Source organism: Streptomyces sp. SKN60 (genome assembly GCF_026236535.1).
GTDB lineage: Bacteria > Actinomycetota > Actinomycetes > Streptomycetales > Streptomycetaceae > Streptomyces.
Window position 1 is genome coordinate 1 of sequence record NZ_JAHTMW010000016.1, and the last position, 56,718, is coordinate 56,718.

At 73.7% G+C, this 56,718-nt stretch carries 51 protein-coding genes (1 of these 51 only partly in view); 29 read left to right on the top strand and 22 right to left on the bottom strand.

Features of this window, described 5'->3' with window-relative positions; all coding sequences use genetic code 11:
- Positions 1-124 precede the first annotated feature (124 nt).
- The 3 genes from KV205_RS25230 to KV205_RS25240 all read right to left on the bottom strand — a co-directional run bounded on the left by KV205_RS25230 (position 125) and on the right by KV205_RS25240 (position 2,221).
- Positions 125-910, bottom strand: coding sequence for an electron transfer flavoprotein subunit beta/FixA family protein (locus tag KV205_RS25230; protein WP_265866895.1), 786 nt, complete (start codon positions 908-910; stop codon positions 125-127).
- A 198-nt stretch (positions 911-1,108) separates the two neighbouring features.
- Positions 1,109-1,678, bottom strand: coding sequence for a flavin reductase family protein (locus KV205_RS25235; protein WP_265866896.1), 570 nt, complete (start codon positions 1,676-1,678; stop codon positions 1,109-1,111).
- Positions 1,679-1,897: 219 nt separating this feature from the next.
- Positions 1,898-2,221, bottom strand: coding sequence for a thioredoxin family protein (locus tag KV205_RS25240; RefSeq protein ID WP_265866897.1), 324 nt, complete (start codon positions 2,219-2,221; stop codon positions 1,898-1,900).
- Positions 2,222-2,455: 234 nt separating this feature from the next.
- On the opposite strand from KV205_RS25240, the gene KV205_RS25245 reads away from it, so the two are divergent.
- A complete protein-coding gene (locus KV205_RS25245) occupies positions 2,456-3,193 on the top strand; it encodes a 1-acyl-sn-glycerol-3-phosphate acyltransferase (RefSeq protein WP_265866898.1) in 738 nt (245 codons plus the stop codon).
- A gap of 37 nt (positions 3,194-3,230) precedes the next feature.
- On the opposite strand, the gene KV205_RS25250 is transcribed toward KV205_RS25245, so the two are convergent.
- From KV205_RS25250 to KV205_RS25270, 5 genes are all read right to left on the bottom strand, one after another.
- Positions 3,231-3,923, bottom strand: coding sequence for a B3/4 domain-containing protein (locus KV205_RS25250; RefSeq protein ID WP_265866900.1), 693 nt, complete (start codon positions 3,921-3,923; stop codon positions 3,231-3,233).
- Entirely contained in the window at positions 3,920-4,549 is a 630-nt protein-coding gene (locus KV205_RS25255; protein ID WP_265866901.1) for a transglutaminase family protein, read from the bottom strand. Before KV205_RS25255 ends, KV205_RS25250 begins: the two co-directional genes overlap by 4 nt.
- 86 nt (positions 4,550-4,635) lie before the next feature.
- Positions 4,636-5,709 (bottom strand): low specificity L-threonine aldolase, encoded by a 1,074-nt coding sequence (locus tag KV205_RS25260; protein WP_265867040.1) that lies wholly within the window; start codon positions 5,707-5,709, stop codon positions 4,636-4,638.
- On the bottom strand, positions 5,706-6,467 hold the full coding sequence (locus KV205_RS25265) for an SDR family oxidoreductase (protein ID WP_265866902.1): 762 nt from the start codon (positions 6,465-6,467) through the stop codon (positions 5,706-5,708). The genes KV205_RS25260 and KV205_RS25265 overlap by 4 nt, the downstream gene beginning before the upstream one ends.
- 32 nt (positions 6,468-6,499) lie before the next feature.
- Positions 6,500-7,900, bottom strand: coding sequence for a DUF6421 family protein (locus tag KV205_RS25270; RefSeq protein ID WP_265866904.1), 1,401 nt, complete (start codon positions 7,898-7,900; stop codon positions 6,500-6,502).
- Between the two features lie 260 nt (positions 7,901-8,160).
- On the opposite strand from KV205_RS25270, the gene KV205_RS25275 reads away from it, so the two are divergent.
- Positions 8,161-8,844, top strand: a complete 684-nt coding sequence (locus KV205_RS25275) for a glycerophosphodiester phosphodiesterase family protein (protein WP_265866905.1) — start codon at positions 8,161-8,163, stop codon at positions 8,842-8,844.
- A gap of 34 nt (positions 8,845-8,878) precedes the next feature.
- Here KV205_RS25275 and KV205_RS25280 read toward each other — a convergent pair whose 3' ends face one another.
- A complete protein-coding gene (locus KV205_RS25280; protein ID WP_265866907.1) occupies positions 8,879-9,433 on the bottom strand; it encodes a GNAT family N-acetyltransferase in 555 nt (184 codons plus the stop codon).
- A gap of 214 nt (positions 9,434-9,647) precedes the next feature.
- On the opposite strand from KV205_RS25280, the gene KV205_RS25285 reads away from it, so the two are divergent.
- The 4 genes from KV205_RS25285 to KV205_RS25300 all read left to right on the top strand — a co-directional run bounded on the left by KV205_RS25285 (position 9,648) and on the right by KV205_RS25300 (position 12,838).
- Positions 9,648-10,232, top strand: a complete 585-nt coding sequence (locus KV205_RS25285) for a DUF5134 domain-containing protein (RefSeq protein ID WP_265866908.1) — start codon at positions 9,648-9,650, stop codon at positions 10,230-10,232.
- An 86-nt stretch (positions 10,233-10,318) separates the two neighbouring features.
- Positions 10,319-11,257: a M56 family metallopeptidase gene (locus KV205_RS25290; RefSeq protein WP_265866909.1), complete on the top strand. Its 939-nt coding sequence runs from the start codon at positions 10,319-10,321 to the stop codon at positions 11,255-11,257.
- A gap of 105 nt (positions 11,258-11,362) precedes the next feature.
- Entirely contained in the window at positions 11,363-12,037 is a 675-nt protein-coding gene (locus KV205_RS25295) for a phosphatase PAP2 family protein (RefSeq protein WP_374214727.1), read from the top strand.
- 129 nt (positions 12,038-12,166) lie between these two features.
- Positions 12,167-12,838: a TetR/AcrR family transcriptional regulator gene (locus KV205_RS25300; protein WP_265866911.1), complete on the top strand. Its 672-nt coding sequence runs from the start codon at positions 12,167-12,169 to the stop codon at positions 12,836-12,838.
- Here KV205_RS25300 and KV205_RS25305 read toward each other — a convergent pair.
- A complete protein-coding gene (locus KV205_RS25305; protein WP_265866912.1) occupies positions 12,814-14,325 on the bottom strand; it encodes an LVIVD repeat-containing protein in 1,512 nt (503 codons plus the stop codon). The genes KV205_RS25300 and KV205_RS25305 overlap by 25 nt on opposite strands.
- Before the next feature lie 193 nt (positions 14,326-14,518).
- On the opposite strand from KV205_RS25305, the gene KV205_RS25310 reads away from it, so the two are divergent.
- Both KV205_RS25310 and KV205_RS25315 read left to right on the top strand, forming a co-directional pair.
- Positions 14,519-15,178: a DUF305 domain-containing protein gene (locus tag KV205_RS25310; RefSeq protein WP_265866913.1), complete on the top strand. Its 660-nt coding sequence runs from the start codon at positions 14,519-14,521 to the stop codon at positions 15,176-15,178.
- Between the two features lie 193 nt (positions 15,179-15,371).
- Positions 15,372-15,722, top strand: a complete 351-nt coding sequence (locus KV205_RS25315) for a hypothetical protein (RefSeq protein WP_265866914.1) — start codon at positions 15,372-15,374, stop codon at positions 15,720-15,722.
- 4 nt (positions 15,723-15,726) lie between these two features.
- Here the strand turns inward: KV205_RS25315 and KV205_RS25320 are convergent, their stop codons facing one another.
- Entirely contained in the window at positions 15,727-16,119 is a 393-nt protein-coding gene (locus KV205_RS25320; RefSeq protein ID WP_265866915.1) for a helix-turn-helix transcriptional regulator, read from the bottom strand.
- Between the two features lie 100 nt (positions 16,120-16,219).
- On the opposite strand from KV205_RS25320, the gene KV205_RS25325 reads away from it, so the two are divergent.
- From KV205_RS25325 to KV205_RS25345, 5 genes are all read left to right on the top strand, one after another.
- The gene (locus tag KV205_RS25325; protein WP_265866916.1) at positions 16,220-17,305 is read left to right on the top strand and encodes an NADH:flavin oxidoreductase/NADH oxidase; all 1,086 of its coding nucleotides are present in this window, start codon (positions 16,220-16,222) and stop codon (positions 17,303-17,305) included.
- A 110-nt stretch (positions 17,306-17,415) separates the two neighbouring features.
- Positions 17,416-18,501 carry an exo-alpha-sialidase gene (locus KV205_RS25330; RefSeq protein WP_265866917.1) on the top strand — a complete coding sequence of 362 codons (1,086 nt, stop codon included), beginning with the start codon at positions 17,416-17,418 and terminating at the stop codon, positions 18,499-18,501.
- A 65-nt stretch (positions 18,502-18,566) separates the two neighbouring features.
- Entirely contained in the window at positions 18,567-19,244 is a 678-nt protein-coding gene (locus KV205_RS25335; RefSeq protein ID WP_265866918.1) for a uracil-DNA glycosylase, read from the top strand.
- Entirely contained in the window at positions 19,241-20,245 is a 1,005-nt protein-coding gene (locus tag KV205_RS25340) for a BadF/BadG/BcrA/BcrD ATPase family protein (protein ID WP_265866919.1), read from the top strand. Before KV205_RS25335 ends, KV205_RS25340 begins: the two co-directional genes overlap by 4 nt.
- 97 nt (positions 20,246-20,342) lie before the next feature.
- The gene (locus KV205_RS25345) at positions 20,343-21,260 is read left to right on the top strand and encodes a sirohydrochlorin chelatase (RefSeq protein WP_265866920.1); all 918 of its coding nucleotides are present in this window, start codon (positions 20,343-20,345) and stop codon (positions 21,258-21,260) included.
- Positions 21,261-21,402: 142 nt separating this feature from the next.
- Here KV205_RS25345 and KV205_RS25350 read toward each other — a convergent pair whose 3' ends face one another.
- Positions 21,403-22,464 (bottom strand): lactonase family protein, encoded by a 1,062-nt coding sequence (locus KV205_RS25350; protein WP_265866921.1) that lies wholly within the window; start codon positions 22,462-22,464, stop codon positions 21,403-21,405.
- A gap of 105 nt (positions 22,465-22,569) precedes the next feature.
- Positions 22,570-24,114: an FUSC family protein gene (locus KV205_RS25355; protein WP_265866922.1), complete on the bottom strand. Its 1,545-nt coding sequence runs from the start codon at positions 24,112-24,114 to the stop codon at positions 22,570-22,572.
- 285 nt (positions 24,115-24,399) lie between these two features.
- Here KV205_RS25355 and KV205_RS25360 point away from each other — a divergent pair, with 285 nt between their 5' ends.
- From KV205_RS25360 to KV205_RS25380, 5 genes are all read left to right on the top strand, one after another.
- Positions 24,400-24,876, top strand: a complete 477-nt coding sequence (locus tag KV205_RS25360) for an Lrp/AsnC family transcriptional regulator (protein ID WP_265866923.1) — start codon at positions 24,400-24,402, stop codon at positions 24,874-24,876.
- A 96-nt stretch (positions 24,877-24,972) separates the two neighbouring features.
- Positions 24,973-25,371, top strand: coding sequence for a molybdopterin-binding protein (locus KV205_RS25365; protein ID WP_265866924.1), 399 nt, complete (start codon positions 24,973-24,975; stop codon positions 25,369-25,371).
- 15 nt (positions 25,372-25,386) lie between these two features.
- A complete protein-coding gene (locus KV205_RS25370) occupies positions 25,387-27,369 on the top strand; it encodes an ABC transporter permease (RefSeq protein WP_265866925.1) in 1,983 nt (660 codons plus the stop codon).
- A gap of 97 nt (positions 27,370-27,466) precedes the next feature.
- The gene (locus tag KV205_RS25375; protein ID WP_265866926.1) at positions 27,467-28,084 is read left to right on the top strand and encodes a DinB family protein; all 618 of its coding nucleotides are present in this window, start codon (positions 27,467-27,469) and stop codon (positions 28,082-28,084) included.
- Between the two features lie 88 nt (positions 28,085-28,172).
- The gene (locus tag KV205_RS25380; RefSeq protein WP_265866927.1) at positions 28,173-28,625 is read left to right on the top strand and encodes an SRPBCC family protein; all 453 of its coding nucleotides are present in this window, start codon (positions 28,173-28,175) and stop codon (positions 28,623-28,625) included.
- A 57-nt stretch (positions 28,626-28,682) separates the two neighbouring features.
- Here the strand turns inward: KV205_RS25380 and KV205_RS25385 are convergent, their stop codons facing one another.
- The gene (locus tag KV205_RS25385; protein ID WP_265866928.1) at positions 28,683-30,740 is read right to left on the bottom strand and encodes a SpoIIE family protein phosphatase; all 2,058 of its coding nucleotides are present in this window, start codon (positions 30,738-30,740) and stop codon (positions 28,683-28,685) included.
- A 201-nt stretch (positions 30,741-30,941) separates the two neighbouring features.
- A complete protein-coding gene (locus tag KV205_RS25390) occupies positions 30,942-31,640 on the bottom strand; it encodes a VC0807 family protein (protein WP_265866929.1) in 699 nt (232 codons plus the stop codon).
- A 271-nt stretch (positions 31,641-31,911) separates the two neighbouring features.
- Between KV205_RS25390 and KV205_RS25395 the strand changes: the two genes are divergently transcribed.
- The 7 genes from KV205_RS25395 (at position 31,912) to KV205_RS25425 (ending at position 44,560) form a co-directional block, all read left to right on the top strand.
- A complete protein-coding gene (locus KV205_RS25395) occupies positions 31,912-33,708 on the top strand; it encodes an FAD-dependent monooxygenase (RefSeq protein WP_374214728.1) in 1,797 nt (598 codons plus the stop codon).
- 16 nt (positions 33,709-33,724) lie between these two features.
- Complete coding sequence (locus KV205_RS25400; protein ID WP_265866930.1) at positions 33,725-35,251, top strand: NAD(P)/FAD-dependent oxidoreductase; 1,527 nt, start codon at positions 33,725-33,727, stop codon at positions 35,249-35,251.
- Positions 35,248-38,547 carry a ferritin-like domain-containing protein gene (locus KV205_RS25405; RefSeq protein WP_265866931.1) on the top strand — a complete coding sequence of 1,100 codons (3,300 nt, stop codon included), beginning with the start codon at positions 35,248-35,250 and terminating at the stop codon, positions 38,545-38,547. The genes KV205_RS25400 and KV205_RS25405 overlap by 4 nt, the downstream gene beginning before the upstream one ends.
- 46 nt (positions 38,548-38,593) lie before the next feature.
- Positions 38,594-40,213 (top strand): FAD-dependent monooxygenase, encoded by a 1,620-nt coding sequence (locus KV205_RS25410; RefSeq protein ID WP_265866932.1) that lies wholly within the window; start codon positions 38,594-38,596, stop codon positions 40,211-40,213.
- The gene (locus KV205_RS25415; RefSeq protein ID WP_265866933.1) at positions 40,210-41,457 is read left to right on the top strand and encodes a cytochrome P450; all 1,248 of its coding nucleotides are present in this window, start codon (positions 40,210-40,212) and stop codon (positions 41,455-41,457) included. The genes KV205_RS25410 and KV205_RS25415 overlap by 4 nt, the downstream gene beginning before the upstream one ends.
- A gap of 289 nt (positions 41,458-41,746) precedes the next feature.
- The gene (locus tag KV205_RS25420; protein ID WP_265866934.1) at positions 41,747-43,702 is read left to right on the top strand and encodes an amino acid transporter; all 1,956 of its coding nucleotides are present in this window, start codon (positions 41,747-41,749) and stop codon (positions 43,700-43,702) included.
- 36 nt (positions 43,703-43,738) lie between these two features.
- Positions 43,739-44,560 (top strand): SGNH/GDSL hydrolase family protein, encoded by an 822-nt coding sequence (locus KV205_RS25425; RefSeq protein WP_265866935.1) that lies wholly within the window; start codon positions 43,739-43,741, stop codon positions 44,558-44,560.
- On the opposite strand, the gene KV205_RS25430 is transcribed toward KV205_RS25425, so the two are convergent.
- Positions 44,557-45,177 (bottom strand): DUF308 domain-containing protein, encoded by a 621-nt coding sequence (locus KV205_RS25430; RefSeq protein ID WP_265866936.1) that lies wholly within the window; start codon positions 45,175-45,177, stop codon positions 44,557-44,559. The genes KV205_RS25425 and KV205_RS25430 overlap by 4 nt on opposite strands.
- Positions 45,178-45,368: 191 nt before the next feature.
- On the opposite strand from KV205_RS25430, the gene KV205_RS25435 reads away from it, so the two are divergent.
- From KV205_RS25435 to abc-f, 3 genes are all read left to right on the top strand, one after another.
- On the top strand, positions 45,369-46,577 hold the full coding sequence (locus KV205_RS25435; protein WP_265866937.1) for a sensor histidine kinase: 1,209 nt from the start codon (positions 45,369-45,371) through the stop codon (positions 46,575-46,577).
- On the top strand, positions 46,574-47,236 hold the full coding sequence (locus tag KV205_RS25440; protein WP_265866938.1) for a response regulator transcription factor: 663 nt from the start codon (positions 46,574-46,576) through the stop codon (positions 47,234-47,236). The genes KV205_RS25435 and KV205_RS25440 overlap by 4 nt, the downstream gene beginning before the upstream one ends.
- Before the next feature lie 236 nt (positions 47,237-47,472).
- Positions 47,473-49,104 carry a ribosomal protection-like ABC-F family protein gene (gene abc-f / locus KV205_RS25445; RefSeq protein WP_265866939.1) on the top strand — a complete coding sequence of 544 codons (1,632 nt, stop codon included), beginning with the start codon at positions 47,473-47,475 and terminating at the stop codon, positions 49,102-49,104.
- A 10-nt stretch (positions 49,105-49,114) separates the two neighbouring features.
- On the opposite strand, the gene KV205_RS25450 is transcribed toward abc-f, so the two are convergent.
- From KV205_RS25450 to KV205_RS25470, 5 genes are read right to left on the bottom strand one after another with little or no spacing between them, the layout of a single operon-like run.
- Positions 49,115-49,927 carry an ABC transporter ATP-binding protein gene (locus KV205_RS25450; RefSeq protein ID WP_265866940.1) on the bottom strand — a complete coding sequence of 271 codons (813 nt, stop codon included), beginning with the start codon at positions 49,925-49,927 and terminating at the stop codon, positions 49,115-49,117.
- Entirely contained in the window at positions 49,924-50,910 is a 987-nt protein-coding gene (locus KV205_RS25455; protein WP_265866941.1) for an ABC transporter ATP-binding protein, read from the bottom strand. The genes KV205_RS25450 and KV205_RS25455 overlap by 4 nt, the downstream gene beginning before the upstream one ends.
- A 20-nt stretch (positions 50,911-50,930) precedes the next feature.
- Positions 50,931-51,824 carry an ABC transporter permease gene (locus KV205_RS25460; protein WP_265866942.1) on the bottom strand — a complete coding sequence of 298 codons (894 nt, stop codon included), beginning with the start codon at positions 51,822-51,824 and terminating at the stop codon, positions 50,931-50,933.
- Positions 51,821-52,789, bottom strand: a complete 969-nt coding sequence (locus tag KV205_RS25465) for an ABC transporter permease (protein WP_265866943.1) — start codon at positions 52,787-52,789, stop codon at positions 51,821-51,823. Before KV205_RS25465 ends, KV205_RS25460 begins: the two co-directional genes overlap by 4 nt.
- The gene (locus KV205_RS25470; protein ID WP_265866944.1) at positions 52,789-54,420 is read right to left on the bottom strand and encodes an ABC transporter substrate-binding protein; all 1,632 of its coding nucleotides are present in this window, start codon (positions 54,418-54,420) and stop codon (positions 52,789-52,791) included. Before KV205_RS25470 ends, KV205_RS25465 begins: the two co-directional genes overlap by 1 nt.
- A 166-nt stretch (positions 54,421-54,586) precedes the next feature.
- Here KV205_RS25470 and KV205_RS25475 point away from each other — a divergent pair, with 166 nt between their 5' ends.
- Positions 54,587-55,636, top strand: coding sequence for a LacI family DNA-binding transcriptional regulator (locus KV205_RS25475; protein WP_265866945.1), 1,050 nt, complete (start codon positions 54,587-54,589; stop codon positions 55,634-55,636).
- A 231-nt stretch (positions 55,637-55,867) separates the two neighbouring features.
- On the opposite strand, the gene KV205_RS25480 is transcribed toward KV205_RS25475, so the two are convergent.
- Positions 55,868-56,718 carry the 3' portion of an amidohydrolase gene (locus tag KV205_RS25480; protein ID WP_265866946.1) on the bottom strand. Its footprint extends 784 nt past the window's final position, so the window shows 851 of its 1,635 coding nt (coding positions 785-1,635); the start codon falls outside the window, past its right edge — the gene reads right to left on this strand; the stop codon is at positions 55,868-55,870.

The window sequence follows — 56,718 nt, forward strand, 5'->3', positions numbered from 1 at the left end:
GGCTTGCGGACGGCTCCGTCGACGTGGTCGACGTAGACGAGAATCTCAGCCATGGGACTTCAATCTCCTGCGGAAGAAACGGGGGAGGTCGGGGAAACAGCGAACGGCGGGGTTCGCGCGGGCCTTAGATGAACTTCTGGCCCGCGAGGAACTCGGCCAGCTGCTTGCCGCCCTCGCCCTCGTCCGTGACGATCGTGCCCTTGCTGCGGGCGGGGCGCTCGTTCGCCTCGTCGACCTTGGTCCAGGAGCCCTCCAGGCCGACCTCCTCCGCCTCGATGTCGAGGTCGGACAGGTCCAGGGACTCCACCGGCTTCTTCTTGGCGGCCATGATGCCCTTGAAGGACGGGTAGCGGGCCTCGCCCGACTGGTCCGTCACGGAGACGACGGCCGGGAGGGCGGCCTGAAGCTGCTCGGAGGCGGTGTCGCCGTCGCGGCGGCCCGTCACGACGCCGTCCTCGACCTTGACCTCGGAGAGCAGGGTGACCTGCGGGACGCCCAGGCGCTCGGCCAGGATCGCCGGGAGGACGCCCATGGTGCCGTCGGTGGAGGCCATGCCGGCGATCACGACGTCGTAGCCGGTCTTCTCGATCGCCTTGGCGAGCACCAGCGAGGTGCCCATGACGTCGGTGCCGTGCAGGTCGTCGTCCTCGACGTGGACGGCCTTGTCGGCGCCCATGGAGAGCGCCTTGCGCAGCGCGTCCTTGGCGTCCTCGGGGCCGACCGTGAGGACGGTGACCTCGGCGTCGTCCGCCTCTTCGGCGATCTGCAGCGCCTGCTCGACCGCGTACTCGTCGAGCTCCGAAAGCAGGCCGTCGACGTCGTCGCGGTCGACCGTCAGGTCGTCCGCGAACTTCCGGTCGCCCGTGGCGTCCGGCACGTACTTCACACAGACAACGATCCTCAAGCTCACGCCGGCTCTCCTACTGCATCGTCATAACTGGGCTGCCTTGTTGCTCGCAGCATAGGCGCCTGAAGGGCGGGTTTCCGGTCGGGGCGTCCGACGCCCCGAGCGAAATATTACTCGTCAGTACACCCAGTTCGTTACCAGTGAGCAAGCGCTCAGCCGTGTGACCTTGCCAACGCCCCCGACCGGGCCGTACGGGAACTCTCAGTCGCGCAGGGCGTTGAAGCGCCCCTGGTGGTAGAGCAGCGGACGGCCCGCGCCGTCCGGGTCGCCGGCCACGGCCTCGGCGATGACGATCCGGTGGTCGCCGGCCGGGACCCTGGCCACCACCCGGCACACCAGCCAGGCGAGCACCCCGTCCAGGACCGGCACGCCCTCGGGGCCGTGGCTCCAGCGGGTGGGCGCGGCGAAGCGGTCGGCGCCGCTGCGGGCGAAGGTGGCCGCCAGGTCCCCCTGGTGGTCGCCGAGTATGTGCACGCCGATGTGCTCGGCCCCGGCGAGGACGGGCCAGCTGGAGGAGCCGGTGCCCACGCCGAAGGAGATCAGCGGGGGTTCGGCGGCGACGGAGTTGAGCGAGGTGGCGGTGAAGCCGACCGGGCGCCCGTCGCCGTACGCGGTGACGACCGCGACGCCGGCGGCGTGCCGGCGGAAGACGGAACGCAGCAGTTCGGGCGAGCCGGGGCGCGGGGCGCCGGCGAGGACGGAGGGGGCCGAGGTGGCGGAGGCGGCGGAGGGAATCGGCGGGAGCGTGCGGAGCTCGGGCGAGACCGTCATGGAGTTGTCCTTCTGCGAGGGCGGGGTGCGAGAGGTCGGGGGTTCGTCAGACACCCGGACAGCGCGCGCTCGCATTGCGGGCCAGGTCCACGTGGGCCCGGCCGTAGAGAAGGAGTTCTTGAGCCATTACGCCAGACTGACGATCGTTGACGTGTGCAGTCAAGTGCGTACCGGTATCTGGGAGCAGCGTCACGGCCCTCCGCGAGCGGCGTCACGGCGTCAGACCGCGTGGCCGAGCGCGGCGATGACATCGGCCTTACGGGGCTGCCCGGTGGCGCGGCGGACGATCCGGCCGTCCCGGTCGAGGACCAGGACGGTGGGCGTACGGGCGATGCCGAGGGCGCGTACGAGGTCGAGCCGCTCCTCGGCGTCGATCTCCACGTGGCCGACGCCCTCGACCATGGCGGCGACCTCGGTGAGGGTGCGGCGGGTGGCCCGGCAGGGCTGGCAGAAGGCGGTGGAGAACTGGACCAGGGTGGCCTTCTCCCCCAGTTCGGCGCCCAGTTCCGCCACGCCGAGGGCCTCGCCCGGGACTTCGGTCATCCGCTTTGCTCCTCCTCGTATCCGCTGAGCCGTTCTGCCTGGTCCAGCGCCCCGCGGGACCGTCGCATTCCCGCCACGACCACCCGGAGTGACGAGAATCTCCCCGTACGAAGCCGTCAGGACTGGTCACCGGCTCCCACATGGGGCACGATCTGCCCAAAGCCGAAAACCTACGGCCGCGTAACTTCGCCGGGAGAACCCTCCCCGGGCACAGACGTAAGGGGTTCCTCCCAGATGGCAGAGCTCGTCTATCGGCCGGTCATCGGCGTCGCCAAGACCATGTTCAAGGCGCTGGACCTGAAGATCGACACCCAGGGGTCGCAGCACATCCCCCGCCAGGGCGGCGCGGTGCTCGTGAGCAATCACATCAGCTATCTGGACTTCATCTTCACCGGTCTGGCCGCGCTGCCGCAGCAGCGTCTGGTGCGCTTCATGGCGAAGGAGTCGGTGTTCCGGCACAAGGTGTCGGGGCCGCTGATGCGCGCGATGAAGCACATCCCGGTGGACCGCTCGCAGGGCGAGCACGCCTACCAGCACGCGCTGAGCGCGCTGCGCTCGGGCGAGATCGTGGGTGTCTTCCCCGAGGCGACCATCTCGCAGTCGTTCACGCTGAAGAGCTTCAAGTCGGGTGCGGCGCGCCTGGCTCAGGAGGCCGGTGTGCCGCTGATCCCGATGGCGCTGTGGGGCACCCAGCGGGTGTGGACCAAGGGCCGGCCGCGGAACTTCAGGCGCAGCCACATCCCGATCACGATCCGGGTCGGCGAGCCGGTGGAGGCGCCGGCCGACCAGTACGCGGGCGCGATCACCCGGCGGCTGCGGGAACGGGTGCAGGAGCTCCTGGAGGCGGCGCAGCGGGCCTACCCGGTGCGTCCCAAGGACGCGAGCGACACGTGGTGGGTGCCCGCGCACCTCGGGGGCACGGCGCCGACGCCGGAGGAGCTGAAGGCCGCGGAGCGCCGCGAGCAGCAGTAGCCCCCCGGGGCGCGCCCTCAGCAGCTCACCGGCAAGTTCACTCGGGGTCGCGGACGGTGATCCGGGCCCCGGGGCTGACCTTCACGAGCAGTTCGGCGAGTTCGTCGCCGGCCGCGCGGAGCTCGTCGAGGGTCATCGGCGCGAGCGATTCCAGCAGGAAGAGCGCGTCGGTGGTGTCGTCGTCGATGCGGGTGCGCGGGCCCTGGCGCCAGTTCCAGCGACGGCAGGTGACGCCCGCCTCGTCGCACCAGACGACCTCGCCCGTCTCGGGGTGCTCGACGGTCTGCTCGCCGCCGGAGACGGTGACGAACTCCTCCTCGCCGGTGGCCCGGATCAGCCGCATGCCGCCCTGGATCCGGTTCAGGTCCTCGCCGCCGACCGGGATCAGATGGGCGACGCTGATCGCGTTGTAGGCGTCGACGAGCCGGTTGATCCGGGGCAGTCCGCCGTCCGCGAGCGCGCGCTTGGCGAGCGCCTCGGCGGAGTTGCGGGTACGGGAGGGCTTGGCGCCGAAGGCCGTGTACGCGGCGCGCCAGGCGGCCACGTGCGGGTCCTGGTCCGGGGTGCGCCCGTCGAGCCGCGCCGCGAGCCGCCGGGCGGCGTCGTCGAGCAGGGCCGAACTGGTCGCGTCGCTGGGCCCGTTGACGAGTCCGCGGGCCTCGACGGCGAGGTGGGTGAAGCCGGGGACGAGGGTGCGGACCTCGTCGGAGACGGTGAGCGTCAGGGTCATGATCCGCCGTTCGGGGTCGGGAGTGCGTTCGGGAGTGCGGTGGGGAAGATCGCCCAGAGGTGGGGCCGGTCGGCGGCAGCCTGCAGGGCGTGCAGCACGACCGGATGTGGTCCATCATAAAGCACCGGGTAGTCCACTTCACTGAACTCTGCCCGTACGGGCCAGGCCAGCCGCTCCTCGTCGAGGGAGAACCGCGCGTCCACCCCGGGCTTGTTGCCCCGCGGATCCAGCCGGGACCACCGGGACCGCCCGGGCAGCAGGACGGCGACGAGGCCGTGCACCATCGGGTCGGCGCCGTCCTCGGTGAGCCGCTGGTAGCAGAAGGCCGTGGGGATGCCCCGCACGCGCAGGAGCGCGGCGAGGGCGTGCGACTTGGAGACGCAGATGCCGTTGCGGGTCGCGAGGACCTCGGAGGCGCGCCAGGGGACCCTCGAGTCTCCGGAGTCGGCGGAGTGCGGGATGGTGTCGCGGACGAACGCGTAGGCGGCTTCGGCGTATGAGTATGCGTCGGGGTGCTCCATCCAGAGCCGGTCGGCAGTCTCCCGTACCAGCGGGTGGACATGGTCGACCGCCTCGTCGGCAACCAAGTAGGCAGAGATGTCAGGGTTCTGCTGGATGAGTTCCATGCGTCGCGAGCATAGGAATGCGGCCGGACGGAAGTCAATGACTTTCCACCCGACCGCATATCCATGCAGCGTCGCGCCAGGGACGGCTAGCGCGACATCTCTTCCTTCAGCGCCTGGAGGAAGGCGTCGACGTCGTCCTCCGTGGTGTCGAAGGAGCACATCCAGCGCACGTCGCCGGCCGCCTCGTCCCAGAAGTAGAAGCGGAAACGCTCCTGCAGGCGCCGGCTGACCTCGTGCGGCAGCCGGGCGAAGACCGCGTTGGCCTGCACCGGGTAGAGGATCTCCACCCCGTCCACGCCCCGCACGCCGGCCGCGAGGCGCTGGGCCATCGCGTTGGCGTGAGAGGCGTTGCGCAGCCACAGGTCCTTGGCGAGCAGCGCCTCCAACTGGACCGACACGAAGCGCATCTTGGAGGCGAGCTGCATGGACAGCTTGCGCAGGTGCTTCATGTGGCTGACCGCGTCCGGGTTGAGGACGACCACGGCCTCGCCGAACATCATGCCGTTCTTGGTGCCGCCGTACGAGAGGACGTCGACGCCGACCGCGTTGGTGAACGCGCGCATCGGCACGTTCAGGGACGCGGCCGCGTTGGCTATCCGGGCGCCGTCGAGGTGGACCTTCATGCCCTTGGCGTGGGCGTGGTCCACGATCGCGCGGATCTCCTCGACCGTGTAGACGGTGCCGAGCTCGGTGTTCTGGGTGATCGAGACGACCTGCGGCATCGCCCGGTGCTCGTCCTCCCAGCCCCAGGCCTGCCGGTCGATCAGCTCGGGGGTGAGCTTGCCGTCCGGGGTGGGCACGGTGAGCAGCTTGAGGCCGCCCATCCGCTCGGGCGCGCCGCCCTCGTCCACGTTGATGTGCGCGGACTCGGCGCAGATCACCGCGCCCCAGCGGTCGGTGAGCGCCTGCAGCGCGGTCACGTTGGCCCCGGTCCCGTTGAAGACGGGGAACGCCTCGGCCGTGGGGCCGAAGTGGCTGTGCATGATCCGCTGCAGGTGATCGGTGTACTCGTCCTCGCCGTAGGCGACCTGGTGGCCGCCGTTGGCGAGGGCGATGGCCGCGAGGACCTCCGGATGGACTCCGGCGTAGTTGTCGCTGGCGAAGCCGCGGACCGAGGGGTCGTGGTGACGACGGGCATCGGTCCGCGAGGCCGCGGTCAGGGCTTGGGGGTCAGCCACAGGCGCTGTCCATTCACTTCCTGTGCGGGCCGGTCCCAGAGTCCGGCGACGGCGTCGGCCAGTTCCTTGACGTCGGTGAAGCCCGCGAACTTCGCATTGGGGCGCTCCGCGCGCATCGCGTCGTGCACCAGTGCCTTGATCACCAGGATCGCAGCGGCCGCCTGCGGCCCCTCGTCGCCCCCCAGTTTGCGGAAGGAGTCCGCCATGGCGAGCGTCCAGGCCTCGGCCGCGGCCTTGCCGGCGTTGTACGCGGCGTTGTTGGCCTGCGGCTTGTGCGCGCCGACCTGGCTGATCAGCGCGTAGCGGCCGCGGCCGCCGCTGCGCAGCAGTCCGTCGTGGAAGGCGAGCGAGGTGTGCTGGACCGTGCGGATGAGGAGCTTCTCCAGGAAGTCCCAGTCCTTGAGGTCGGTCTCGGCGAAGGAGGGCGCGCCGCGCCAGCCGCCGACGAGGTGGACCAGGCCGTCGACCCGGCCGAACTCCTTCTCGGTCTTGGCGGCCCACTCGCGGGTGGCCTCCAGGTCGAGCAGGTCGACCGTGTCGCCGGTGACCGTGGCGCCGCCGTGGGCGTAGCGGGCGGCGTCGACGGCCTCGGCGAGCCGCGCCGGGTCGGCGTCGGAGGCGACCACGGTCGCGCCCGCCTCGGCGAGCCGCAGCAGGGTCGCGCGGCCGGCCGGGCCGGCCGCGCCGGCGACCGCGATGACGGCGCCGTCGAGCGGCCCACCGTTTCCGTTGGCGTTCATGGACGACTCCTCCGTGAGCTCCGTACCGTCGGTCACGCGGCGGCCCGCTCGGGCATGTCCGCGGCGGTGATGCCCTTGGTGTCGGCGATCACGCCCTTCATCTTCTTGGAGAGTGCCTCAAAGAACATGCTGAGCGGAAACTCGTCCGGAAGCACGTCGTCGACGAGCTTGCGCGGCGGGAGGGAGACGTCGAGGGCGTCGGGGCCCTTGGCCCACTTGGAGCCCGGGTGCGGGGCGAGGTAGGTGGAGACCAGCTCGTACGCCTTGAACCAGTGCACCAGCTTGGGGCGGTCGATGCCGTCGCGGTAGAGGGTCTCGATCTCGCCGCACAGCTGGTTGGTGACCTCGGGGGCGCGCTGCCAGTCGATGGTCAGCGTGTTGTCGGTCCAGCGCACCACGTCGTGCTTGTGGAGGTAGGCGAAGAGCAGCTGGCCGCCGAGGCCGTCGTAGTTGCGGGTGCGGTCGCCGGTGAGCGGGAAGCGGAACATCCGGTCGAAGAGCACCGCGTACTGCACGTCACGGCCGTGCTCGTTGCCCTCGGCCTCCAGCTGCACCGACGCCTTGAACGCGGTCAGGTCGCAGCGCAGCTCCTCCAGGCCGTACATCCAGAACGGCTGGCGCTGCTTGATCATGAACGGGTCGAAGGGCAGGTCGCCGCGGCTGTGGGCGCGGTCGTGGACCAGGTCCCACAGGGCGAAGGCCTGCTCGCAGCGCTTCTGGTCGCCGAGCATGGCGGCGATGTCCGCCGGCAGCTCCAGGCCCAGGGTGTCGACGGCGGCCTCGGTCACCTTGCGGAAGCGCGCGGCCTCGCGGTCGCAGAAGATGCCGCCCCAGGTGAAGCGCTCCGGGACCTCGCGGACCGCGACGGTCTCCGGGAAGAGGACGGCCGAGTTGGTGTCGTACCCGGCGGTGAAGTCCTCGAAGGTGATGCCGATGTAGCCCGGGTTGTCGAAGCGGGCGGCCTCCAGCTCGGAGAGCCACTCCGGCCACACCATGCGGAGGACGACGGCCTCGAAGTTGCGGTCCGGGTTGCCGTTCTGGGTGTACATCGGGAAGACGACGAGGTGCTGCAGGCCGTCCCGGCGGTCGGCGGCCGGGTGGAAGGCCATCAGCGCGTCGAGGAAGTCCGGCACCTCGAAGCCCGCGGCGGCCCACTTGCGCAGGTCGGCGACGAGGGCGCGGTGGTACGCGGCGTCGTGCGGGAGCAGCGGGGAGAGCTGCTCGACCGCGGCGACCATCCGCTCGACGGTCTTCTCGGCGAGGGCACGGGCCGGGGCGCCCTCGGCGGCGAAGTCGATGGAGCCGTCCGCGCTCTGCCAGGGGCGGAGCTCCTCCACGGCATTCTTGAGCTCGGTCCAGGCAGGGTGGTCGACCACCACGGTGTCGGCGGCTATCCCCTCACCGGTCACGTCCTGCACAAGAATTTCCGTCATTTCTCTTCCTCCACAGGAGAACCTTGCGTCAACCCACCGTAACCAGGGACGGGCCCGCCTCACAAGGGGAGCAGGAAAAATTCTCCTGCCACACCCCCGGTGTCACCGCTAATTTTCCTGTCTGGCGGGGTGTGAAGCCGAGAAATGCGGGGTTCCGCGCGCCCGCTTCCCGTTTCGTCCTCAGCTACTAGGCTGCGCCAAGGAGCCGATCGGCGCCCGGCACGGCCGGGGCTGCGGACCTCGACGGAAGCGAGAAGATCTTGAGTTTCCTCACCATCGGTCACCGCGGAGTCATGGGCGTCGCGCCCGAGAACACCCTGCTCTCCTTCGTCCGGGCCGAGCGGGCCGGCATGGACGCCATCGAACTCGACCTCCACCTCAGCAAGGACGGCGCGCTCGTCGTCATGCACGACGCCGACGTCGACCGGACCACGGACGGCACCGGACCGATCGCCGGAAAGACGCTCGCGGAGCTGAAAGAGCTCGACGCGGGCGCCGGGGAGCGGATCCCGGTCTTCGAGGAGGTCCTGGCGGCGGTCCGGGCCCCGCTCCAGGCCGAGATCAAGGACGTCGCGGCGGCCCGGGCGCTGGCCGAGGTGATCGACGGGCGCGGGCTGACCGGGCGGGTGGAGGTGCTGTCCTTCCATGACGAGGCCCTCGCGGAGATCCGCGGCCTGGTCCCCGGGGTGCGCACCGCGCTGGTCGCCGACCGGGAACAGGACGAGGTGACGGAGCGCGCGCTCGCGGTCGGCGCGGCGGCGCTCGTCCTCAACATCCGGCACGTCACCCTGCACACCGTCGACACGGCGCACCGGGCGGGGCTTCGGGTGATCGGCTGGGTGGTGAACAGCCAGGACGAGCTGCGGCTCGCCCGCGCCCTGGGCCTCGACGGCGCCACCACCGACCGCCCGGAGATCCGCCGTACGGGCCGCTTCACGGCCTGAGCGGGGCCGCCGGTCCGGGGCGCCGGGGCGGGGCTCAGCCCAGCGGCTTCACCAGGAGCTCGAACTCCAGGTCGTCGCGCTGCGGCACGCCGAAGCGCTCGTCGCCGTACGGGAAGGGGGTCATCCGGCCCGTACGGCGGTAGCCGCGCCGCTCGTACCAGGCGATCAGCTCCTCGCGCACCGAGATCACCGTCATGTGCATCTCGCGCACGTCCCACAGCTCGCGCACCCGGCGCTCGGCCTCGGTGATGATCTGCCGGCCGAGACCGGCGCCCTGAAGCTCGGGGCTGACCGCGAACATGCCGAAGTAGGCGGCCTCGCCGCGGTGTTCCAGCTGGCAGCAGGCGACGATCACGCCGTCCCGCTCCACGACCATGAGTCGGCTGCCGGCCGTGGTGATGACCGCCGCGACGCCCTCGGCGTCCGTGCGCTGCCCCTGCAGGATGTCCGCCTCGGTGGTCCAGCCGGCCCGGCTGGAGTCGCCCCGGTAGGCCGACTCGACGAGCGGGACGAGGGCCGGCACGTCGTCCAGGACGGCGTCGCGGTAGGTCACGGGGGCGGCGGTCAGCCGGGGCGCGGCGGTGTCCATGGTGTGCGGGTCTCCCCTCGGGCGCGGACGATCGACGGACGCGATCGCTCCCGAGCCTAGGGCATGGCTTGTGGATCTCGGCCGGGTCCGCGACGCCTGGCGCGCGCCCCCGCACTCCCCCTCGTACACCCGTGCGCGCCCGTACGCCCGCGTGACCGTGGGGACCTGCGGGCATGCACGGAGCGTCGGGACCGCGAGGAGGGGGGTGTGCGGCGTGCACGGACCGGCGTTGTCCGGGTGGCTGCTCGTGGCGCTGTGCGCGGCCAGCGGGGCGTACTGCCTGCTGCGGATGCGGGCGGGCGGGGCGGCTGAGCGGGGTGCGGCCGGGAGCGAGGCCGTGATGGGCTTCGGCATGGCCGCGATGGCCCTGCCGGCCGCGGTGCTCACCCCGCCCGAGTGGAGCTGGGTGCTGTACGCGGGGGTGTTCGGCCTCGCCGCGCTGCACGGGCTCGTCGCGGCGGTGCGCCACGGCGGGCACCATCTGCACCATCTGGTGGGCTCGCTCGCGATGGTCTACATGGCGCTCGCGATGGCCGCGGCCCCCGCCGGGGCGGGCGGGCACGCGGGGCACGGCGGGGCGGCCGGCGCGAGCGGCGGCATACCCGTGCTCACGGGGGTACTGCTCGCCTATTACGGGGTGTACGTGCTGCGTTCGGGCGCCCGGCTCGTGCCGGTGGCCGCTGCCACGGGGGCGGCGCGCATACGGACCGGCACCACGGGCACCGCCGCCGGGGAACTGACGCTGGTGTGCCGGTTGTCGATGGGGCTCGCGATGCTGGCGATGCTCCTCGCGCTCTGACCTCGGGGGCGAATCAAACCGTGGCGTGCGTCACTTGCCGTGCGAGGCCATACCCCGGCCTGGTACCGCACTCATAGGCTGACGTCATGTTGGTCTCCCTCGCGCTGCTCGTGCTCGGCGTCCTGACCGCCGTCGTCGCCCCGCGACTTCTCGCGCGGGCCGACTGGGTGGAACGGGAACCCGTGGTGGCGCTGTGGGTGTGGCAGTGCGTGGTGGCCGGCGTGCTGCTGAGCTTCGCGCTGTCGATGACGTTCAGCGCGGCGGCGGCCTGGCAGGAGGTGCGCGGCCAGGTCTTCGCGCCCGCGCCGCGCGCCGTCATCGAGGCGTACGAGCTGGGGACGAGCGGCCCGTGGTCGGCGGCGCTCGCCGTGGTCCTCGCGGCCGGCGGGCTGTGGACCGGGGCGATGCTGGGCCGGGAGATCGGCCGGGCGCGGGCCCGCCGCCGGCAGCGCCGTGCCGAACTGCTCGTCCGGGCGCCGCTGTTGCCCGGCGAGGAGCCCTCGGGCAGCGCCCGGCTCGTGGTCCTGGAGGGCGAGCGGTCGGATGCCTGGTGGCTGCCCGGCGGGACGCCGCGGCTCGTCATCACCACGGCCGCGCTGCGCCGGCTCAAGGGCCGGCAGCTGGACGCGGTGCTCGCGCACGAGCAGGGACACGCCCGGGCGCGGCACGACTGGCTGCTGCACTGCGCGGCGGCGCTCGCGGACGGTTTCCCGGGCGTGCCGGTCTTCGCGGCCTTCCGCGGCGAGATGCACCGGCTGGTGGAGCTGGCGGCCGACGACGTGGCCTCGCGCCGTTTCGGGCGGCTCACGGTGGCCCTGGCCCTGGTGGAACTCAACGAGGACCGGGGCGTGTTCGGCCCGGGCACGGCTCCGGACGCCGGGCTTCCGGAGCGGGTGAACCGGCTGCTCAGCGCCACTCCGCGGCTGACCGCGGGCCGCCGGCTGCGGCTCACGGCCGCGGCGGCGCTCGTCCCGGTGGTCCCGGTGTTCGTGGCCTTCGTGCCGGCGCTGCGCGCCCTCGGCTGACCGCTGTCCACGGTCCCCTGCCCCCGGTCCGCGACCGACCGCCGTGCACGACGCGGCCGACCCCGCGCGCACGCCGCCGGCCCGCCGTCGGGCAGGATGCGGGCCATGCGCATCTCCGCCGTCGTGTCCGGCGCCCTGGGCGTGCTGCTCCTCGTCCTCGTGGCGGTGGGGTGGTCCCCGTTGCTCTCCTTCGACCGGGAGGTGTCCGACGCCCTGCATCGCCACGCGGTGGCCCATCCCGGCTTCACGCAGGTCAACCGGATCCTGACGGACTGGGTCTGGGACCCGTGGACCATGCGCGCACTGACCCTGCTGGCGGTGGTCTGGCTGCTGCGCCGGGGCGAGCGGCTGCTCGCGCTGTGGATCACCGGCGCCACCCTGCTGGCCTGGCTGCTCCAGCAGGGCCTGAAGACGGCGGTGGGGCGGGCCCGCCCGCGGTGGCCGGATCCCGTCGACTCGGCGCCGTACGCGGCGTTCCCCTCCGGCCACGCCATGACGGCGGCGGTCGCCTGCGGGCTGCTGCTCTGGGTGCTGGCGCTGCACTGGAAGGAGGGGTGGCGGGGCTGGGGCACGCTCGCCGGGGCGGCGTTGGTGTCCGTGCTCGGCGTGGGCTGGACCCGGGTCTATCTGGGCGTCCACTGGACCTCGGACGTCCTGGCCGGCTGGCTGTTCGGCTGGTGCTGCGCGGCCGTGACGATCATCACGTACCGCCTGGTGGCGGCGGGTGGGCCGCCGGCCGCGGAGCCGGGTGCCGGGAGCAGAATGGAAGGCACACGATGAAGCCGCCTGTCCTGGACGATCCCCCGCGTCGCCCAGAACAGACGGCAGGTCCCGTCGCCGGCCACGAGGGCGTGACGACAGGACGCGCTGAGTATATTGGCTCGGAGCCAGTCAACGCAGGAGTCCAGCATGTCCCCGCGTAGCGCATCGGTCAATGAAGAGCTTCGGCGGCGCTCCCGTGACCGGATCCTTGCGGCCACGGTGGACCTCGTCTCGGAGCGCGGTTACGAGGCGACGACCCTCGGGGACATCGCCGAGCGGGCCGGATCGGCCCGTGGCCTGGTCTCGTACTACTTCCCGGGCAAGCGCCAGCTGCTGCAGTCCGCCGTGCACCGGCTGATGCACCGGACCCTGGAGGCGGCCCTGGAGCGTGAGCCGCGCCCGGAGGACGGCCGGGAGCGGCTCGCCCGGGCGATCGACGCGATCCTGGGGCTCGCCGAGGAGCGGCCGGTGCTCATGCGCACGCACATGGCGGGGATCCTGCAGGCGGAGGGTTTCGTGCGCTGCCCGGAGCAGCAGCGGCTCGCGACGCTGCTGCGGGACACCGTCGAGCGGTACGGCTCCGAGGACGTGGAGACCGACTACCCGCTGCTGCGGGCGCTGCTCATGGGCGCGGTGTTCGCGCTGCTGCTGCCGGGGGCGCCGATGCCGGCGGCCCGGCTGCGGGCGGAGCTGTTCCAGCGGTACGGCCTGGACTGGGAGCTCGGCGTGCCGCCGGGCGGGGGTCCGCCCGGCGGCACGCGTGCGATCGGTCCGTCACCGGCGAGGGTCGGACGTCAGTCCTCGAAGTCCTCGAAGTAGTCCGGCTGGGTCTGGACGTTGAGCTCGTCCATCCGGATCCGCTGCGCCTTGTCGGTGCGCCTGTCGCTGAGCTTCAGCACGTCGAAGCCCTTGACCAGGTCGTTCGAGTAGATGAAGCCGTTGTAGTAGTAGGCGGACCAGGAACCGCCGCCGACCAGGGTGGTGTCGGAGATCGGGCCGCGCTCGAAGTACGCGATCTCCTGGGGCCGGCGGGAGTCGGTGAAGTCCCAGACGGAGATGCCGCCCTGGTACCAGGCCTGGACCATGATGTCCTTGCCCCTGACCGGGATCAGCGAGCCGTTGTGGGCGACACAGTTCTCGGTGTCGGCCTGGTGGCGCGGGATCTTGAAGTAGCTGCGGAAGACCAGCTTGCGCTTGTCGCCCTTGCCGACGATGTCGTAGATGCCGTCCGCGCCGCGGTCCGGGCCGACGGCCGCGTTGCAGGTGGCCGCGCCGCCGCCGCCGAGCTCGTCGGTGAAGACGACCTTGTCGGCCTTCTGGTTGAAGGTCGCCGAGTGCCAGAAGGCGAAGTTGACGTTGTCCTGGACGCGGTCGATCACCCGGGGCTGCTCGGGGTTCTTGATGTCGAACAGGATGCCGTCGCCCATGCAGGCGCCGGCGGCCAGGTCCTTGCCGGGGAGCACGGTGATGTCGTGGCAGCCGGTGGTCTTGGAGACGCCCGGGTTGGTGGGCGCGCCGGGGTTGCCGCCGCCGTCGGGGCCCTCGCCGGGGAACAGCACGGGGAAGCCGACGACCTTGGCCTGCTCGGGAGCGTTGCGCGGGACCTTGATCACGGAGATGCCGTCGTGCGGGGGCTGGCAGTCCGGGAACGCGGCGTTGGGCGAGTAGGAGGAGACGTAGATGTACACGTTCCTGCGGTCGGGCACCAGGGTGTGGGTGTGCGAGCCGCAGGAGGTCTCGACGGCGGCGACGTACTTCGGGTTGGCGATGTCGCTGATGTCGAAGATCTTCATGCCCTCCCAGGATTCCTTCACCGAGGCGGGCTGCGACGTGCTCGCGCAGGAGTTGTCGCTTCGGGAGGAGTCGGTGGAGAGGAAGAGCAGATTGCCGGAGACCGACACGTCGTTCTGTGATCCGGGGCAGAGCACCTGGGTGACGGTCTTCGGGGCCTTCGGGTTGCTGATGTCGAAGATCCGGAAGCCGTCGTAGTTCCCGGCGAAGGCGTACTTGCCTTGGAACGCCAGGTCCGAGTTGGTGCCCTTGAGGGCGTCCTTGGGGATGTTGACGAGATGTTCGATGTTGGCGCTGTGGACGATCTCGTCCACGCCGGGTATCTCACCGTTTGCGATGGCGGCACGGGCGTCGGCCGCCTGCTCCGCGGTGACGTCGTTCCGCACGGGCGCGTCGCCCGGGTCGGGTGTGGCGGCCGCGGGTCCTGCGGCGAGCAGTCCGATCAGCAGCCCCGCCACGGCGGTCGCCGCGCCCAGGCCTCTGATCCGTGCACGCGGGGTACTCGTGGTACGCACGAAGTCACTCCGTCCTCTCTGGATCTCGTTCGCAGTTGAACGACGGATGGACCCCGGCAGTATCTTCCTTAGCGTGCACATCTCAACAGATGGCAACAGAGAAGTAATGAGTTTTCCTCGAACCGCCGCCGTTGACCGAGTGACCGAAGTTGTCCGAGTGACCGAAGTCGCCGAAGTGCCTTGGGAGGTCGCGTTGTCGAACCGCCGTGTCCGTGGTGCCCTCGCCGTGCTGCTCGCCGCCTGTGCCGTATTCGCCCTGGGAGCCTGCGAGTCGGGGTCCGACGAGAACAAGCCGGTTTCCGGGTCCGGGAGTTCGGGGAAGAACCCGGCGATCGTGGCACCCGGCAAGCCCGGTGAGCCCGCCCGGCGGGTCTCGCCGGAGGAGGCGGCCCGGATGATGCCGGACGAGCGCCCCAACGGCGCCGACTACAGCTATGTGCAGATGATGATCGAGCACCACCGCCAGGCCCTCACCATGACCGCGCTCGCCCCGCAGCGCGCGAAGGACCCGCAAGTCCGCAAGGTCGCCGAGCGGATCTCGGCGGCGCAGGGGCCGGAGATCGGCGCGATGGAGGGCTGGCTGAAGAACAACGGCGGTCCGCGTCCGATGACCGGCCATGACCACCACGCGATGCCGGGCATGGCCACCGAGGCGCAGCTCGCGCAGCTGCGGGGCGCCAAGGGGGCGGCCTTCGACAGCCTCTTCCTGAAGCTGATGATCACCCACCACGACGGGGCGATCACGATGGCGGCGGACGTGCTGAGCCAGGGCAACAACGTGCTCGTGGAGGAGATGGCGAGCGATGTGATCGCGCAGCAGTCGGCCGAGATCGACCGGATGCGGTCGCTGTAGGGCACCGAGGGGAGCTTGAGTACCGGGGTCAGCCGATCGGTTGACCCCGGGGTCGGCCGGGCGGCCGTCGGGAACGGGCCGGCGGGCGGAGTCGCCGCCGGGGGTACGGGGCCGAGGATGGACCAGGGGCCGCGCACCGGCCCGCGCCCCACCGTCCCGACGGCCCGAACCCCGATCCCCGAGGAGCCCCCACATGCCCGGTCCCGCCGACCTGAGCCTGCTCGCCGCCGCTCGCCGGGGCGATCCGGCCGAGGTGCGCGCCGCGCTCGACGAGGGCGCCCGCGTCGAGGCCCGGGACGAGGAGCTGAGCACCCCGCTGCTGCGGGAGACCGACATCGACGTCGACCACGTCAACGACCTGGGCTGGACGGCCCTCCTGGAGGCGGTCATCCTCGGCGACGGCGGCCGCGCCCACCAGAAGGTGGTGGCGCTGCTGCTCGCCGCCGGCGCCGACCGGAACCTCGCGGACGGCAAGGGCGTCACCCCGCTCACGCACGCCGAGCGCCGCGGCTTCGCGGAGCTCGCGAATCCGCTGCGGGGCTGAGGCTCTACTCCTCGCCCAGGCGGGCGGACTGGGCCTCGGTGGCGGTGAGGATGCTGTCCAGGAGGCCGGGGAAGAGCGCTTCGAGGTCGTCGCGGCGGAGGGTGTTGAGCTTGGTCGTGCCGCGGTAGAGCTGGCGGACCACGCCGCTCTCGCGCAGGACGCGGAAGTGGTGGGTGGTGGTCGACTTGGTGACCGGCAGGACGAAGGACGAGCAGGCGAACTCCTCGCCCTCGCCGCGGACCATGTCCCGGACGATCCGGAGCCGGACCGCGTCGGAGAGGGCGTGGAGCACGGCTTCGAGGCGGATCTCGGCGCGCTCGGGGTGCTCCAGGACCCGGGGGTTGGTCGCGGTGGTCACGGCGGCGGCTCCACGGCTGTCGGGGTCGGGGGACTTCATTGTACGAGAGTTCTCGTAGTTTGACAGATGCCGTACTACGATGCGTATCGTACGAGCGTCAGCCCGAGGCAGCATCCGTCACGCCGACGAGGAGTCCGTCATGAGCGCCGCCCTGTTCGAGCCCTTCACCCTGCGGTCCGTCACCGTGCCCCATCGGGTCTGGATGGCCCCGATGTGCCAGTACTCGGCGGAGCCGACGGGTCCGGGCGCCGGCGTCGCGGGCGACTGGCACTTCGCGCACTACGCCTCCCGGGCCACCGGCGGCGCCGGGCTGATCCTGGTCGAGGCGACCGCGGTCGCTCCCGAGGGCCGGATCAGCCCCTTCGACCTCGGGCTCTGGGACGACGCGCAGATCGACGGGCTGCGCCGGATCGCCGCGTTCCTGACGGAGCACGGCACCGTGCCGGGCATCCAGATCGGTCATGCCGGGCGCAAGGCCGCCACCAAGCAGCCCTGGGAAGGCCGCGGGCCGGTCGACCCCGCCACCGGCCTCGGCTGGCAGCCGGTCGGCCCGAGCCCGGTCGCCTACGCCGACGACCACCAGGAGCCGACCGAGCTGACGGTCGACCAGATCCACGCCGTCACCGAGCGGTTCGCCGACGCCGCCCGGCGCGCGCTCGCCGCCGGCTTCCAGGTCCTGGAGGTGCACGGAGCCCACGGCTATCTGATCGGCGAGTTCCTCTCCCCGCACAGCAACCGCCGCACCGACGCCTACGGCGGCTCCTTCGAGAACCGCACCCGGCTCGCCCTGGAGGTCGTCGACGCCGTGCGCGCCGTCTGGCCGGAGGAACTGCCGCTGTTCTTCCGGATCTCGGCCACCGACTGGCTGGACGAGCAGGGCTGGACGGCGGACGAGACCGTGCGCTTCGCCGCCCTGCTGCGCGAGCACGGCGTCGACCTGCTCGACGTGTCCACCGGCGGCAACGGCGGGCCGGCCCGGATCCCGGTCGGCCCCGGCTACCAGGTGCCCTTCGCCGCCCGGGTGAAGGCGGAGACCGGACTGCCGGTCGCGGCCGTCGGTCTGATCACGGAGAGCGAGCAGGCCGAGAAGATCGTCGCCAACGGCGAGGCGGACGCCGTGCTCCTCGGCCGCGAGCTGCTGCGGGACGCCTCCTGGCCGCGCCGCGCGGCCCGCGAACTGGGCGCCGAGATCTCCGCGCCCGCGCCGTACGCCTGGGCGATCTGAGCCCGCCAACACGCCTCTGACCAGGGGCGGAGCAGGCTCCGGACGCCGTTGTCAGTGGTGGGGTGCAGACTGGCCCGTATCCGCGACAACGGCGTCCTGGAGGTGTCGGCATGACCGACGTAGTACTGACCGTGGGCACCCGCAAGGGGCTCTTCATCGGCCGCGGGCGAGACGGCCGATGGGAGTTCGACGCCCCCCACTTCAACGCGCAGGCGATCTATTCGATCGGGATCGACACCCGGGGTGATCGCCCGAGAATCCTGGTCGGCGGGGACAGCTCCCACTGGGGACCCTCCGTCTTCCACTCCGACGACCTCGGCACGAGCTGGACCGAGCCGCCCCGGCCGGCGGTCAAGTTCCCGCAGGACACCGGGGCTTCACTGGAGCGGGTGTGGCAGCTCCATCCGGCACCCGCGCACTCCCCCGGCGTCGTGTACGCGGGGACGGAGCCTGCCGCGCTCTTCAGGTCGGCCGACGGCGGCGAGTCCTTCGAGCTGGTGCGCCCGCTGTGGGAGCACCCGACCCGGGACCGCTGGGTGCCGGGCGGGGGCGGCGAGGCGGTGCACACCGTGGTCACCGACGCCCGGGACCCGGACGCGGTGACGGTGGCGGTGTCGACCGCCGGCGTCTTCCGGTCCCGGGACGGCGGCGCGAGCTGGGACCCGGCCAACCAGGGGGTGTCGGCGGTCTTCCTGCCCGATCCCAACCCCGAGTTCGGGCAGTGCGTGCACAAGATCGCCCAGGACGCCGGGGACCTGGACCAGCTGTATCTGCAGAACCACTGGGGCGTCTTCCGCAGTGACGACGGGGGCGGCCGGTGGACGGACATCGGCGAGGGGCTGCCGTCCGACTTCGGCTTCGCGGTCGCCGCCCACCCCCACCGCCCGGACACCGCCTATGTGTTCCCGATCAACGCGGACGCCGACCGGGTGCCGGCCGGCCGCCGCTGCCGGGTCTACCGGACCACGGACGCGGGGGCGAGCTGGGAGCCGCTGTCCAAGGGCCTGCCGGAGGGCGATCACTACGGGACGGTGCTGCGCGACGCGCTGTGCACCGACGACGCCGACCCGGCCGGGATCTACTTCGGCAATCGCAACGGCGAGGTGTACGCGAGCGCGGACGACGGCGACAGCTGGCAGCTGCTCGCCGAGCACCTGCCGGACGTGCTGTGTGTACGGGCGGCGGTGATCGGCTGAACAGTGGGGATCGGGTCCGGCGGCGGTCGGGCGGCGCTGTCGGTGTGCGCCAGTAGAGTGACGGCGTGGCAGCAAGACCGTTGAACGAAATCGTCGAGGCCGGCTGGGCGAACGCCCTTGCGCCGGTGGCCGAACGCATCGCCGCGATGGGCGACTTCCTGCGCCAGGAGATCGCCGCGGGGCGGACCTACCTCCCGTCGGGGGCGAACGTCCTGAGGGCGTTCCAGCAGCCCTTCGACGAGGTGCGGGTCCTCATCGTCGGCCAGGACCCCTATCCCACCCCCGGCCATGCCGTCGGGCTCAGTTTCTCGGTGGCTCCGGAGGTGCACCCGCTGCCGCCGAGCCTGGAGAACATCTTCCGGGAGATGAACACCGACCTGGGCCTCCCCCGGCCCTCGAACGGTGATCTGACCCCGTGGACCCGGCAGGGCGTCCTGCTCCTCAACAGGGCGCTCACCACGGCCCCGCGCCGTCCGGCGGCGCACCGGGACAAGGGCTGGGAGGCCGTCACCGAGCAGGCCATCCGGGCGCTCGCCGCGCGCGGGAAGCCGCTGGTGTCGGTGCTGTGGGGGCGGGACGCGCGCAATCTGCGCCCGCTGCTCGGCAATCTGCCGGCCATCGAGTCCTCGCACCCCTCGCCGATGTCCGCCGACCGCGGCTTCTTCGGCTCCCGTCCGTTCAGCCGCACCAACGAGCTGCTGCTCCGGCAGGGCGCCCAGCCGGTGGACTGGCAGCTGCCGTGACAGCGGCCGGCGCGGAGCGGGCCTTCGTCGTCGGGGTGGACTCCGGCGGCTCGGGCCTCCGGGTCGCGCTCGCGCGCGCCGGGGACGGCGAACGGGACGGGCGGATCCTGGAGACGGTCACGTCCGGGGAGCCGGTGCGTACCGGGCCGGGCGGGATCGACGCCGGGCAGCTGCTCGGCCGGCTGCTGCCGGCCGTGGACGCGATGGCGGCCCGGGCCGGCGGCGGGGCGGTCCGCGCGGTCGCCGTCGGGGCGGCCGGGATGGCGACGCTAGGCGACCGGCTGCGGGCCGAACTGCCGGGCGCGCTCGCCGAGGCCTGGGGCGTGCGGCGGCTCGCGCTCGCGGCGGACGCCGTCACCGCGTACGCCGGGGCACTCGGACAGCGGCCCGGCGCGGTGGTCGCGGGCGGCACCGGGCTGATCGCTCTCGGCACCGATCTGTCCGGCTGGCGCCGGGCGGACGGCTGGGGTCATCTGCTCGGCGACTGCGGCAGCGGCGCCTGGATCGGCCGGGCCGGTCTGGAGGCGGCGATGCGGGCGTACGACGGACGGCGCGGTGGTTCGGCGGCGTTGCTCGCGCGGGCCGAGGAACGGTTCGGGCCGGCCGCCGGGTTGCCGGCCGCGCTCTACCCCCGTACCGACCGGCCGGCCGTCCTCGCCTCGTTCGCGCCGGACGTGGCCGCGGCCGCCGGGGCGGGCGATCCGGTCGCAAGCGGAATCCTCGCCGAAGCCGGCCGGCGGATCGCGGAGGCAGCGGCGGCCGTCCTCCCGGCGAGTCCCGACGGCCCGGACGGCGAAGTGGCGTTCACCGGGGGGCTGTTCAGGATCGGCGAGGCCCTGCTCGGGCCGCTGCGGGCCGAACTGGGCAGGATGGCTCCGGGGGTTCGCGAAGTGCCCGCGGCGGGCGATCCGCTGGTCGGGGCGGTGACGATCGCGGCCGCGCTCGCGGGCGGAACGCTCCGGCTGCCGGAGGACCCGCGCATGCTCCAAGTCACCAGGTAACAGCAGTTCCCGGCCAGTTCGGACATAGCGGGGCAGAAGTCGCCCGACTGCACCTCAGCGAGCCGGGCGGCGCACGAAACCAGTAGCATGCGGCGCCATGAGCTCCCCCACTGGGCCCACTCCCGGGCTGCCTGTACGAATGCCGCGACCCCGCCAGTCCGGGCGGCACCGTCGCCCTGAACCCGTGGCGGCGCCCGAGGGCGCTCCGACCCTGGTGCTCGCCGTTCCCGGCGTGCCGTCGGCCGCCATACGCTCGCTGGCCGAGGAGGTCGTGAGCATCGCCCGCTCGGAGCTGCCCGGCCTGGAGGCCGTGATCGGCTACCTGGACGGCGACGACACCGAGTACCCGACCCTGACGTCGGTCCTCACCGCGGTCTCCGCCCTGCGCACCGAGCGTTACGAGATCGCCGTGGCCGCCGGCCGCGAGGTCGCCGCCCCCGAGGGCCCGGCCGCGGTCGTGGTGCCGCTGCTCGCGGGCCCGGACAGCGCGCTGACCCGCCAGATCCGCCAGGCCGTCATGGACGCCGGCAACAACGCCGAGCTGACCGATGTGCTCGGTCCGCACCCGCTGCTCGCCGAGGCGCTGCACGTGCGCCTGTCCGAGGCCGGTCTGGCCCGCGCCGACCGCGCGCGCCTCTTCACGGTCGCCACGGCGGCCGACGGCATCATCCTGGCCACCGTGGGCGGCGAGGAGGCCGTGCAGGCCGCCGGCATCACGGGCATGCTGCTCGCGGCCCGGCTCGCGGTGCCGGTGATGGCGGCCGCGCTGGACCAGGACGGTTCGATCGCCTCGATCGCCGAGCAGCTGCGCAACGCCGGTGCGGAGCAGCTCGCGCTCGCCCCGTACCTGATCGGCCCGGAGCTGTCCGAGGGGCTGCTCGACGCGGCCGCCAAGGAGGCGGGCTGCGCGGCGGCCGAGCCGCTCGGCGCGTACCCGGCGATCGGCCGGCTGGTGCTCTCGCAGTTCATGTCGACCCTCGGCATCGCCCCGCAGCCGGGCGCCTCGGTGCGCTAGCCGCACCTCGGCGCCCGTAACCGGAACCCGAAAGCGGAACCGGGAGCGGTACCGCGCGACGTACGACCGTGACGGGAAGGGCCCGCACCGGAGAGATCCGGTGCGGGCCCTTCCCGTGCGCGGTCCCGCGCACGGGCGGCCGTCAGGCGAAGACCACGCAGGAGGCGGCGGGCGCCGGGATCGACCCGACCCGCTCCGGCAGCCCGGTCTCCGGGTCGACGGTGAACCAGGTGACGTCGCCGGAGCGCTCGTTCGCCGCGTACAGGTGCCGTCCTGAGGGCGCGAGGGTCAGATCCCGGGGCCAGTCGCCGCCGCAGGGCACGGAGGCGGTCAGCCGGGCGCTCGCGCCGTCCTCGGCGAGCGCGAGCACGGCGAGGGTGTCGGCACCGCGCACGGCGGCCCACAGGAAGCGTCCGTCGGGAGCGACGACGACCTCGGAGGGGTAGCAGGCCCCCTGGGCACCCTCGGGCACCACGGGCGTCTCTCCGAGCGGCGTGAGCACGCCCGCCGCGGCGTCCCAGCGGCACACGGTGACGGTGGGCTCCAGCTCGTTCAGGACGTACGCGTGCCCGCCGGCCGGGTGGAAGGCGAGGTGGCGCGGCCCGGTGCCGGGGCGCAGGGCGGTGCTGCCGTGCGTCCGGAGGGTGCCCGTGGCGGCGTCGAGGGCGCCGACGGTCACGGAGTCGGTCCCGAGGTCCACGGCGAGCACCCAGCGTCCGCCGGGGTCGGGCAGCACCTGGTGCGCGTGCGGAGCCTCCTGCCGGCCGGCGACGGGTCCGCCGCCCTCGTGGCGCACCTGCCCGGTGACGGGCCCGAGGGAGCCGTCGGCGGCGACGGGCAGCACGGAGACGCTGCCGGAGGTGTAGTTCGCGGTGAGCAGGTGTCCGCCGGTGACGGCGAGGTGTGTGGGGCCGGCGGCGCCCACCGGCACGGGCGGCCCGAGCGGGCGGGGTGTGGGCCCGGTGATGTCGAAGGCCGCGGCGGCGCCGTCCTTGGTCTCGGAGACGGCGTAGAGCACGTCTCCGTCGAGCGCGAGGAACGACGGGTCGTCGACCGCGTCGCTCGAACCGGTGACGGCGAGCGCGCCCGTATCCGGATCCACGTCGGCGGCGAGCACCCCCTGCCCGCCGGCCGATGTGAACGAGCCGATGTACGCCCGCCCCGGGCGCCGTGCGCCCGTCTGCCCTGTCCGCGTGTCGTTCACGGCGCCTCCCCTGTCCCTGGGGCCAGCCACGACCGACCGGCCGCCGTCCGAGGTGACGTTAGCAGGCGGTCTAGACCAAAGGTGGGCGACCGGGGGAAGCGGGGATCAGGCCGCCGGGACCAGGGGCGAGCCGGGCGCGGTGCGCAGCGGGGTCGCCAGGGCGGTGAGGGCGTGCTCCAGGGCGTGGAGGTGGGTCAGGGCGGCTTCCGCGCCGGGGTGGTGGGCGGGCAGGGCTGCCTCGGTGGGGGTCTGCGGTCGGTTCGGGGCGACCGGCGGTACGAGGGCGTGGACGGCTGCCTCGACGCGCCAGGCGGCGGCCGCGAGGCGGGCGTCGTGCGAGGCGTCGGGGTCGGCGGCGACGGCGGCGAGCCCGCGGCTCTCGCGGGCGCAGGCGTCGAGCAGGTCCAGGACGTGCCGGGCGCGGGCCTTGCGGGCGCGCAGCGGGCTCAGCGGGTGGACCAGCGGGGCCAGGGTGAGCCGGGCGCGGGAGAGCAGCAGGTCGAGTTCGGCGGCGTGGGCGGCCGGGTCGGCGTGCGGGTCGCCGGCGAGGCGGCGGGCCGCGGCGCTGGTGCAGGCGTGCACGCAGCCGACGGCGCGCTGGATCCAGGCGTTGGTGGCCGCGTGGGTGGTGACCGGCAGCAGGGCGACGCCGACGGCCGCGCCGAGGGCGCCGACCGCGGTCTCCTCGAAGCGGAGCAGCAGCAGCCCGGGGTGCAGGACACCGAGGAGCCCGTAGAGGAGACCGGCCATGACGGTCACGAAGAACATCATCCAGCTGTACGAGAGCGGCGCGGTGTAGAAGATGCCGAAGACGCACAGGGCGACGAGCGCGGCCGTCGGGGCGGGGGCGCCGCCAAGGGGGATCGCCACGAGCAGTCCGGCGGCGATGCCGGTGACGGTCCCCACGACCCGGCGGAAGCCGCGGACCAGGGTCTCGCCGCGCGAGGCGGTGTTGACGAAGATCCACCAGGCGGTGCCGACGGCCCAGTACCAGCGCTCCTCGGAGAGGATCTGGCCGGCGGCGAGGGCGACGGCGCAGGCGGCCGTGGCCTGGAAGGCCTGCCGGGTGGTGGGCCGGGCGAGGCCGGTGCCGGGCAGCGGTGCGGGCGCGGCGGGCGGCGGCACGCGCCGCTCGATGCACCAGAAGCCGAAGCGGACCGCGCCGGCCGTGCCGAGCGCCAGCAGCACCGCGCCGAAGAGCTCGGGCAGCTGGGCGGGCACGGCGTGCAGGAACTGGGTCACGAAGAACTGCATGAAGGCGAAGATGCCGAGCGCGTGGCCGCGCGGGCCCCAGCGCCGCGCGTACACCCCGGCGAAGACCACCAGGAGCCACGCGAGGTCGCGCAGCAGCGGCGCGCCGTGCAGCACGGTGGCGAGCGCGAGCACGGGGAAGCCGGCCAGCGGGAGCAGGGCCGTGGTGACGGCCTGCCGGCGGACGGTGGGGTCGGCGACGGTGAAGAGCGCGAGCAGCGCGGCGAGGCCGGCGGTGATGGACGCGGTCAGGGAGAGGCCGGCCAGTTCGGCGACGGCCACGGCGAGGCCGACGCCGAGGACGGCGCGGCTCGCGACCCGCAGCCGGACCTTGCCGGGGTCCGGCGCCACGCACACATGGCGCAGCAGTCTGCCGGTGGCCGCCAGGGCCTTCTTCATGACGGTCGTTCCGCCCCCGCTGTGGTACACACACCCTCTTCACGCATCACGGACGCTTCCCGCGTCCCGGACGTACTCATGGACTCATGGACGTACACATGACGAAGGCGCCGCGGGTCCGGGGTCCGGCCACCTCGCCGGTCCGGCGCGTGCGCGGCGCCATCTGTGCATTTCTCCTTCGAAGGAAAACATCCATCGGCTCACTGGCTCAACCGACTCCCCGACTGGTGGGCCATTGGTACAGTCGAAGGGTCGGTGACACGGCCAGAAGGAGGCCAACGGACCATGGCGGTGGACGAGCTCGACACCCGCATCCTGCGGCTGCTCATCGAGCAGCCGCGCACCAGCGTGCGCGAGTACGCGCGGATCCTGGGCGTGGCCCGGGGCACCGTGCAGGCCCGGATCGACCGGCTGGAGCGGGACGGCGTGATCACGGCCACCGGCCCGGTGCTGTCCCCCGCGGCGCTCGGCCACCCCGTGCTGGCCTTCGTGCACATCGAGGTCACCCAGGGGCATCTGGACGAGGTCGGGGACGCGCTGGCGGGCGTCGCGGAGATCGTCGAGGCCTTCTCCATCACCGGCGGGGGCGATCTGCTGACCCGGGTGGTGGCCCGCGACGCGGGACATCTGGAGGACGTGATCCAGCGTCTGATCCAGCTTCCCGGCGTGGTCCGCACCCGCACCGAGATCGCGCTGCGCGAGCGCGTGGCGCACCGACTGCTGCCGCTGGTGGAGGCGGTGGGCCGCGGGAGCAGCACGTGACGGGCTTGGTGTTTCCTCCAGGAGGGAGGGCAGCTGCCAGGAGGATGTCCCACAGCTGATTGCAGATGAGATCCCGTCCCACCTAGGCTGGCGCACATGCAGTCCTACACCATCGGTCAGGCCGCGCGGCTGCTCGGCGTCAGCCCGGACACCGCGCGCCGCTGGGCCGACGCCGGGCGGGTCGCCACGCATCGCGACGAGGGCGGCCGGCGGCTCATCGACGGGCGCGACCTGGCCGCGTTCTCGGTCGAGCTCGCGCAGGCGGCCGGGACGGGGGACGAGGAGGAGCCGTACACCTCGGCCCGCAACGCCTTCCCCGGCATCGTGACCGCCGTCAAGCTCGGCGACATCGCCGCCCAGGTCGAGATCCAGGCCGGGCCGCACCGGCTCGTCTCGCTGCTCACCCGCGAGGCGGTGGAGGAGCTGGGCCTGGAGGTCGGTATGCAGGCCACCGCCCGGGTGAAGTCGACCAGCGTGCACATCGACCGCACCTGAGCACCTGGTCCCCGCGTGTCGACGAACCGGTCCCGCACCCCGATCGCCCTCGCCGTCCCCGCCCTGCTCGGGGTCGCGTTCCTGCTGCTGCCGCTGCTCGGCATCCTGGTGCGCACCGAGTGGAGCGAGCTGGGCGCGCATCTGACCGCCGCCGGGACCGTCGAGGCGCTGCGGCTGTCGCTGATCGTCTCGTTCTGCGCGCTGGGGCTCTCGTTGCTGTTCGGCGTGCCGCTGGCGTGGCTGCTCGCCCGGGTGCCGTTCCCGGGCAAGGCCTTCGTACGGTCCCTGGTGCTGCTGCCGATGGTGCTGCCGCCGACCGTGGGCGGAGTCGCGCTGCTGCTCGCCTTCGGGCGGCGCGGGCTGCTCGGGCCGTGGCTGGAGGACACCTTCGGCATCACCCTGCCCTTCCACACCTCCGGCGCGGTGCTCGCGGCGACCTTCGTCGCCATGCCGTTCCTGGTCATCAGCCTGGAGGGCGCGCTCGGCGGGCTCCGGCCGCGGTACGAGGAGACGGCGGCCTCGCTCGGCGCCTCGCCGCTGCGGGTGTTCTTCACGGTCACGCTGCCCATGGTCGCCCCGGGTCTGGTCGCGGGCGCGGCACTGACCTGGGCGCGGGCGCTCGGCGAGTTCGGCGCGACGATCACGTTCGCGGGGAATCTGCCGGGCACCACGCAGACCCTGCCGCTCCAGGTCTACCTCCTGCTCCAGGACGAGCCCGAGGCCGCGACCTCGGTCTCGCTGCTGCTCCTGGTGATCGCGATGGCGGTGCTGATCGCGCTGCGCGGGCGCTGGACGGGTTCGCCCGCGGGCGGGCGCCCGGTGCGCGCGGCCGCCGCCCCGGCGGAGCCGGAGCGCGCGACGGGCACGGACCCCACCTCGTACGCCCCGGTCCCGTATGACCCCGTCTCGTACGAGAAGGGGGTGGCCGGACCGGGGGACGCGGTCGGCGACGGGGCGCGCTGGGCGCTGCACGCCGAGGTCAGCGGCTTCGACCGGCTCACGCTGGACGCCGAGCCCGGCACGACGATCGCCGTCGTCGGGCCGAACGGGGCCGGGAAGACCACCCTGCTGCGGGCCCTGCTCGGGCTGACCCCCCGGGCGCACGCGCGGCTGACCCTCGGGGACGCCGATGTCACCGACCTCGCCCCGCACCGGCGGCAGGTCGCGTGGGTGCCGCAGGACGGGGCGCTGTTCCCGCATCTGTCGGCGCTCGCGAACACCGCCTACGGGCTGCGAGCCCGGGGTGTGCCGCGGGCCGAGGCGCGCGCGGCCGCGCAGGCCTGGCTCGACCGACTGGGCGTCGGGCACCTCGCCCGGCGCAGGCCCGCCCAGTTGTCCGGCGGGCAGGCGCAGCGGGTCGCGCTCGCCCGGGCGCTCGCCGCCCGGCCCCGGCTGCTGCTGCTCGACGAGCCGCTGGCCGCGCTCGACCAGACCACCCGCGCCCAGGTACGGCACACCCTGCGCGGCCATCTCGCGGCCTTCGGCGGGGTATGTCTGATCGTCACCCACGACCCGGTGGAGGCGGTGTCGCTCGCCGACCGGGTGCTCGTCCTGGAGGACGGGCGCGCCCTGCAGGACGCCTCCCCCGCCGAGGTCTCGCGCCACCCGCGCTCGCCGTGGGTCGCGCGCCTCCTCGGCCGGAACGCCTGGCCGGCGACGGCGAGCGGGGCGGGCGGGCGGCTCGCCCTGGCCGGCGGCGGCTCGCTGCTCGCGGCCGATCCGGTGCCGGCGGGCGCGGAGGTCCTCGCGATCATCCCGCCCGAGGCGGTCGCCGTGCACCGCGAGCGCCCCGGCGGCAGCCCCCGGAACGTCTGGCCCGGCACCGTCCGCGAGATCACCGCGAGCGGCAGCCGGCTGCGGGTCCTCGTCACCTCGGACCAGGTGCCGCCGCTGGTCGCCGAGATCACCCCGCAGGCGGCCGCCGAGCTCGCCCTGGCGGACGGCGCGCCGGTGTGGACGGGCGTGAAGGCGACCGAGGTCACCGTCGTCACCCTGTGACCGGGGTTCCCGGCGGGTCCGAAATCCCGTGGCCCGCCCGGGGGTTCTGTGGCAGCGTGCCAGCCGCCCGTCCCCAACCCCGGATCCGGAGCGTCCCATGACCGTCCCCGCCCGCCTCGTACCCCTCCTCGAACAGTTCGAGTTCACCCGCGACCGGCTGGTGAACCGGCTCCGCGGGCCGGTGGTGGACAGCGGGAACGGCACCGAGGTGCCGGTGCCGCCGCTGACGGACGACGAGTACCGGTGGGAGCCGGTGCCGGACTGCTGGTCGGTGCGCCGGAAGGCGGACGGGCCCGGGGCGCGGGCCACGGTGCTGACCGGGGCCGGGGACTGGGGGCGGGACGCGACGCCGGCGCCGCATCCGGTGCCGGCGCCGTTCACCACGATCGCCTGGCGCACCAGCCATCTGGCGGAGATGTTCACGCTGCGCACCGACCACACCGCCGGTGGGCGGACGCTCACCCGGGACGACTTCCGCAGCCACGGGGACGCGGCCACGGCCGTCGCCGATCTGGAGCGGGCGATGGCGGGCTGGCACGCGATGCTGCTGGGGCTGACCGACACGGATCTCGACACCATTGGATACTGCAGCTATCCACACGGCAGCGATCCCGAGGACGCGCTCGTCGACGTCGTGTGGTGGATGAACCAGGAACTGCTTGCGCACGGCGCGGAGATCGCCCTGCTCAGGGACCTGTACCGGTCCCGCGGCTGACCCTCCGGGCAAGGGGCGAGGGGGCGACGGGCGAGGGCCCGCGTGGGACGATGGAGGTGATCCATCCTTCGCAAGCGAAGAAGGCGACATGTCCAGGATCAATGCCTCCATCGACATCGCACGTCCGCCCGAAGAGGTCTTCGCCTACATCACCGACCCCAGCCATCTGCCCGACTGGCAGGAGAGCGCGGTGAAGGTGACGCCTCGCCGTGGCACCCCCGGCACGGTCGGCTCGCAGGTCGCCGTCACCCGGCACATGGGCAAGCGGGACTTCGACATGACCATGCAGGTCATGGAGCTCGACCCGCCGCGCAGCTGGCACATCCACGGCGTGGACGGACCGGTCCGCGGTGACGTCCAGGGCAGCATCGAGCCACTGGACCAGGGCACCCGCTCACGGCTGACGCTCTCCCTCGACTTCGAGGGGCACGGCATCGGGAAGGCCCTCGTGCCCCTTGTCGTGAAGCCCCGCGCGCGCAAGGAGATGCCACGTGACGAGGAGCACCTGAAGGGCATCCTGGAGGCCGGCTCCACCGGCTGACCGGCACCCCCCACACACGCCGTCGTACGAGCTCACACCGTCGTACGGGGTACGAGCTCACACCGTCGTACGGGCGAGCAGGACGGCCACGTCGTCCTGCGCCGGGCCCTCGGGCAGCCCGGCCAGGAGCTCGTCGCACACGGCGTCCAGCGGGCGGTCCATGGCCCGCAGCGCGGCGGCGACCCGGGCCATGCCCTGGTCGAGGTCCCGGTCACGGGCCTCGATGAGGCCGTCGGTGTAGAGCACCAGGAGGCCGCCCGCGGGCAGGGTCACCTCCTGGGTGCCGAATTCGTGGGCGCCGGTGCCGAGCGGGGTTCCGGGCGGGCCGTCGAGGAAGGTGACGGTGCCGTCGGGGGTCACGGCGGCCGGCGGCGGATGGCCGGCCCGGGCGACGGTCCAGCGCGCGTCGGCGGGGTCGTACACCGCGTACACACAGGTGGCCATCTCGTCCTCGCCGAGGTCGTCGACGACGGCGTCCAGGGAGCTGAGCATCCGGGCCGGCGGGATGTCGTGGCGGGCGAGGGTGCGCACGGCGGTGCGGAGCTGGCCCATGACGGCGGCCGCGTGGATGCCGTGGCCCATGACGTCGCCGATGACGAGCGCGGTGCGGCCGCCGGGCAGCGGGACCACGTCGAACCAGTCGCCGCCGACGTCGTGGTCGCTGGCGGGCAGATAGCGGCCGGTGAGTTCGAGGCCGGGGACGTCGGGGAGGGCGTTGTTGGTGAGGCTGCGCTGCAGGGTGAGGGCGGCCTGCCGCTGGGTGGTGTAGAGGCGGGCGTTGTCGATGTTGGTGGCGGCGCGGGCGACCACCTCGTCCATCAGGATCCGGTCCTCCTCGTCGAAGGGTTCGCGGCGGCGCAGCCGGGTCACCGAGACCGTGCCGAGGACCTTGCCGCGGGCGACCAGGGGGATCAGCCGGGCGGCGCCGATGCGGGTGGCGAGATAGCGGCGCAGGGCTTCGAGGCGCGGGTCGCGGATGAGGGCGGGGACGTCGGTGACGTACAGGTCCATCGGGCGGGCCTCGGTGATCACCTCCTCGTAGACGGAGTCCAGGGGGATCTGGAAGGTCTGGCCGGGGGCGAGCAGGGCGGTGGGGGCACTGGGATCGGGGAAGCGGGCGGCGAGCCGGCGCAGGATGCCGCGGGTGGCGGCGGTGGACTCGTCGGGGTCGAGGACGGATTCGAGGAGCTGGACGTCTGCGGAGTCGGCCAGCTGGGGGACGAGGAAGTCGACCACCTCCTCGGCGGTCTGCCGCAGGTCGAGGGTGGTGCCGATGCGGGCGCCGGCCTCGGCGAGCAGGGCGAAGCGGTGGCGGGCGCGTTCGACCTCGATGTGCGCCTGCTGGCTCTCGGTGATGTCGATGAGGGAGGCGATGACGCCGAGCGGGTGGCCGCCGTGGTCGAGGAGCGGCGCGTAGGAGTTGGACCAGATGTGGTCGTGGCTGGGGTCGGCGGGGGTGCGGCCGGCCCGGCGGGCGTCGACGACGGCGGTGCCGGTCTCCAGGACCTGGCGCATCAGGGCCTCCAGGGCGCCGGCGTTGATGCCGGGGACGACCTCGGTGAGACGGCGGCCGATGTGGTCGGCGGCGGGGACGCCGTTCATCCGGGCGAGGGCGTCGTTGACACGCAGGAAGCGCAGGTCGGGGCCGAGGGTGGCGAGGCCGATGGGTGACTGGGTGAAGAGCGATTCGAGGGCGGCGAGGCTGTCGCGCATGCGCAGGACCTGGGAGGTCTCGAAGGCGATGAGCATGGCGCCGGGGAGGCCGTCCGGGTCGGCGGCGGGCACGATCCACATCTCCATGGCGACCGAGTGGCCGTCCCGGTGGCGTACGGGGAGGGTGCCGACCACGGTCTCGCCGGACTGCACCTTCTGGGTCAGCCGGTCGGCGAGCTCGCGGTTGGCGTCGGGGACGAGGAGGGGCGTGGCGAGGCGGCCGATGACGTCCTCGGGGCGGTAGCCGAGGAGGTCCTGGGCGGCCAGTGACCATTCGACGATGCGGCCGCGCGCGTCCTCGCGCCACAGCGCGATGGGCAGCAGGTCGTTGAGCACGCCCGCGTACCCGACGGCCGCCCGGGGCGGCTGCGGGACCCTGCTCGGCGACTGGTGAGTGTCCAACGCATCGACCTACGCATCGGCCGGGCCCCGAGGGGCGCATCCGCGATTCCTACCGAATCACCCTATCTGAGACATAAGGGGCGGGCGCTCCGCAGTGCGGCCGGCAGCGGCGTCGCCGCCGCGCACCGGGGCCGCGCCCAGCCCCTGGCGTTCCCCCGTGCGCCACCCGACCCTTCCCCCGGTCGGGTGGCGGGCGCCGGATCAGGCGCCGGCGGCGGCCGCCGCCGCTGCCGCCGCGCGGGCCTCGCCCTCGGCGCGGGAGCGCTTGGCGGTGCGGACGGTCCACAGGACGAGGAGGCCGAGGGTGCCGTAGATGAGGATCGGGTTGACGACCACCATGGCGTCGACGGTCAGCACGTACGACAGGACGACACGCGCGGCGGCCTCGATCAGATAGGCGGCGCCCCAGACGATCGTCATCGTCCGCATCACGCCACGGAAGCCCTCGAACTGCCACAGGCCGTTCCACCAGGCGTGACTTTCCGGGGTGCCGTCGGTCGAGAAGCGGCGCCCGAAGTAGAACATCAGCGGCCGGGGCGCGAGGAGGGTCACGAGGCAGAGCACGCCGAAGAGGCCGGTGACGGCCGAGTCCTTGACGAGCAGGGCTCGGGTGGAGTGGGTGCCGACGAGCGAGACGACGGCGGTGAGGACGAGGAAGAAGATCGTGACGATCGCGAACTCGTCGAGCTTGCGGTGCCAGACCAGGTGCACGAGGGTGTCGAGCACCGGCCAGGCGCCACTGAGGAGCAGGGCGCCGAACTCGCTCCAGCCGTGGTCGACGAGCGCGTTGTAGGTGAGGGTCGGGGCCACGACATTGAGGCCGATGGTGAGCACCCAGCCGATGGCGGTGGCGGCGCCGGAGCGGGCCGGCGGGCCCGGCTGCGCGGTGGTCGCGGACATGGTTTCCCCCTGAATGGGCCGCCCTGATGGACGGCCCGAATGAGCTGCATGAGCCGCATGAGTCGATTGCCTGAATGAATGCCTGAAACGACCTGCTCCGATGAGCCGCGGTCGGTGCGGCACCCGGCACGGTAGGTCGGGCGCGCGGGGGCTCACAAGGTCCGCCGACCCAAAATGATCTTCAAGTCGTCCGGAGGGTCGTACTCCGGATCGTTTCCGGATCTTCTGCGCATGCCGTCACTCAAACCGACGATGTGATGCACAGGGAGTCATATCGGCAGGTCGAATGCTTCTCGCGCCGGGCCGTACGCCCTGGCGGGACGTGATCATCGGCGCGCACCCTTGGAGAACATGCCGGAGTCGCTGGTTCCGGCGGATGGTGCGCAAGGGCAGGACACGGGTGGGGAGTTGGGGCCGGATGCCGGGTGTGGACGTGTGCGTGGTCGGTGCGGGGCCGGTCGGCCTGACGCTGGCGATCGCCCTGCGCAGACTCGGGCTCGACGTGCGGGTGGTGGACCGCGCGCCGGCCGCCAAGCACGAGGCGCGGGCCCTCGTCGTCTGGCCGAGGGCGGCGGAGGCCCTGGAGGCGCTCGGGGTCGCCGGCACACTCGCCCGGCACGGCGTGGAGCTGGGCGAGGTGACGATCCACGCCGGCGGACGCCGGCTCGGCGCGCTCTCCACCGGCTGGCACCGCTCCGCCCACAGCCGTCCGCTCAACATCGAACAGCATGACATCGAGCGCCTGTTGTGCGCGGAGCTGGCCCGGCTCGGCACCGAGGTCGAATGGGACAGCGAGGTCACCAACGTCAAGATTCACGACGACCGGGCCGAGTTCACCGTCGGCCGCCCCGGCGGCTCCGCCGAATCGGCCACCGCCGCCTGGATCGTCGGCTGCGACGGCACTGGCAGCGTGGTCCGCGACCGGCTCGGCATCCCGTTCCAGGGCCGCCGCCGCACCGGGCTCCAGGTCGTCCAGGGCAACGCGCACGCCGACTGGCCCTACGGCCGGCATCCTGGGCACGGGCACATCTTCCTCGCCCCGCGCCGCTCGCTGCTCGTCTTCCCGCTACCCGGCGGCGGCTTCCGCTTCTTCTGCTTCCGCGACGACCCCGACCCCACCCTCACCGGCCCGCCCGCCCTCGGCGAACTGCGCGACCTGGTCGCCGACACCGCCCGGCTCCCCCGGCTGCGGCTCACCCCGACGGATCCGCCCTGGCTCAACCGGGCCCGGTTCGGCGACCGGGTCGCCGCCCGGCTGCGGCTCGGGCGCGGGCTGCTCGCGGGCGACGCCGCGCACGCCTGGGCGCCGGTCGGCGGCCACGGCATGAACGTCGGGATGCTCGGCGCGCACAACCTCGCCTGGAAGCTGGCCGCCGTGCACCGCGGCGAGGCCGACGTCCGGCTCCTCGACACGTACGACACCGAGCAGCGCGCCCTCGCCCTGCGCTACATCCGCGAGATGCGGTGCAACTTCATGGAGCTGCCGCTGCCGCCGCTCGGCCACCACGTCTTCTCCGCCACCGTGCCGCTCGCGCTCGCGCTGCGCGGCTTCCAGCGGCGCCTGGACTGGCAGTTGAGCGACCTCGGCCGCAATCACCGCCCGAGCGCCCTGTCCTGGCAGCGCGCCCCGGCCGGCCTCGGGCGGGGCCGCGGGCCGCGGGCCGGCGACCGGATGCCCGACGCCCTGGTGTCGACCGGCCACCCCGGCACCGGGCCGGTGCGGCTGCACACCCTGCTCCGTTACGACACCTGGACGCTGGTCCTGCTCGCCGGCGGGCCCGGCGGGCCGGGGGGCGAAGCCGTACCGGAGTCCGTGCGGCAGTCCGTACGGGAAGCGGTCCTGGAGCGGTGCGCGCAGGGGCCCGTGCCGGTCCGGGTGCTGTCCGTCACCCCGGCGGACGCCGCCGAGGCCCGGCTGGTCGGCCGGCCCGGCGAGCTCCGGCTCGTACGGCCCGACGGCCATGTCGGCCTGGTCGCCTCGGCCGGCCGGACCGCCGACCTCGACGCCTACCTCACCGCACTCGGACCGGCGCCCTCACCCATGTCCCCTTCAGTCAGCGCAGAGTGACGGGAGTCGGAGTCCCTTGTCCAAGCACCTGACGCGCACCCGAGGCACGGTCACCGTCATCGGCGCGGGCATGGCCGGCCTGGTCGCCGCCTACGAGCTCGAACGCCTCGGCCACCGCGTGGAGATCCTGGAGGGCAGCCGCCGGCTCGGCGGACGTGTCCGCACCCATCGCTTCGGCGCCCACGAGGGCGCCCCCTTCGTCGAACTCGGCGCGATGCGCGTGCCCACCGCGCACCACCGCACCATGCATTACATCGACCACCTCGGTCTCGCCGACCAGGTGCGCCCCTTCACCACCCTGCTCTCCGAGGAGAACGCCTTCCTCGCCACCAGCACCGGCCACGTCCGGCTGCGCGAGGCGCCGCGCCGGCTGATCGCGGACGTGCGGTCCGCGCTCGCCCGCGACGACTACCGCGAGGAGACCGTCGTCTTCGGCGCCTGGCTCGCCGCCGTCGTCGACGCGGTCGCCCCGCCCGCGCTGCGCACCGGGCTGCGCGCCGATCTGGCCCGCGATCTGCTCGACCGGGTCGAGCAGATCGACCTGACGCCGCATCTCCTCGGCGACGGGAAGGACCGGGTCGACGTGCACGGGCTCTTCGCCGCCCACCCCGGCGTCCGGGCCGGCTGCGGCACCCGCCTCAACAGCTTCCTCGACGACATCCTCACCGAGACCAGCCCCCGGCTGATCCGTCTGGCCTGCGGCATGGACCAGCTGGTGCAGCGGCTGGCCGCCCGGGTCCGCGGCCCGATCTGGCTGGGCCAGGAGGTCACCGGACTCGACGTGGCGCCCGACCACGTCCGGCTGCGCATCGGGCGCGGGCCGCTCGCCGTGCTGCGCCGTGCCGACCTGGTGCTGTGCACCGTGCCGTTCCCGGTGCTGCGCCGGATGCGGCTGACCGGTCTCGACGAGGACAAGAGGGCCGTCGTCCGCGAGGTCGACTACTGCCCGGCCACCAAGGTCGCGGTGCACGTCCGCGAGCCCTTCTGGGAGCGCGAGGGCATCCGCGGCGGCGCCTCCTTCAGCGGCGGCCTGATCCGCCAGACCTACTATCCGGCCCCGGCGGAGGACGGCGGCGGCCCGGACGGCGCCGGAGGTGCGAACGGAGCGGGCGGCGCGAGCGGGCGGCGGGGCGCGGCGCTGCTCGCCAGCTACACGATCGGCGAGGACGCCGATCTGCTCGGCCGGATGCCCGCCCGGCAGCGGCACGCGGTGGTGATCGACGAACTGGGCCGGATGCACCCGCAGTTGCTACGCCGTGGCATGGTGCGCGGGGTCGCGGGCATCGCCTGGGGCGAGCATCCGTGGACGGCCGGCGGCTGCGCCATCCGCTGGGGGAAGGACGCGGCGGCCTGCGCCGAGGAGCGGCGCCGGGCGGCCCGCCCGGTGGGGCGGCTGTTCTTCGCCGGCGAGCACTGTTCCTCCGAACCCGCCTGGATCGAGGGCGCGGTGGAGTCGGCCCTGTCGGCGGTCGCCGGCATCGACCGCTTCGCCGCCGCCCACCGGCTCGGCCGTCCGGCCCCGGCCTTCCTGGAGGCGGCGTGAGCGTCTTCGACCCGCCCCGGCTGCACTTCGCGGGCACCGCGGTGACCAAGCTGCCCACCGGACCGCGGGCCGCCGCCGCGGCCGGTCTCCTGGACCTGGCGACCAACACCGTCCTCGCACCGCAGGACCGGCCCGGAACCGGATCTGGAGCCGGTGTCGCCGCGCCGTTCCCGGACGGCCGGCCGGCCGCCGAGCTGCATGCGCTGCTGCGCGAACGAGGCGCGCTCGGCGGGCACTTCTCCGGCAACGGGCACTTCTCGGTGGACGCCCGGGTGACCGCCGCCGAGGGAGCGGACGGCGCACCGGTGCCGGCCGCGGCCGGGGATCCGCTGCTGGGCCGGGCCGTGGATCTGTGGGGGCACTACAACCCGTATCTGGGGACGACCGTGAACCGGGCCCGGGTGTTCGACGTCGATCCGGCCTCCGCCTGGTCGACGACGCTGATGATCGGCCGGTTCGCGCTGGGCAGGCAGGGCCGCTCCCACGATTCCGGGCATGTGTGCCTCGGGGACGTGACCGGCTTCCAGCCGCCGCGCTGGCAGTCCTTCGCCCCGGCGCCTTCGGTGCTCCACCAGTTCGCCGTGCCCGCCGGACCCGCCCTGGACTGGCCGGACGGGCCCGGCGGCGCTTCGCCGATCGCGGCCGCGCTGCGGGCGGCGGCCGAGGCATCGGGCGGGCTGCTCGTCCAGTTCACCCTGGAGGCGGCGGGCGCGCCCGGTGACCCGGGGCACGGGTACGACGGGCCGGGCGACGCCCCGCAGCAGTGGCGGCTGCGCGGGGTGATCGCGCCCTGGGGCCCGGACGAGCCGCGCACCCATCCGGCAGGCCGGCTCCTCGTCCCGTACGGCGCGGACCCGGCCGGCGGCGGGCCGCGGGCCCGGATCTGCTCGGTGCGGGTGACGCCCGACGAGGCGGTGTTCAACCTGCCGTTCGGCCGGCCGGGCTCCGGCGCCCTGGAGCTGCGCACGGTGGTCTCGGACGAACTCGTCGCGGTGCTCCCGGAGGGCGAAGGCGCGCCGGACGGCGGGACGGTGGTCCGGGTCCCGGCGAGCGCGCCGGGCGCCGCCTGGGCCGCCGACGAGGGCCTGTGTCTGGTCGGCCCGCACGGCACGGGCCGGCGGGTGCTGCTGCGGGAGCGGGAGCGGGTGGTGGTCACCGACGACGCGGCGCTGTTCGTCGAGCACCCGGACCGGGAGCGCGGCGAGGACCATGCCGTGGAGGTCGCCGTACGGGCGAGCGTACGGGGGCGGCCGGCGGCCCTGGAGCCGGTCGTCGTCCGGCAGTTCGCCCATCCGCGGGCGCTGCCCCGCGATCCGGTCGCCGCCTCCCCCGAGGCGCGCGCCGGGGAGCTGCGGATCGTGGAGCTGCGGCCCGGGCGGCTCGCCGAGGACAAGGAGGCGCCCGCCGACGCGGAGGGTGCGGCGGGCGTCCAGGAGCCCGGGCCCTACGACGCGGTCTGCCGGCTGCTGACGGACGAGCGGGGACGGGGCTGGTTCACGGTGCGGGGCGCCCGGCCGGGGACGGCGCGGCTGCTGCTGACCGCCGAGGCCGACGAGCTGCCGCCGTGCCCGCTGGACGCGCCCGGTTCGGCGGTGGCGGCGTACGACGACGGGGACGCGCTCGGCTGGTGGGCGGGGGCGGGCGGGGCGCAGGTGCGGGTGCTGCCCGACGACTGGGCGCTGGACGCCGTACTGAAGGAGGACGTGGGCTTCGAGCTGCTGCACCGGGAGGTGTTCGCCTATTACGAGCAGCTGTTCCCGTTCATGCGGGACGAGGTGTTCAGCCTGGCCGACCGCTGCAAGGTCGAGACGTACGTGAAGCTGATCTGGCAGATGTGCGACCCGGCCAACAAGGACCGCACCTACTACATGCCGCCGACCCGGGAACTGACGCTGCCCAAGGCGCGGTTGCTGCTCAGCCATCTGCGGGCGCGGAGCTCCGCCGACGCGGTCCTTCCGATGGCCTCCCCCTCGCCGTCGCCGGCCGCCGCGCGGCCCCGGATCACCAGCCGCGCCCAGTTACGGGCGGCGCTGTGGCAGGCGGTGACGGTGGAGCTGGCGACCTGTCTGCAGTACCTCTACGCGGGGTACGCGCTGCCGACGCACGGCGCCGGATTCACGTATGTGCAGCGCGGGGTGTGGACGCCCCGGCAGCTGCGGCTGGCCTGCGGCGACGGCGGGGAGACGCTGAGCCGGGGCATCCGGGACAGCCTCTTCGCGGTGGCCCGCGAGGAGATGGTGCACTTCCTGGTGGTCAACAACGTCCTGATGGCGATGGGCGAGCCGTTCCACGTCCCGGCGATCGACTTCGGGACGCCGGGGCTGCTGCCGCTGCCGCTGGACTTCGCCCTGGAGCCGCTGCACCTGGGCAGCGTGCAGCGGTTCGTGGCCATCGAGCGGCCGGAGCGGCTGGCCGGCGGCACCGACACCCGGCCGGCCGCCGGACCGGAGGAGGCGCAGGGCGGGGCGACGGGCGCGGCGGGGGCGGCGGGGGCGGCGCCGTTCGGGTCGCCGAGCGAGCTGTACGCGGCGATCCGCGACGGGCTGACCCGGGTGCCGGACCTGTTCCTGGTGGACCGGGGCCGGGGCGGCGGCGAGCACCATCTCTTCCTCGGCCGGGCGGTCGACGCCCGCCATCCCGACTACCAGCTGGAGGTGGACGACCTGTCGAGCGCGCTGTTCGCGATCGACTTCGTCACCGAGCAGGGCGAGGGCGGGGTCCTCGACGCGCCGGGGCCGGTGCCGGAGTCCCATCACGACACCTTCGTACGGATCGGGGAGCTGCTCATGACGGAGCGGGCGGACGGCCCGGGCGGGCAGGGCGCGCCGTGGAGCCCGGCCTATCCGGCGCTGCGCAATCCGACCCTCGACCCGGCGCACCCGGGCCGGGCGGCGGTCCGCGATCCGCACGCCCGGGAGGTGATGCGGCTGTTCAACCGGGCCTATTTCCTGATGCTCCAGCTGATGGTGCAGCACTTCGCGGAGAGCCCGGACGCGAGTCTGCGGCGCTCGCGCCTGATGAACGCGGCGATCGACGTGATGACCGGGATGATGCGTCCGCTGGCCGAGCTCCTGGTGACGCTGGACTCGGGCTGGCGGGGGCGGACGGCGGGCCCGTCCTTCGAGCTGGAGGAGCCTCCGGTGGCGCTGGCCCGGCCGGACGTCGCGCGCCGGGCGTTCGCGATGCGCTTCGCGCATCTGGCGCGGATGGCCCGGGAGTGCGCGGGGGTGCCCGGGCGGGTGCCGGAGCTGATGACCTTCTATGCCGAGCAGTTCCGTGCCGAGGGAGGGCGGTGAACCGATGAGCGGGTACGCGAGCCCGGCGGCCCCTGGAGGAGCCGGCGTGTGGGAGACGGATGTCCTGGTGGTGGGCGGCGGGCCGGTGGGCCTTGCCCTGGCGCTCGATCTGACCGCGCGCGGGGTGGACTTCGTGCTGGTGGAGGCGGGGGACGGCGGTTCGGTCGAGCCCCGGATCACCACCGTGGGGCCGCGCGCGATGGAGATGTTCCGCCGCTGGGGCGCGGCCGAGGCGCTGCGCCGCGCGGGCTGGCCGGACGACCACGCGCTTGACGTGGCGTGGGTGACGGCGGTCGGCGGGCACGAGATCCACCGGCTCGCGTTCGGCACGGTGGCGACCCGGCCGCCGCCCGCGCACACGCCGGAGCCGGAGGCGATCTGCCCCCAGCACTGGATGGTGCCGCTGCTGCTCGACCGGGTGGGCCGCCATCCCGCCGGGCCGGTCCGGCTGCGCCACCAACTGCTCGGCTTCACCGCCGGGCCGGACGGGGTGGTCGCGACCGTCGCCGGCGTCGGTCGCCCGGACGGTGCCGCCGTCACCGTCCGGGCGCGGTTCCTGGTCGGCTGCGACGGGGCCTCCTCGCCGGTGCGCAAGGCCTGCGGGATCGCCTCGCCGGAGCTGCATGCGGCCCGGACGCTGCGGAACATCGTGTTCCGGGCGCCGGAGCTGCCGAAGCTGCTCGGACCGCGCGCGCCGCTCGTCCACTTCCTCACCTCGCCGACCGGTCTGCGCTATCCGCTGCGCTCGATCGACGGGCGCGGGCTCTACCGGCTGACCGCGCCCGCCGGCCCGGCCGCCCCGCTGGAAGTGGTGCGCCGGGCGGTGGCCCTGGCCACGCCTCTTGAGGTGGTCTCGGACGCGGTGTGGCGGCTGGCCCACCGGGTCGCCGAGCGCTACCGGTCCGGGCCGGTCTTCCTTGCCGGGGACGCGGCGCACACGCTGTCGCCGTCCGGCGGCTTCGGGATGAGCACGGGGGTCTGCGACGCCGCCGACCTCGGCTGGAAGCTGGCCGCGACGCTGGCCGGCTGGGCGGGACCCGGGCTGCTCGACGCGTACGGCACGGAGCGCCGGCCGGTGGCCCTCGCCGGGGTGGCGGAGGCCCACCGCAATCTGCGGCGCACCCAGGAGCGGCGGATCTCACCGGCCCTCCTGGACGACACCCCGGTGGGCGTCCGGGCCCGGGCCGCGCTTGCCGAGGAGCTGGCGGCCTCGGACGCACGGCGGGAGTTCGACCGGCCGGAGATGCATTTCGCGTACCGCTACTCCTCCCCTCTCCTGGCCACCGAGGAGCCGGACGCCATGCCCGTGCTCAACGCCTCCACCCTGCCGGGGGCGCGGGCACCGCACGCGTGGCTCGCGCCGGGGCGCTCGACGCTCGACCTGTACGGCCGGGAGTTCGTCCTCCTGTGCTTCGAGGCCGGTCCCGGCGGGCGCGGGCGGATGGACGGTATGGACGGAACGGAGGGAACGGAGGGAACGGTACGGGCGTTCGCCGACCGACGGGTGCCGCTGCGGGTGGAGCGGTGCGCCGATCCGGCGGCGGCGCAGCGCTACGAGCGGCCGTACGTCCTGGTCCGCCCGGACGGGCACGTGGCCTGGCGGGGCGCGGCGCCGCCCCGCGATCCGGGCGCCCTGGCCGACCGGGTGCGGGGAGCGGCGGGATGAGCGCCGAGCCCGCCGCGTACGGCACTCTGCCGCCGTTCGACCCGGCGCTGCTCGACCTGGCCGATCCGTACCCCGTCTACCGGCGCTACCGGGAGGCCGGCCCGGTGCATGCCGTGCGCGGTCCCGGGCGGGCGCCGACGACCTGGTACGTCTTCGGGTACGCGGAGGTGGCGCGGGTGCTCGCGCGCCGGGAGTTCGGCCGGACGGACCCGGCGACGGGCTGCGCGGCCCCGCTGCCGCCGGGGTACGAGGTGCTGCGGCAGGTGGTGGAGAACTGGCTGGTGTTCCTCGATCCGCCCCGGCACACCGGGGTGCGGGCCCTGGTCACCCCCGCCCTGGGCACCGGTCCGGTGACGGCGCTGCGCCCGGAGGTCCGCCGGATCGCGCGCGGGCTCGTCGCGCCGCTGGCCGCGCGGGAATCGGTGGATCTGGTCGCCGAGTTCGCGGCGCCGTTCCCGCTGCTCGTGATCGCCGGGGTGCTCGGCGTGCCGGCGGAGCGGCACGGCTGGTTCCGGGACCGGGCGCTGGCGCTGCAGCGGGCGGGCGGCACGCGGGCGGACCGCAGTGCGGCGGGGCTGACGGCGGCGGAGCGGGCGGCGGCCGACCTGACCGCGTACTTCCGGCGGGAGCTGGACGCCCGGCGCGGGCCGGGCGGGGACCGGGGCGACCTGCTCTCGGCGCTGGCGCGGGCCGCCGACGAGCGGACGGCGCTCACGCCCCGGGAGCAGTCGGCCACCTGCATCCACCTCCTGACGGCGGGCCACGAGACCACGACGGGGCTGCTCGGCAAGGCGGTGCTCGCGCTCCTTGCCCGTCCGGAGCTCGCGGCCGAGCTGCGGGCGGATCCGGCGCTGCTGCCGGACGCGGTGGACGAGTTCCTCAGGCACGACCCGCCGGTGCAGATGGTCACCCGCTGGGCACAGCGCGACTGCGCGCTCGCGGGCCACCCGATACGCCGGGGCGACCGGCTCGTCCTCGTCCTCGGCGCGGCCAACCGCGACCCGGCCCGGTTCCCCGATCCGGAGCGGCTCGACATCCACCGGGACCAGCTCCGGCACTGCGCCTTCGGGCTCGGCATCCACTACTGCGCGGGCGCCGCCCTGGCCCGGGCGGAGGCGGAGACCGCGCTGGCCGTGCTCCTGACCGGCCTGCCGGCGCTGCGGCCCGGGGCCCGGCCGGCGGTGGAGGTGCGCTACGCCCCGGACTGGGTGTTCCACGGCCCGGAGCTGCTGACGGTCGGGTGAATGGCGGCGGCGGGCAGGCCTGCGCCCGTACGCCGCACGGTCGATGTCCTGCGGCTGGGCGCGGGCCACGGGCGGGACGCGCGGTGCCGCCGGCGCACTGAACCGGAAGCCCCGATACGCCTGGCCGCGTCCACTGTGACGAGGGCAACGCCCGACGCGGGGATCTTGACGGTATCCATACGCGCTCCGGACGGTTCCCTACGCAGCCCTTGCGTACGCTGACTCGGCTGCCGTCCGTCGATGGCTGAAAACCGATCTCTCCGCCGTACCGGACAGCAGGAGTCCCCCGATGGCCACGCCCCCCGCCACCCGTTCCAGTCGCCTGCGGGCGTGGATGCTGGAAGGCCTGTCCGACATGGGCAAGGGCAAGCCCTCCCGGCCGGCCGAGCCGGCTCCGGACGCCGGGCACAAGGGGCAGCCCTGGTACCGGGTGATGTGTCTGACCGGTGTCGACTACTTCTCGACCCTCGGCTACCAGCCGGGCATCGCGGCCCTTGCCGCCGGGCTCCTCTCCCCCATCGCGACGATCGTGCTCGTGATCGTGACCCTGGCGGGCGCGCTGCCGGTCTACCGGCGGGTGGCGGAGGAGAGCCCGCACGGCGAGGGCTCGATCGCGATGCTGTCGCGGCTGCTGTCCTTCTGGAAGGGCAAGCTCTTCGTCCTGACCCTGCTGGGCTTCGCGGCCACCGACTTCCTCATCACCATCACCCTGTCGGCCGCCGACGCCTCCACCCACCTGGTGGAGAACCCGCATCTGGAATCGGCCCTGCACGACAAGCAGGTGCTGATCACGATGATCCTCATCGCGCTGCTCGGCGCGGTGTTCCTCAAGGGCTTCCTGGAGGCCATCGGCGTCGCCGTCGCCCTGGTCGCGGTCTATCTCGCGCTCAACGCCGTCGTCGTGGTCACCGGCCTGTACCACGTCCTCACCGAGGGCCATGTCGTCACCGACTGGACCTCCGCCCTCACACAGGAGCACGGCAACATCTTCGTCATGGTCGGCGTCGCGCTGATCGTCTTCCCGAAGCTGGCGCTCGGCATGTCCGGCTTCGAGACGGGTGTGGCGGTGATGCCGCACGTCCAGGGTGCTGCCGACGACACGGAGGCCAAGCCCGCCGGCCGGATCCGGGGCACGAAGAAGCTGCTGACCACGGCCGCGCTCATCATGAGCGTCTTCCTGATCTCCACCAGCTTCATCACCACCGTCCTCATCCCGCACCAGGAGTTCGAGCCCGGCGGCAAGGCGAACGGCCGCGCGCTCGCCTACCTCGCGCACGAGTACCTCGGCGGCGCCTTCGGCACCCTCTACGACGTCTCGACGATCGCGATCCTCTGGTTCGCGGGCGCGTCCGCGATGGCCGGCCTGCTCAACCTGATGCCGCGCTACCTGCCGAAGTACGGCATGGCCCCGCACTGGGCCCGCGCCGTGCGCCCCATGGTGATCACCTTCACCCTGGTCGCGTTCCTCGTCACCTGGATCTTCGACGCCGACGTCGACGCCCAGGGCGGCGCCTACGCCACCGGTGTCCTCGTCCTGATGAGTTCGGCGGCCATCGCGGTGACCATCGCCGCCCGCCGCGCCGGGCAGCGCGGCTGGACGATCGGCTTCGCGACCATCTCGGCGGTCCTGCTGTACGTCACCGTCGTGAACGTCATCGAGCGCCCCGACGGTGTGAAGATCGGTGCCTGTTTCATCGCCGGCATCATCCTCATCTCGCTGCTCTCCCGGCTCGGCCGCGCCTTCGAGCTGCGCGTCACGCACGTCGAGCTGGACGAGATGGCCGAGCGGTTCATCCAGGACATCTCCCGGCGCACCCCGCGCTTCATCGCGAACGAGCCGGACAACCGGGACGCCGAGGAGTACCGGTCGAAGAAGGACCAGATCCGCGCCGACAACGACATCCCCGGCACCGAGGACTTCGTGTTCGTCGAGGTGACGGTCACCGACCCGTCGGAGTTCGAGGCCGGTCTGACGGTCCGCGGCGAGGTCCTGCACGAGCGCTACCGGGTGCTGACGGTGGAGAGCTCCTCCGTGCCCAACGCGCTCGCGGCCCTGCTGCTCCACGCCCGGGACCTCACCGGGGTCCGCCCGCACATCTACTTCGAGTGGACCGAGGGCAACCCCTTCGCCAACTTCTTCCGCTTCTTCCTCTTCGGCCGCGGCGAGGTCGCGCCGACCACCCGTGAGGTGCTGCGCGAGGCGGAGCCGGACCGGGAGCTCCGGCCGCGCGTCCACGTGGGCTGACCAGCCCCGCTGCCCACTCTCCCTATACTCAACAATATGAATAATGAACGGCGCGATGAGGTGGCGTCCTCCGAGACCCGTTACCTGCGGTACGTCGCCCTCGGCGACAGCCAGACCGAGGGCGTCGGGGACGGCGACGACACCACCGGGCTGCGCGGCTGGGCCGACCGGCTCGCCGAGCTGGCAGCCGGGTCGAACCCGGGGCTGCGGTACGCCAATCTCGCCGTACGCGGACGGCTCGCCGGCCAGGTGCGGGCCGAGCAGCTCGGTCCCGCGCTCGCTCTGGCGCCCGATCTCGCCACCGTGGTCGCCGGGGTCAACGACCTGCTGCGGCCGCGCTTCGACGCCGACGAGGTCGCGGGGCACCTGGCGGCGATGTTCGCGGCGCTCGGCGCGGGCGGCGCCCGGGTCGCCACCCTGACCTTCCCCGACCTCACCGTGCTGATCCCGGCGGCCCGCCCGGTCGCGCCCCGGATCGCCGCGCTCAACGCGCGGATCCGGGAGGCCGCCCGTACGCACGGCGTCACCGTCCTGGAGAGCGGCGCCCACCCGGTGGTCACCGACCCGCGGCTCTGGAGCCGCGACCGGCTCCACGCCTCGCCGCTCGGGCACGCCCGTATCGCCGCCGCCTTCGCCGACCTCCTCGGCCTCCCGGGCAGCGACGACAGCTGGAGCCGCCCGCTGCCGCCGCCCGCCGGCCGCCCCGCGACCGGACTGCGCGCCGTCGGTACGGAGCTGGCCTGGGCCACGGCCTTCCTCGGCCCCTGGCTCGGGCGCCGGCTGCGCGGCCGCTCCTCCGGCGACGGGCGTACCGCGAAGCGCCCGGAGCTGACCGCGGTGGCGGCGGCCCGGACCTAGGAAGCGTGCTGGTCGCGGCGGCCGCGGACGGTCAGGGCGACGACGGAGACGAGGAACCAGAAGGCGCCGAAGGCCGAGTAGCCGGCGACGGAGGACAGGCCGCTCGTCGGCGAGGCGGACATGGCGGCGAAGGAGCCGCCGGCCAGGACGGACAGCCCGCCACTGATGATCATGGGCCACTGGGCGCCGACGGTGCGCCGGCGCCGGATCGCGACGACGAGCTGGATCGCTCCGGAGAGAAGGGCCCAGACCCCGAACACGAGCAGGGCCGTCCCGACGGTGGCGAAGGTCGCACCGAGCATCCCGGCGGCGGTGGCGAGGCCGAGGGCCACGTTGATGGCGCCGACCCGGTCCATCGGGCCGGTGCCGGCCAGGCGCCGTTCCAGGAGCGTGGCGACGGCGTCCCACAGGGGGTAGATCACGAGCAGCACGGCCGCGATCGCCGTGGGCCGGTCCGTCGAGTCGAGTGAGGCGGAGGTCGTGAGGACGAGTGCCACCCAGATCAGGGAGAAGACGACTCGGATCAGATGGAGCGAGCGGAGCCCGGAGGGCGTCGCCGCGGCCGGGGTCGCGGTCGTGGTCGTGGTCGTGTGCGAAGTCGCGGAGGTCTGCGTCATCGGGTGTCCCGTGGTGTGAGCGTGATGGTGTGAGGCGGTCGCCTCGACGAGGAGTCTTGGCGGCCTCGGGACGGTCCGTGTACTTCGAACGAAGTAGTTCCGCCGACTCCTTCGCGCCGGAGGGGTTCCGGGCCCGCCGTCTACTTCGTTCGAAGTACACGGCGGCGGCACAGGTGGCCGAGAATCGGACCATGGTCAAGGCGCAGAACAGTCAGGACGGGCCCGTGGCGCCCCTGTGGGTCCGCCGCCCCGAGGCGCTGCACCTCGCCGCCTACGCGGTGGCCGCGCTGGTGTTCACCGGCCAGATCGTGGCCGTGGTCCTGCGCGGGTCGGACGGGCCGACGGTCCTGTCCGTGCTCCTCGCCGGCGGCGGTGTCGCCCTCTCCTGGTGGCGGCCGTGGGCCGGCCTTGTCGTGGTGAGCGGGGCGTCCTTCGCCGTCACGGCGGTGGGCCACGATCCCCTGTCGGTGTGGATGATGGCGGTGCTCGTCCTGTTCTCGGTCACCCTCAGGGGGAGACAGCCGCTGGTAGGCATCAGCATCGTGGCGGCGTTCTTCCTGGGGGCGTTCATGACCGTGGGAGGCTTCCGCGGCGGGGCGATCGTGGGATCCGCCGCGCTCTTCTCGGCCATCGCGGGCGGCGCGACCGGGGCCGCGCTGCGCATCCACCGGGAGCACTGGCTCACCCTGGAGGAACGGGCCGAGAGCGCCCTCGCCACCCGCGAGATCGAGGCCACCCGGCGGGTGACCGAGGAACGCCTCCGCATCGCCCGGGACCTCCACGACGTCATCGGCCACCAAGTGGCGATGCTGAGCATGCATCTGGGTGCCGCGGAGATCGGGCTGCCCGAGGACGCCGAGTCCTCCCGTCAGGCCCTCGTCTCGGCCAGGTCCAGCGCCCGCACCGTCGTGGTCGAGACGCAGCGGATCCTCGCGCTCCTCCGGCTCGGCGACGACAGCTCCGACGGCGAGGCGCTCCGGCCGACCCCGGCGCTCAGCGGTCTGGAGGGACTGATCGCCTCCTTCGAGAGCATCGGCCTCGACGTCCGGCCGTCCCTCGCCCTCCCCGCCGGTTTCGTGGAGCCCAGCGTCGGCGTGGCGGTCTACCGGGTGCTTCAGGAGGCGCTCACGAACGCCTACCGGCACGGAGAGGGGGCGGCGACGGTGGAGCTGCGCGAGCACGACGGCAGGATCTGTCTCACCGTGGAGAACCGTGTCGGCCGCTCGGCGACCCGCGGCGCCGGGCCGGGCGGCGGACACGGCGGCGGACACGGCGGCGGCCTCGGACTCGTGGGAATGCGCGAGCGCGTCGAGTCCTCCCACGGGCGGCTGACGATCGAGAGCGACGACGACCGGTTCCGGGTCCATGCCGAGTTCAGCCCGCTGGGAGCCGCCGTATGACGACGCGGATTCTGATCGTCGACGACCAGGACGAGATCCGGGCCGGCATCAAGGCGATGCTCCGGCTCGACCCGGGTCTGGTCGTCGTGGGCGACCTCTCCGACGGGCTCCAGGTCGTCCCCTTCCTCCGCGAGCACCCGGTCGACCTGGTCCTGATGGACATCCGGATGCCCGGCATCGACGGGGTCGAGGCCACCCGCCGGATCCGCAAGGAGCACCCGCCGGAGAAGACCCGGGTGATCGTGCTGACCACGTTCGACCAGGACGACATCGTGCTGGCCGCCCTCCGCGCGGGCGCCAACGGCTTCCTGAGCAAGACGGTGAGCCCCGCCGAACTGGTCGCCGGCATCACCGAGGTCGTCGGCGGCGGCGGTGCGCTGTCGGCCGCCGCGACGGCCGCGCTCATCGGGCACATGACCGACAGTCCGCCCCCGGTGGTCGACCGGGAGCTGCTGCGCCGTTTCGACGCGCTGACCCCGCGGGAGCGGGACGTGGTCGTGCTCGTCGCGAGCGGGCTCGGCAACGACGAGATCGCGGCCCAGATGTCGGTGTCGCCGTTCACCGTGAAGACGCACGCGGTGCGGGCCATGACGAAGGTCGGCGCACGCGACCGGGCACAGCTCGTCTCGTTCACCTTCCGGGCCGGCCTCTACCCCTGACCGCCCGGCTCCTTCGGCAGCCCGCCGAAAATCCGGGGGCGGCCGGTCGGGGTGCCCTGTTACGGTGGGCCGCATGGGTTCGTACGCGTACTACTTCTTCCGCTGATCCAGGACAGGGACACGGCGTGAACCGCTGACGCGCAGCCGCGTCGGGCAGGAGGCCGCCGGTGTCCGCGCGCGCCCGCACGGCGCGCCACGCCCCGATCAGTCGAACCCATCCCCCAGGGAATACCACCATGCGCGACCGCGCCCAGCTCACGCTGCTCCATGTCTCCCAGTCCTACGGCGACCGCCAGGTCCTCCAGGACGTCTCCTTCACCGTCCGGCCCGGCGAGCGGGTCGCCGTCGTCGGCGAGAACGGCTCCGGCAAGTCCACCCTGCTGCGGCTGATCGCCGGGGCCGAGGCCCCGGAGGCCGGGGAGGTGACCGTGCGCTTCCCCGGCGGCAGCGCACGGCTCGCCCAGACGCTCGGCGAGACCTTCGCCGTCGGTCCCGGCCACACCGTCCGCGACGCCGTCGACGCGGCGCTCACCGAACTCCGCACGCTCGAAGCCGCGTTGCGGGAGGCGGAGCAGACCCTCGCCGACGCAGACGCCGAACAGCTCACCGCGTACGGGGAGCTGCTCGAACGCTTCGAGGAACGCGGCGGCTACGAGGCCGATGCCCGGATGGCCGCGGCACTCGACGGGCTCGGCCTCGGGCACGTCCCGTACGAGCGCCGGATCGGCACCCTGTCCGGCGGCGAGCAGTCCCGGCTCGCGCTCGCCTGTGTGCTGTCCTCCGGGGCCGAACTGCTGCTGCTCGACGAACCCACCAACCACCTCGACCGCGCGGCGGTCGGCTGGCTGCGGGACCGGTTGCGCGCCCATCGCGGGACGGTGGTCGCCGTCACCCACGACCGGGCGTTCCTGGAGGCGACCGCCACGAGCATCCTGGAGGTCGACCGGGACAGCCGGAGCGTGACGCGGTACGGCGACGGCTGGGCCGGCTACCGCGCGGCGCGGGCGGCGGCCCGGCGGCGCCAGGCGCAGGAGCACCAGGAGTGGCGGGACGAGGTGGCCCGCACCGAGGAGTTGGTGGCCGCGGCGGGGCAGCGGCTCGCCGCGACCGGGCGGGACCCGAAGCAGGGCTTCGGCAAGCACCGGCGGTCCAGCGAGAACAAGCTGTCGGGCCAGGTACGGGCCGCCCGCGGGCGGCTCGCCGATCTCCTCGCGCACCCGGTCGCACCGCCGCCCGAACCCCTGCGTTTCCGCGCCCACTTCGGCGGCTCCCCAGCGGACGCGGACGCCGGCGCCGAGCTGAGCGGGATCACGGTCGGTGACCGGCTCGCCGTTGACGAGCTGCGCCTGGAGCCCGGTGACCGGCTGCTCGTCTCGGGCCCCAACGGGGCGGGGAAGTCCACCCTGTTGCGGGTCCTGGCGGGCGAACTCGATCCGGATTCCGGCACGGTACGGCTGCCCGCCCGCATCGGCCACCTCGCCCAGGAACTGCCCCCCGTCGCCCCGCCCCTGCCGCTGCTCGCCGCCTACGCCCAGGGCCGCCCCGGCCTGCCCGAGGACCACGCCGACGAACTCCTCGCCCTCGGCCTCTTCCGCGCGGACGACTTCCACGTCCCGGTGCGCGCCCTCTCGGTGGGCCAGCGCCGCCGCCTTGAGCTCGCCCGCCTGGTGTCGCGCCCGGTGGACCTGCTCATCCTCGACGAACCGACCAACCACCTGGCGCTGTCCCTGATCGAGGAACTCGAGTCCGCGCTGGCCGCCTTCGCGGGCCCGGTCGTGGCGGTCTCGCACGACGACCGCTTCCGAGAGTCCTTCGGCGGGACACTGCTCGAGCTGCGCTCGGGCCGGGCGGTGGTGCCGGCCGGCTGACCGGGCCGGGTCAGCCGCTCGCCGCCGCCCGCTGCTGGGCGATCCGTGCCGGGTCCCAGCCGCGGCGGGGGACGGAGTCCAGCAGGAGGCGGGTGTAGGGGTGTTCGGGGGCGGTGAGGACGCGGGGCGTGGGGCCGGACTCGGCGATGCGGCCGTGGTGGAGGACCACGAGGTCGTCGGTGACGTGGCGGACGACGCCGAGGTCGTGGGTGACGAAGAGATAGCCGACGCCGGCCTCGCGGCGGATGCGGGTGAGGAGTTCGAGGATCTGGGCCTGGATGGAGACGTCCAGGGCGGCGACGGCCTCGTCGAGGACCAGGACCCGGGGTTCGGCGGCCAGCGCGCGGGCGATGGCGACGCGTTGGCGCTGACCGCCGGAGAGGGCGCGGGGCAGGGCGGCGGCTTCACGGGGGCCGAGGCCGACCTGGTCGAGGAGTTCGGTGACCCGGGCCCGGCGGGCGGCCGGGGCGAGGCGGAAGTGCAGGCGCAGCACCTCGTCGACGCAGCCGCCGACGGTGACGCGCGGGTCGAGCGAGAGATAGGGGTCCTGGAAGACCATCTGGATCTCGCGGGCGCGGGCGAGGCGTTCGGCCCGGCCGCGGGGGCGGGCGGAGCGGTCGCGGCCGTCGAGGGTGACGGTGCCGGCGTCGGCGCGTTCGAGGCCGACGAGCATGCGGACGGTGGTGGTCTTGCCGCTGCCCGACTCGCCGACGATGCCGAGGGAGGAGCCGGGGGCGAGGGTGAAGGAGACGTCGTCGACGGCGGTGTGGGCGCCGTACGTCTTGCGCAGTCCGCGCACCACGAGTCCAGGGGCGGAGGTCACAGCAGGATCCCTTCGTCGGCGCGGTGGCAGGCGGCGTACCCGGCGCCGTGCGCCACGAGGGCGGGCACTTCGGCCGTGCAGCGCTCCACCGCGTACGGGCAGCGGGCGGCGAAGGCGCAGCCGGGCGGGGCCTCGGCGACCGAGACGGGGCGGCCCGCGATGGGGGCGGGCGGGGGCGTGCCGGGGTCGAGGCGGGGGGTGCAGGAGAGCAGGCCCACGGTGTAGGGGTGGCGAGGCCGGTCGAAGAGCTCGCCGGTGCGGCCGGTCTCGACGATGCGGCCGGCGTACATCACGTACACCCGGTCGCAGATGGCGGCGGCGAGTTCGAGGTCGTGGGTGACGAAGAGGAGTCCGGTGCCGCGTTCGGCCTGGAGGCGGGTGAGGATCGCGATGATCTCGGCCTGGGTGGTGACGTCGAGCGCGGTGGTGGGTTCGTCGGCGACGAGGAGGGCGGGGTCGGCGGCGAGCGCGGCGGCGATGACGACGCGCTGGAGCATGCCGCCGGAGAACTCGTGCGGGTGGCGGCGCAGGGCGCCGCGCGGGTCGCGGATGCCGACGGCGGCGAGGAGTTCCTCGGCGCGCGCGGTGGCCCGGGCGGCGGGGACGCCGGTGGCGCGCAGGCCCTCGGTGACGAAGTCGCCGACGCGGCGCAGCGGGTTGACGGAGGCGCGCGGGTCCTGGAAGACCATGGCGACCTCCCGGGCGCGCAGGTCGGCGAGGGCGGCGCGGTCCAGGCCGAGGACGTCGCGGCCGGCGACCCGCACCTCGCCGGTGACGCGGGCGCGGGCGGGCAGCAGGCCGAGGACGCTGCGGCAGGCGACGGACTTGCCGGAGCCGGACTCGCCGACGAGGCCGACGGTCTCGCCGGGGGCGACGGTGAGCCGGACGCCGTCGAGGAGGGGGCGGGCGGCACGGCCGTCGGGCAGTTCGAGGGTGAGGCCGTCGATCTCCAGGACGTCGCCGCCGGTGCTGTGCTGGCTCATGGGTGGGGTCATGGGTGGGGTCAGCGCTCCCGCTTCGCGATCCGGTCGGCGAGGCCCTCGCCGACGATGCCGAACGCCACGACGGCGAGGACGATGCAGAACGACGGGGCGAGCGCGGGCAGCATCGCGCCCTGCTGGATCGCCGACTGGCCGTCGTTGATCATGGCGCCCCAGTCGGCCGTGGGCGGCTGCACGCCGAAGCCGAGGAAGGAGAGGGCGGCCAGGTCCATCAGCGCGTAGCCGAAGTTCATCGCGGACTGGGCGAGCACGGTGGGCGCGATGTTGGGCAGCAGGTGGCGCAGGCAGATGGTCCAGCCGGACCAGCCCTGGACGACGTACGACTCGATGTAGGGGCGGGCCTTCTCCTGGCGGGCGATGCCGCGCACGAGCCGTCCGACGTACGGGGTGTAGGCGACGGCCATGGCGGCGACGGGTGCGGTCATGCCGGAGCCGACGACGGCGACCAGCATGATCGCGAGGAGCAGTCCGGGGACGGCGAAGACCAGGTCCATGGAGCGGGAGAGCAGGGTGTCGGCCCAGCCGCCGCGCCAGCCGGCGATCACGCCGAGGACGAGCCCGAGGACGGTGGACACGGCGACGACGAGCAGCGGTCCGAGGAGTCCGGTGCGGGCGCCGTGCAGCAGCCGGGACAGGATGTCGCGGCCGGACTGGTCGGTGCCGAGGAGGTGGTCGCCGCTCGTGCCGACGAGGCTGGCGGACAGGTCGATGGCCTCGGGGTCGTACGGGGCGAGCAGCGGGGCCAGGGCGGCGACGAGGACGAGTGCGGCGAGGACGACGAGGGCCGTGGTGAACAGCGGGCCCTGTCCGCCGAGGGCGCGCAGCCGGCGCAGGCCGGGGCGTCTGCGCAGCGCGGCCGCGGGGTCGGCGGCCCCGGTGGGTGCGGTGAGGGTCATGAGGGGCCTTCCCCGTGGGTGAGCAGGCTGAGCCGGGGGTCGATGAGCGGGGCGAGGAGGTCGACGGCGAGGTTGGCGAGGACGAAGGCCGCGACGCTGAGCAGGGTGATGGCCTGGACGACGGCGAAGTCCTTGGCGGTGACGGACTGGACGAGGAGGGAGCCGAGGCCGGGGACGTCGAAGGCGGTCTCGACGACGGAGGTGGTGACGAGGAGTCCGGCGAGCATGGTGCCGCCGACGGTGACGACGGGGCCGAGGCTGTTGCGCAGTACGTGCCGGCGGACGACGGTGCGGCCGGCGACGCCGCGGGCACGGGCCACCTCGACGTGGTCGCGGCCGAGTTCGTCGAGCATCGCGGAGCGGGTGACGCGGGCGAGGAGGCCGGCGAAGGTGGTGGCGAGGGCGAAGGCGGGCAGGGTGAGGTGGTAGAGGCGGTCGCCGAGGCCGTCGGGGGTGCCGCCGGGTCCGGGGAACCAGCCGAGCTGGACCGAGAACAGCGACACCAGGGCGATCGCGCTGACGAACGACGGCGTGGCGGTGGCGATGCCGGTGCCGATGAGGACGAGCCGGTCGACGAGGCCGGGGCGCAGGGCGGCGAGCACGCCCGCGGTGACGCCGCCGACGGCGACGAGCAGGGCCGCGTACGCCACGAGCAGCACGGTGCCGGTGAAGCGGGAGCCGAGCAGGGCCGAGACGTCCTGGTGGTACTGGGCGGAGCGCCCGAAGTCGCCGCGCAGGACGTCGCCGAGCCAGTCGGCGTACTGCGCGGCGAGCGGGTCGTCGAGGTGGTGCTCGGCGCGCAGCGCGGCCACCGTCTCGGGGGTGGCGGGGCGGCCGTGGAGCAGGAAGGAGACGGGGTCGCCGGGGGCGAGGTGGATGCTCGCGAAGACCACGAAGGAGGTGACGAGCAGGACGCCGAGGAGGCCGGCGAGCCGTCCGAGGAGATAGCGGGTGAGTCCGTTCATCAGCGTGCGGCGCCGATCGTCGCGGCCCAGGGGTAGTAGAGCTGGGCGATGCCGGTGGGGGCGCCGGTGACGCGGTTGCCGAGGAAGACCGAGTAGGGCGCCTCGTAGACCGGGATGATCGGCAGTTCGCGGACGGCGATCTTCTGCAGCTCGTTGGTGAGGTCGCTGCGCGGGCCGGGGTCGGCGGCGGCGATGGCCCGGTCGAACGCGGCGTCGTAGGAGGGGTCGGACCAGTTGCCGTAGTTCCCGAAGTCGCCGGTGCGCAGGTACTGGTAGAACTCCAGCGGGTCGGGGGTGTTGTCGTAGCCGTTGGTGATGACGAGGTCGAGTCCCTTGCGGGCGTTCGGGTCGACGAAGATGCTGCTGTACGCCTCGGGGGCGACGGCCTTGAGGCGCACGTCGAGGCCGATCTCGCGGCCGGCCGCCTGGACGGCGTTGGCGACGACGCTGATCTCGGGGGCGAGGCTGCTGGTGACGAGGGTGACGGGCTTGCCGGTGGCGCCGGCCTCCTCGACGAGGGCCTTGGCGGCGGCGACGTCGCGGACCGGGTCGGGCAGTTCCTTGTAGTAGCCCTCGGTGCGCTCAGGGCGCAGGGCCCAGGCGCCGCGGGCGGCGGGGGCCTTGGCGGGGATGCCGACGCCGCCGGCGGCGGCCTTGATGATGTTCTCGCGGTCGAGGGCCATGGAGAGGGCCTTGCGCACCTTGAGGTCGCCGAGGGTGCCCTGGAAGTTCAGGACGGCGAGGTTGGCGGCGGCGGTGTTGGGGCCGAAGTGCACCTTGCCCTTGTCGCTCGCCCGCAGCTGGGCGAGCGAGGAGGACGGGACCATGTAGCCGCCGTCGGCGGTGCCGGTCAGGAAGGCGTTGGTGCGGGCGGCGGAGTCCTCGGTGAAGGTGAAGCGGACGGTGTCGGTCTTGGGCGTGAGCTTCTTGTCCCAGTAGCCGGGGTGCTTCGTGAGGGTGATGGACTCGCCCTGCTGCCACTTCTCCAGGGCGTACGGACCCGTGCAGTTGACCTTGCCGCCGGGGACGCCGTACTCCTTGCCGGCCTTGGCGAGGAAGGCGGCGCTCTCGATGGTGCCGGGCGAGGCGGCCATGAGTTCGTTGAGCAGCATGTCGGGCTTGATCAGGCGCAGGGTGACCTGGAGCGGGCCGGTCTTCTCGACGGCCTTGACGTTCTTGAAGGCGGAGCCCCAGGGGGAGCCGGTGGCCGGGTCCATCTGGCGCTTGAGGGAGGCGACGACGTCGTCGGCGGTCAGGGTGGTGCCGTCGTGGAAGGTGACGCCGGGGCGCAGGGTGTAGACCCAGACCAGCGGGTCGGGGTTCTCCCACTTCACGGCGAGGCCGGGCTCGATCTTCAGGTCGGGGGTGACCCGGAGCAGCTGCTCGCAGACGTTGGCGAGGACCGTGTTGGGCGGGTAGTCGAAGGCCCGGGCGTAGTCGAGGGTGTACGGCTCGGCGTACAGCGACCAGGTGAGGGAGGGCAGCGGGCCCTTCGCCGGCGGCGCGAGCGGGGTGACGGTGTAGTCGCCGGGGCCGGTGCCGGTGGGCTTGGTGGCGCCGGAGCAGGCGGTCGCGGTGAGGGCGAGGGCGGCGGTGGCGGCGAGGAGCAGACCGAGTCTGGGCGTGCGCAAGGAGACCCACCCCTTTACGGGTGTAGTGACGGGGGGCTTGGGGCTGTGGGGGAGGAATGGAGCGAGTATTGATGCGGGAACGTTCCCGCACAAGGGTTTCCGAGACCTTTCCGGAGACTTTGCGGGAACGGTTCTGCTGAGGTCAGCGAGGTGGCAGCATCGGGCTGTGACCACACGCGAACCCGATGCCGGGCATGCCGGGGCGAGCCGCGGCGGGGCGGCCGTGCCCCGGGTGCGGCTCGTCGACGTCGCCCGCGAGGCGGGCCTGTCCAAGACCACCGTGTCCGCCGCGCTCAACGGCACCGGGCGGCTCTCCCCCGCCGTGCGGGAGAAGGCGGTCGAGACCGCGCGGCGGATGGGCTACCGGCCCAACGCGACGGCGCGCCAGCTGCGCGCCGGGCGGGCCCGGCTGATCGGCTACGTGGTCGGCGAGTTCGCCGGCGAGCCCTGGACGTATCTCGACTCGCCGTACTTCGCCCAGCTCACCGGCGCGACCTCCGCGGCCGCGCTGCGGCACGGCTACGCCCTGGTGATGCTGCCCGCCGGAACGCTCCAGCGGGAGTGGGCCGATCTGCCCCTGGAGGCGGTGATCGTGGCCGATCCCGTCGAGGACGATCCGCTGGTCGAGGACTTCCTGGCGGCCCGGATCCCGGTCTTCAGCGACGCCTCGGTCGCGGGCCGGGAGGGCGCGCACTGGGTCGACCTGGACACCGACGCGGCGGTACGGGAGTGCCTGGAGCACCTGCGGGCGGGCGGCGCCCGGCGGACCGCGCTGGTACTGCCCGACAGCACCACACGGTTCCACCGGCAGATGCTCGCGGCGTATCGCGCCTGGTGCGCCGCCCACGGGGCCGAGGAGCTGGTGACCCTGGTCCCCGAGCCGGGCAACGGCCCGGTGGTACGGGCGGTCGAGCGGGCCCTGACCGCCGAGCCGCGGCCGGACGGCCTGTTCGTGGTCGCGGAGGCCAGCCCGCCGCTGGTCATGGACGCGGCCCGGCGACTCGGCCTGGCCGTGCCCCGGGACGTACGCGTGGTGTGCGTCAGCGAGGACGAGTCGGCCGCCCACGCGGATCCGCCGGTCAGCACGCTGAGCCTGCGCCCGGTCGAGGTCGCCGAGAAGGGCATGGCCCTGCTCGTGGCCGCCCTGGAGGACGGGAGCAGCACGCCCCCCGGCGTGCTGCTCACCGCCCGGCTCCGGGTGCGGGCCTCGTCGTGACTCCCGTAGCACGACGCGATGGGGCGTCCCCGGGCCCGCGAGGGCCGAGGGGGTGAGGCATCCCCAGGCCGGCCGGGCCGAGGGGGTGGGGTCTCCCCAGGCCCGCCGGGGCCGAGGGGAAGTATCGAGCGCACGGGCCGGGCGGGGGCGAGCCGGCCGGAACGCTCCCCCGGTTTCGCCGGTGGCACCCTCACCCGGGCGAAGCCCGGTGGGAGACGTGACGGACATCGCCTAGGCCCCGTGGACGCGGGTGCCGCCGACGAAGGTCTGCTCGACGCGGGCGTCGGCGATCTCCTCGGGCGGGGCGGTGAGCATGTCGCGGTCGAGGACGACGAGGTCGGCGAGGTGGCCGGGGCGGAGGCTGCCGGTGTCGTCGTGGCCGTTCGCGTGGGCGGAGCCCGCGGTGTAGGCGGCGAGCGCGGTGGTGAGGTCGATGCGCTGCTCGGGGAGGAAGACCCGGCCGTCGGTGGCGCCGGGTTCGGCGCGGTTGACGGCGACATGGAGGCCGGCGAGCGGGTCCGGGCTGCTGACCGGCCAGTCGCTGCCCGCGACCAGGGTGGCGCCGGCGCGGAGGAGGGCGCCGAACGGGTACTGCCAGGCGGCGCGTTCGGGTCCGAGGAAGGGGATGGTCAGCTCGTCCATCTGCGGTTCGTGCGCGGCCCACAGCGGCTGGATGTTGGCGAGCGCGCCGAGCCGGGCGAAGCGGGCGATGTCGTCGGGGTGGACGACCTGGAGGTGGGCCAGGTGGTGGCGGTTGCCGCGCCGCCCGTTGGAGGTGACGGCGGCCTCGATGGCGTCCAGGGCCTCCCGGACGGCGCGGTCGCCGAGCGCGTGGAAGTGCACCTGGAAGTCGAGGGCGTCGAGCGCGGTGACATGGCCGCGCAGCGCCTCGGGGTCGACGAAGCTCATCCCGGTGTTGGCGGTGGCGCAGCCGCAGCCGTCGAGGTAGGGGCTGGTCAGGGCGGCGGTGAAGTTCTCGGCGATGCCGTCCTGCATGATCTTCACCGAGCCGGCGCGGAACCGGCCGTGGCTCGACTTCGCGCGCCGCTCCACGAGTTCGGGGATCTGCTCGGCGCCGCGTG

Coding starts and splice junctions, on each gene's coding strand:
- KV205_RS25235 (WP_265866896.1), bottom strand. CDS start 1,678: ATGACGGTCTCGCCCGAGCTCCGCACGCTCCCGCCGATTCCCTCCGCC.
- KV205_RS25240 (WP_265866897.1), bottom strand. CDS start 2,221: ATGACCGAAGTCCCGGGCGAGGCCCTCGGCGTGGCGGAACTGGGCGCC.
- KV205_RS25245 (WP_265866898.1), top strand. CDS start 2,456: ATGGCAGAGCTCGTCTATCGGCCGGTCATCGGCGTCGCCAAGACCATG.
- KV205_RS25250 (WP_265866900.1), bottom strand. CDS start 3,923: ATGACCCTGACGCTCACCGTCTCCGACGAGGTCCGCACCCTCGTCCCC.
- KV205_RS25255 (WP_265866901.1), bottom strand. CDS start 4,549: ATGGAACTCATCCAGCAGAACCCTGACATCTCTGCCTACTTGGTTGCC.
- KV205_RS25265 (WP_265866902.1), bottom strand. CDS start 6,467: ATGAACGCCAACGGAAACGGTGGGCCGCTCGACGGCGCCGTCATCGCG.
- KV205_RS25270 (WP_265866904.1), bottom strand. CDS start 7,900: ATGACGGAAATTCTTGTGCAGGACGTGACCGGTGAGGGGATAGCCGCC.
- KV205_RS25280 (WP_265866907.1), bottom strand. CDS start 9,433: ATGGACACCGCCGCGCCCCGGCTGACCGCCGCCCCCGTGACCTACCGC.
- KV205_RS25290 (WP_265866909.1), top strand. CDS start 10,319: ATGTTGGTCTCCCTCGCGCTGCTCGTGCTCGGCGTCCTGACCGCCGTC.
- KV205_RS25295 (WP_374214727.1), top strand. CDS start 11,363: ATGCGCATCTCCGCCGTCGTGTCCGGCGCCCTGGGCGTGCTGCTCCTC.
- KV205_RS25300 (WP_265866911.1), top strand. CDS start 12,167: ATGTCCCCGCGTAGCGCATCGGTCAATGAAGAGCTTCGGCGGCGCTCC.
- KV205_RS25315 (WP_265866914.1), top strand. CDS start 15,372: ATGCCCGGTCCCGCCGACCTGAGCCTGCTCGCCGCCGCTCGCCGGGGC.
- KV205_RS25320 (WP_265866915.1), bottom strand. CDS start 16,119: ATGAAGTCCCCCGACCCCGACAGCCGTGGAGCCGCCGCCGTGACCACC.
- KV205_RS25325 (WP_265866916.1), top strand. CDS start 16,220: ATGAGCGCCGCCCTGTTCGAGCCCTTCACCCTGCGGTCCGTCACCGTG.
- KV205_RS25330 (WP_265866917.1), top strand. CDS start 17,416: ATGACCGACGTAGTACTGACCGTGGGCACCCGCAAGGGGCTCTTCATC.
- KV205_RS25345 (WP_265866920.1), top strand. CDS start 20,343: ATGAGCTCCCCCACTGGGCCCACTCCCGGGCTGCCTGTACGAATGCCG.
- KV205_RS25355 (WP_265866922.1), bottom strand. CDS start 24,114: ATGAAGAAGGCCCTGGCGGCCACCGGCAGACTGCTGCGCCATGTGTGC.
- KV205_RS25360 (WP_265866923.1), top strand. CDS start 24,400: ATGGCGGTGGACGAGCTCGACACCCGCATCCTGCGGCTGCTCATCGAG.
- KV205_RS25365 (WP_265866924.1), top strand. CDS start 24,973: ATGCAGTCCTACACCATCGGTCAGGCCGCGCGGCTGCTCGGCGTCAGC.
- KV205_RS25375 (WP_265866926.1), top strand. CDS start 27,467: ATGACCGTCCCCGCCCGCCTCGTACCCCTCCTCGAACAGTTCGAGTTC.
- KV205_RS25380 (WP_265866927.1), top strand. CDS start 28,173: ATGTCCAGGATCAATGCCTCCATCGACATCGCACGTCCGCCCGAAGAG.
- KV205_RS25390 (WP_265866929.1), bottom strand. CDS start 31,640: ATGTCCGCGACCACCGCGCAGCCGGGCCCGCCGGCCCGCTCCGGCGCC.
- KV205_RS25415 (WP_265866933.1), top strand. CDS start 40,210: ATGAGCGCCGAGCCCGCCGCGTACGGCACTCTGCCGCCGTTCGACCCG.
- KV205_RS25420 (WP_265866934.1), top strand. CDS start 41,747: ATGGCCACGCCCCCCGCCACCCGTTCCAGTCGCCTGCGGGCGTGGATG.
- KV205_RS25425 (WP_265866935.1), top strand. CDS start 43,739: ATGAATAATGAACGGCGCGATGAGGTGGCGTCCTCCGAGACCCGTTAC.
- KV205_RS25430 (WP_265866936.1), bottom strand. CDS start 45,177: ATGACGCAGACCTCCGCGACTTCGCACACGACCACGACCACGACCGCG.
- KV205_RS25435 (WP_265866937.1), top strand. CDS start 45,369: ATGGTCAAGGCGCAGAACAGTCAGGACGGGCCCGTGGCGCCCCTGTGG.
- KV205_RS25440 (WP_265866938.1), top strand. CDS start 46,574: ATGACGACGCGGATTCTGATCGTCGACGACCAGGACGAGATCCGGGCC.
- abc-f (WP_265866939.1), top strand. CDS start 47,473: ATGCGCGACCGCGCCCAGCTCACGCTGCTCCATGTCTCCCAGTCCTAC.
- KV205_RS25455 (WP_265866941.1), bottom strand. CDS start 50,910: ATGAGCCAGCACAGCACCGGCGGCGACGTCCTGGAGATCGACGGCCTC.
- KV205_RS25460 (WP_265866942.1), bottom strand. CDS start 51,824: ATGACCCTCACCGCACCCACCGGGGCCGCCGACCCCGCGGCCGCGCTG.
- KV205_RS25465 (WP_265866943.1), bottom strand. CDS start 52,789: ATGAACGGACTCACCCGCTATCTCCTCGGACGGCTCGCCGGCCTCCTC.